Source organism: Rhizobium giardinii bv. giardinii H152, assembly GCF_000379605.1.
Classification (GTDB): domain Bacteria; phylum Pseudomonadota; class Alphaproteobacteria; order Rhizobiales; family Rhizobiaceae; genus Pararhizobium; species Pararhizobium giardinii.
Genome location: NZ_KB902635.1, coordinates 76,320 through 132,679, shown reverse-complemented (window position 1 = coordinate 132,679; position 56,360 = coordinate 76,320). Strand labels below are relative to the sequence as shown.

Annotated in this window: 55 protein-coding genes, 3 tRNA genes and 1 pseudogene (2 of these 59 cut by a window edge); 42 read left to right on the top strand and 17 right to left on the bottom strand. The window is 60.8% G+C overall.

The features are described from left to right. Positions 1-815, bottom strand: the 5' portion of a protein-coding gene (gene speB, locus A3AY_RS0112510; protein ID WP_018326008.1) for an agmatinase. The gene continues 142 nt to the left of window position 1, outside the view; 815 of the gene's 957 nt are visible here — the first part of the coding sequence; it begins with the start codon at positions 813-815; its stop codon lies off the left edge, out of view. Between the two features lie 316 nt (positions 816-1,131). On the opposite strand from speB, the gene A3AY_RS0112505 reads away from it, so the two are divergent. After that, positions 1,132-2,157 (top strand): acyltransferase family protein, encoded by a 1,026-nt coding sequence (locus tag A3AY_RS0112505; protein WP_162709240.1) that lies wholly within the window; start codon positions 1,132-1,134, stop codon positions 2,155-2,157. Positions 2,158-2,166: 9 nt separating this feature from the next. Here the strand turns inward: A3AY_RS0112505 and A3AY_RS0112500 are convergent, their stop codons facing one another. Continuing rightward, positions 2,167-2,958 (bottom strand): phenylalanine 4-monooxygenase, encoded by a 792-nt coding sequence (locus A3AY_RS0112500; protein WP_018326006.1) that lies wholly within the window; start codon positions 2,956-2,958, stop codon positions 2,167-2,169. A 141-nt stretch (positions 2,959-3,099) separates the two neighbouring features. Between A3AY_RS0112500 and A3AY_RS0112495 the strand changes: the two genes are divergently transcribed. After that, a complete protein-coding gene (locus tag A3AY_RS0112495) occupies positions 3,100-3,561 on the top strand; it encodes an Lrp/AsnC family transcriptional regulator (RefSeq protein ID WP_018326005.1) in 462 nt (153 codons plus the stop codon). A 57-nt stretch (positions 3,562-3,618) separates the two neighbouring features. Here A3AY_RS0112495 and rpsI read toward each other — a convergent pair whose 3' ends face one another. The 3 genes from rpsI to A3AY_RS0112480 all read right to left on the bottom strand — a co-directional run bounded on the left by rpsI (position 3,619) and on the right by A3AY_RS0112480 (position 5,212). Further along, complete coding sequence (rpsI, locus tag A3AY_RS0112490) at positions 3,619-4,086, bottom strand: 30S ribosomal protein S9 (RefSeq protein WP_018326004.1); 468 nt, start codon at positions 4,084-4,086, stop codon at positions 3,619-3,621. A gap of 2 nt (positions 4,087-4,088) precedes the next feature. Further along, positions 4,089-4,553 (bottom strand): 50S ribosomal protein L13, encoded by a 465-nt coding sequence (rplM, locus tag A3AY_RS0112485; RefSeq protein WP_018326003.1) that lies wholly within the window; start codon positions 4,551-4,553, stop codon positions 4,089-4,091. 227 nt (positions 4,554-4,780) lie between these two features. Then, entirely contained in the window at positions 4,781-5,212 is a 432-nt protein-coding gene (locus A3AY_RS0112480; protein WP_018326002.1) for a PaaI family thioesterase, read from the bottom strand. 141 nt (positions 5,213-5,353) lie between these two features. On the opposite strand from A3AY_RS0112480, the gene A3AY_RS0112475 reads away from it, so the two are divergent. Continuing rightward, positions 5,354-6,175: an enoyl-CoA hydratase gene (locus A3AY_RS0112475; RefSeq protein WP_018326001.1), complete on the top strand. Its 822-nt coding sequence runs from the start codon at positions 5,354-5,356 to the stop codon at positions 6,173-6,175. Here A3AY_RS0112475 and A3AY_RS0112470 read toward each other — a convergent pair whose 3' ends face one another. Genes A3AY_RS0112470 through A3AY_RS0112460 form a run of 3 tightly spaced genes read right to left on the bottom strand, consistent with a single transcriptional unit; the run spans position 6,176 to position 7,596 of the window. Beyond that, positions 6,176-6,445, bottom strand: a complete 270-nt coding sequence (locus tag A3AY_RS0112470) for a Txe/YoeB family addiction module toxin (protein ID WP_018326000.1) — start codon at positions 6,443-6,445, stop codon at positions 6,176-6,178. Next, a complete protein-coding gene (locus tag A3AY_RS0112465; protein WP_018325999.1) occupies positions 6,442-6,708 on the bottom strand; it encodes a type II toxin-antitoxin system Phd/YefM family antitoxin in 267 nt (88 codons plus the stop codon). Before A3AY_RS0112465 ends, A3AY_RS0112470 begins: the two co-directional genes overlap by 4 nt. A 51-nt stretch (positions 6,709-6,759) precedes the next feature. Further along, positions 6,760-7,596: an EamA family transporter gene (locus tag A3AY_RS0112460; protein ID WP_018325998.1), complete on the bottom strand. Its 837-nt coding sequence runs from the start codon at positions 7,594-7,596 to the stop codon at positions 6,760-6,762. A gap of 213 nt (positions 7,597-7,809) precedes the next feature. Here A3AY_RS0112460 and A3AY_RS0112455 point away from each other — a divergent pair, with 213 nt between their 5' ends. The 3 genes from A3AY_RS0112455 to A3AY_RS0112445 all read left to right on the top strand — a co-directional run bounded on the left by A3AY_RS0112455 (position 7,810) and on the right by A3AY_RS0112445 (position 10,046). Then, positions 7,810-8,238, top strand: a complete 429-nt coding sequence (locus A3AY_RS0112455) for a CoA-binding protein (RefSeq protein WP_018325997.1) — start codon at positions 7,810-7,812, stop codon at positions 8,236-8,238. Between the two features lie 133 nt (positions 8,239-8,371). After that, positions 8,372-9,652, top strand: coding sequence for an O-acetylhomoserine aminocarboxypropyltransferase (locus tag A3AY_RS0112450; RefSeq protein WP_018325996.1), 1,281 nt, complete (start codon positions 8,372-8,374; stop codon positions 9,650-9,652). 49 nt (positions 9,653-9,701) lie between these two features. Continuing rightward, the gene (locus A3AY_RS0112445; RefSeq protein WP_018325995.1) at positions 9,702-10,046 is read left to right on the top strand and encodes a cupin domain-containing protein; all 345 of its coding nucleotides are present in this window, start codon (positions 9,702-9,704) and stop codon (positions 10,044-10,046) included. A 14-nt stretch (positions 10,047-10,060) separates the two neighbouring features. Here A3AY_RS0112445 and A3AY_RS0112440 read toward each other — a convergent pair whose 3' ends face one another. Both A3AY_RS0112440 and A3AY_RS0112435 read right to left on the bottom strand, forming a co-directional pair. After that, complete coding sequence (locus A3AY_RS0112440) at positions 10,061-10,633, bottom strand: 3'-5' exonuclease family protein (protein WP_018325994.1); 573 nt, start codon at positions 10,631-10,633, stop codon at positions 10,061-10,063. Positions 10,634-10,797: 164 nt separating this feature from the next. Beyond that, on the bottom strand, positions 10,798-12,045 hold the full coding sequence (locus A3AY_RS0112435) for a cytochrome P450 (protein ID WP_018325993.1): 1,248 nt from the start codon (positions 12,043-12,045) through the stop codon (positions 10,798-10,800). Between the two features lie 232 nt (positions 12,046-12,277). On the opposite strand from A3AY_RS0112435, the gene A3AY_RS0112430 reads away from it, so the two are divergent. The 6 genes from A3AY_RS0112430 to hupB all read left to right on the top strand — a co-directional run bounded on the left by A3AY_RS0112430 (position 12,278) and on the right by hupB (position 20,588). Continuing rightward, complete coding sequence (locus A3AY_RS0112430) at positions 12,278-13,132, top strand: endonuclease/exonuclease/phosphatase family protein (protein ID WP_026203376.1); 855 nt, start codon at positions 12,278-12,280, stop codon at positions 13,130-13,132. Positions 13,133-13,150: 18 nt separating this feature from the next. Then, on the top strand, positions 13,151-14,710 hold the full coding sequence (locus A3AY_RS0112425) for a phospholipase D family protein (RefSeq protein WP_018325991.1): 1,560 nt from the start codon (positions 13,151-13,153) through the stop codon (positions 14,708-14,710). 273 nt (positions 14,711-14,983) lie between these two features. Continuing rightward, positions 14,984-15,616, top strand: a complete 633-nt coding sequence (gene clpP, locus A3AY_RS0112420; protein ID WP_018325990.1) for an ATP-dependent Clp endopeptidase proteolytic subunit ClpP — start codon at positions 14,984-14,986, stop codon at positions 15,614-15,616. 300 nt (positions 15,617-15,916) lie between these two features. Then, positions 15,917-17,194 carry an ATP-dependent Clp protease ATP-binding subunit ClpX gene (gene clpX, locus A3AY_RS0112415; protein WP_018325989.1) on the top strand — a complete coding sequence of 426 codons (1,278 nt, stop codon included), beginning with the start codon at positions 15,917-15,919 and terminating at the stop codon, positions 17,192-17,194. A gap of 470 nt (positions 17,195-17,664) precedes the next feature. Next, positions 17,665-20,085 (top strand): endopeptidase La, encoded by a 2,421-nt coding sequence (gene lon, locus A3AY_RS0112410; protein ID WP_018325988.1) that lies wholly within the window; start codon positions 17,665-17,667, stop codon positions 20,083-20,085. A gap of 230 nt (positions 20,086-20,315) precedes the next feature. Then, entirely contained in the window at positions 20,316-20,588 is a 273-nt protein-coding gene (hupB, locus tag A3AY_RS0112405) for a DNA-binding protein HupB (protein ID WP_018325987.1), read from the top strand. Here hupB and A3AY_RS39140 read toward each other — a convergent pair. The 3 genes from A3AY_RS39140 to A3AY_RS0112380 form a co-directional block, all read right to left on the bottom strand. Next, a complete protein-coding gene (locus A3AY_RS39140) occupies positions 20,585-20,950 on the bottom strand; it encodes a hypothetical protein (RefSeq protein ID WP_154663286.1) in 366 nt (121 codons plus the stop codon). The genes hupB and A3AY_RS39140 overlap by 4 nt on opposite strands. 77 nt (positions 20,951-21,027) lie before the next feature. Beyond that, the gene (locus A3AY_RS37775; protein ID WP_210163013.1) at positions 21,028-21,675 is read right to left on the bottom strand and encodes a metallophosphoesterase family protein; all 648 of its coding nucleotides are present in this window, start codon (positions 21,673-21,675) and stop codon (positions 21,028-21,030) included. Between the two features lie 347 nt (positions 21,676-22,022). Further along, on the bottom strand, positions 22,023-22,490 hold the full coding sequence (locus A3AY_RS0112380) for a MarR family winged helix-turn-helix transcriptional regulator (protein WP_026203375.1): 468 nt from the start codon (positions 22,488-22,490) through the stop codon (positions 22,023-22,025). A gap of 167 nt (positions 22,491-22,657) precedes the next feature. On the opposite strand from A3AY_RS0112380, the gene A3AY_RS0112375 reads away from it, so the two are divergent. From A3AY_RS0112375 to A3AY_RS0112360, 4 genes and pseudogenes are all read left to right on the top strand, one after another. After that, a complete protein-coding gene (locus tag A3AY_RS0112375; RefSeq protein ID WP_018325981.1) occupies positions 22,658-23,935 on the top strand; it encodes a metallophosphoesterase family protein in 1,278 nt (425 codons plus the stop codon). Next, a pseudogene (locus A3AY_RS41445) lies at positions 23,935-24,543 on the top strand (ATP-binding protein); the annotation flags it as partial. The gene A3AY_RS0112375 and the pseudogene A3AY_RS41445, both read left to right, overlap by 1 nt. 2,991 nt (positions 24,544-27,534) lie before the next feature. Continuing rightward, positions 27,535-27,933 carry a (R)-mandelonitrile lyase gene (locus A3AY_RS0112365; protein ID WP_018325979.1) on the top strand — a complete coding sequence of 133 codons (399 nt, stop codon included), beginning with the start codon at positions 27,535-27,537 and terminating at the stop codon, positions 27,931-27,933. 176 nt (positions 27,934-28,109) lie between these two features. Next, complete coding sequence (locus A3AY_RS0112360; protein ID WP_018325978.1) at positions 28,110-28,484, top strand: hypothetical protein; 375 nt, start codon at positions 28,110-28,112, stop codon at positions 28,482-28,484. 77 nt (positions 28,485-28,561) lie between these two features. Here A3AY_RS0112360 and A3AY_RS35160 read toward each other — a convergent pair whose 3' ends face one another. The 3 genes from A3AY_RS35160 to A3AY_RS0112345 all read right to left on the bottom strand — a co-directional run bounded on the left by A3AY_RS35160 (position 28,562) and on the right by A3AY_RS0112345 (position 30,325). Continuing rightward, positions 28,562-28,834: a hypothetical protein gene (locus tag A3AY_RS35160; protein WP_018325977.1), complete on the bottom strand. Its 273-nt coding sequence runs from the start codon at positions 28,832-28,834 to the stop codon at positions 28,562-28,564. Between the two features lie 165 nt (positions 28,835-28,999). Next, positions 29,000-30,076, bottom strand: coding sequence for a capsular polysaccharide export protein, LipB/KpsS family (locus A3AY_RS0112350; protein ID WP_018325976.1), 1,077 nt, complete (start codon positions 30,074-30,076; stop codon positions 29,000-29,002). 173 nt (positions 30,077-30,249) lie between these two features. Then, positions 30,250-30,325 (bottom strand) — tRNA-Val (locus A3AY_RS0112345). A 399-nt stretch (positions 30,326-30,724) separates the two neighbouring features. On the opposite strand from A3AY_RS0112345, the gene A3AY_RS0112340 reads away from it, so the two are divergent. The 25 genes from A3AY_RS0112340 (at position 30,725) to A3AY_RS0112220 (ending at position 54,964) form a co-directional block, all read left to right on the top strand. Then, positions 30,725-30,801: transfer RNA gene (locus A3AY_RS0112340), tRNA-Asp, on the top strand. A 48-nt stretch (positions 30,802-30,849) separates the two neighbouring features. After that, positions 30,850-30,926, top strand: a tRNA-Asp gene (locus A3AY_RS0112335). Positions 30,927-31,423: 497 nt separating this feature from the next. Then, positions 31,424-31,789, top strand: coding sequence for an NADH-quinone oxidoreductase subunit A (locus A3AY_RS0112330; RefSeq protein ID WP_026203374.1), 366 nt, complete (start codon positions 31,424-31,426; stop codon positions 31,787-31,789). Continuing rightward, positions 31,780-32,358, top strand: a complete 579-nt coding sequence (locus A3AY_RS0112325; protein ID WP_018325974.1) for a NuoB/complex I 20 kDa subunit family protein — start codon at positions 31,780-31,782, stop codon at positions 32,356-32,358. The genes A3AY_RS0112330 and A3AY_RS0112325 overlap by 10 nt, the downstream gene beginning before the upstream one ends. A 17-nt stretch (positions 32,359-32,375) precedes the next feature. Beyond that, a complete protein-coding gene (locus A3AY_RS0112320; protein WP_018325973.1) occupies positions 32,376-32,978 on the top strand; it encodes an NADH-quinone oxidoreductase subunit C in 603 nt (200 codons plus the stop codon). A gap of 112 nt (positions 32,979-33,090) precedes the next feature. Then, the gene (locus A3AY_RS0112315; RefSeq protein WP_018325972.1) at positions 33,091-34,281 is read left to right on the top strand and encodes an NADH-quinone oxidoreductase subunit D; all 1,191 of its coding nucleotides are present in this window, start codon (positions 33,091-33,093) and stop codon (positions 34,279-34,281) included. Further along, on the top strand, positions 34,281-34,544 hold the full coding sequence (locus A3AY_RS0112310) for a hypothetical protein (protein WP_018325971.1): 264 nt from the start codon (positions 34,281-34,283) through the stop codon (positions 34,542-34,544). The genes A3AY_RS0112315 and A3AY_RS0112310 overlap by 1 nt, the downstream gene beginning before the upstream one ends. A gap of 15 nt (positions 34,545-34,559) precedes the next feature. Beyond that, positions 34,560-35,684, top strand: coding sequence for an NADH-quinone oxidoreductase subunit E (locus A3AY_RS0112305; protein ID WP_018325970.1), 1,125 nt, complete (start codon positions 34,560-34,562; stop codon positions 35,682-35,684). Between the two features lie 12 nt (positions 35,685-35,696). After that, complete coding sequence (nuoF, locus tag A3AY_RS0112300; RefSeq protein ID WP_018325969.1) at positions 35,697-37,001, top strand: NADH-quinone oxidoreductase subunit NuoF; 1,305 nt, start codon at positions 35,697-35,699, stop codon at positions 36,999-37,001. 5 nt (positions 37,002-37,006) lie between these two features. Then, entirely contained in the window at positions 37,007-37,672 is a 666-nt protein-coding gene (locus A3AY_RS0112295) for a hypothetical protein (RefSeq protein ID WP_018325968.1), read from the top strand. Between the two features lie 216 nt (positions 37,673-37,888). Next, a complete protein-coding gene (gene nuoG, locus A3AY_RS0112290; RefSeq protein WP_018325967.1) occupies positions 37,889-39,970 on the top strand; it encodes an NADH-quinone oxidoreductase subunit NuoG in 2,082 nt (693 codons plus the stop codon). Positions 39,971-39,991: 21 nt separating this feature from the next. Beyond that, positions 39,992-41,035: an NADH-quinone oxidoreductase subunit NuoH gene (gene nuoH, locus A3AY_RS0112285; RefSeq protein ID WP_018325966.1), complete on the top strand. Its 1,044-nt coding sequence runs from the start codon at positions 39,992-39,994 to the stop codon at positions 41,033-41,035. 64 nt (positions 41,036-41,099) lie between these two features. Next, positions 41,100-41,591 (top strand): NADH-quinone oxidoreductase subunit NuoI, encoded by a 492-nt coding sequence (nuoI, locus tag A3AY_RS0112280; RefSeq protein ID WP_018325965.1) that lies wholly within the window; start codon positions 41,100-41,102, stop codon positions 41,589-41,591. A 139-nt stretch (positions 41,592-41,730) separates the two neighbouring features. Then, the gene (locus A3AY_RS0112275) at positions 41,731-42,345 is read left to right on the top strand and encodes an NADH-quinone oxidoreductase subunit J (protein WP_018325964.1); all 615 of its coding nucleotides are present in this window, start codon (positions 41,731-41,733) and stop codon (positions 42,343-42,345) included. Between the two features lie 28 nt (positions 42,346-42,373). Further along, positions 42,374-42,682 carry an NADH-quinone oxidoreductase subunit NuoK gene (nuoK, locus tag A3AY_RS0112270; protein ID WP_018325963.1) on the top strand — a complete coding sequence of 103 codons (309 nt, stop codon included), beginning with the start codon at positions 42,374-42,376 and terminating at the stop codon, positions 42,680-42,682. 7 nt (positions 42,683-42,689) lie between these two features. Continuing rightward, positions 42,690-44,687, top strand: coding sequence for an NADH-quinone oxidoreductase subunit L (gene nuoL / locus A3AY_RS0112265; RefSeq protein WP_018325962.1), 1,998 nt, complete (start codon positions 42,690-42,692; stop codon positions 44,685-44,687). Continuing rightward, complete coding sequence (locus A3AY_RS0112260) at positions 44,687-46,216, top strand: NADH-quinone oxidoreductase subunit M (RefSeq protein WP_018325961.1); 1,530 nt, start codon at positions 44,687-44,689, stop codon at positions 46,214-46,216. The genes nuoL and A3AY_RS0112260 overlap by 1 nt, the downstream gene beginning before the upstream one ends. Before the next feature lies 1 nt (position 46,217). Continuing rightward, positions 46,218-47,660 (top strand): NADH-quinone oxidoreductase subunit NuoN, encoded by a 1,443-nt coding sequence (nuoN, locus tag A3AY_RS0112255; RefSeq protein ID WP_018325960.1) that lies wholly within the window; start codon positions 46,218-46,220, stop codon positions 47,658-47,660. Next, entirely contained in the window at positions 47,657-48,424 is a 768-nt protein-coding gene (locus tag A3AY_RS0112250; protein ID WP_018325959.1) for a biotin--[acetyl-CoA-carboxylase] ligase, read from the top strand. Before nuoN ends, A3AY_RS0112250 begins: the two co-directional genes overlap by 4 nt. A gap of 19 nt (positions 48,425-48,443) precedes the next feature. Further along, positions 48,444-50,111: a ribonuclease J gene (locus A3AY_RS0112245; protein WP_018325958.1), complete on the top strand. Its 1,668-nt coding sequence runs from the start codon at positions 48,444-48,446 to the stop codon at positions 50,109-50,111. A 19-nt stretch (positions 50,112-50,130) separates the two neighbouring features. Beyond that, positions 50,131-50,535 (top strand): methylmalonyl-CoA epimerase, encoded by a 405-nt coding sequence (mce, locus tag A3AY_RS0112240; protein ID WP_018325957.1) that lies wholly within the window; start codon positions 50,131-50,133, stop codon positions 50,533-50,535. Between the two features lie 111 nt (positions 50,536-50,646). Continuing rightward, positions 50,647-50,916 (top strand): DUF1467 family protein, encoded by a 270-nt coding sequence (locus A3AY_RS0112235; RefSeq protein WP_018325956.1) that lies wholly within the window; start codon positions 50,647-50,649, stop codon positions 50,914-50,916. Between the two features lie 699 nt (positions 50,917-51,615). Further along, a complete protein-coding gene (gene proS, locus A3AY_RS0112230; RefSeq protein WP_018325955.1) occupies positions 51,616-52,944 on the top strand; it encodes a proline--tRNA ligase in 1,329 nt (442 codons plus the stop codon). Positions 52,945-52,954: 10 nt separating this feature from the next. Continuing rightward, entirely contained in the window at positions 52,955-54,262 is a 1,308-nt protein-coding gene (locus A3AY_RS0112225; RefSeq protein WP_018325954.1) for a lipoprotein-releasing ABC transporter permease subunit, read from the top strand. 18 nt (positions 54,263-54,280) lie between these two features. Then, the gene (locus A3AY_RS0112220; protein ID WP_018325953.1) at positions 54,281-54,964 is read left to right on the top strand and encodes an ABC transporter ATP-binding protein; all 684 of its coding nucleotides are present in this window, start codon (positions 54,281-54,283) and stop codon (positions 54,962-54,964) included. A 15-nt stretch (positions 54,965-54,979) separates the two neighbouring features. Here the strand turns inward: A3AY_RS0112220 and A3AY_RS0112215 are convergent, their stop codons facing one another. Further along, complete coding sequence (locus tag A3AY_RS0112215) at positions 54,980-55,561, bottom strand: hypothetical protein (protein ID WP_018325952.1); 582 nt, start codon at positions 55,559-55,561, stop codon at positions 54,980-54,982. A 454-nt stretch (positions 55,562-56,015) separates the two neighbouring features. Between A3AY_RS0112215 and dnaE the strand changes: the two genes are divergently transcribed. Next, a protein-coding gene (gene dnaE, locus A3AY_RS0112205; RefSeq protein WP_018325950.1) for a DNA polymerase III subunit alpha crosses the window boundary here: on the top strand, positions 56,016-56,360 show its 5' end (the start). 3,147 nt of this gene lie beyond the right edge of the window; only the first 345 of its 3,492 coding nucleotides appear in the window; it begins with the start codon at positions 56,016-56,018; its stop codon lies off the right edge, out of view.

The window sequence follows — 56,360 nt, the reverse complement described above, 5'->3', positions numbered from 1 at the left end:
CCGAGCTTGCGGATCACCGACAGGATCTTGGCGCTTGACGGTCCGCCCGAAACGGGGGTGCCGGTGCCGGGCGCATAGGCCGGGTCGAGGCAGTCGATATCGAAGGTGAGATAGGCGGGCCGATCGCCGACGTGACGGAGAATGATATCGGCGATCTCGCCCGCGCTCATCTCCTCGATGTCGTAGCCGTAGAGAATGCGGATGCCGCAATCGTCGGGCGCGTGGGTGCGGATTCCGAGCTGGATGGAACTTGCCGGGTCGATCAGCCCCTCGCGCGCGGCGCGGCCGACGAAGGAGCCGTGGTCGATGCGGCCTTTCTCGTCGGCCCAGGTGTCCTGATGCGCATCGAACTGGACAAGGGCGAGGGGACCGTGGACAGCCGCATGGGCTCTGAGAAGCGGCAGCGTCACGAAGTGGTCGCCGCCAAGTGTCAGCAGGAAGACGCCGCTCTTCAGGATCTTCGCCGCCTCGCGTTCGATGGTGGCGGGCGTCTTGGCGTGGTTGCCATAGTCGAGCAGGCAATCGCCGTAATCGATGGTCGCCATGTCCGCGAACAGGTCGCGCTCGAAGGGATACTGCGGATCGTTGTCGAAGATGGCCGAGGCGCGGCGGATGGCCTGCGGCCCGAAGCGCGCGCCGGGCCGGTTGGACGTTGCCGCATCGAAGGGAATGCCCCAGACGACCGCATCGACGCCCATCAGGCTCTTGGTGTATTTCCGCCGCATGAAGGAGAGGATGCCCGCATGGGTGGGGTCGGTCGCCGCGCTCTGCAGCGACGTGGCGGTGATCGCGTGGTCTATCGTCTTGTTGGCCATGATCGTCTCGTGTTTTGTCGTTCTGCTGAAATGCCAGGGCGCGCACGATAACCGCTGATCTCCCATCGGGAAATGGGAATTGCCACGGTGAAGATCGTTAACGTTTTCTGGCACGGTACTTGCTGGACTGGTGCCGGGGCACGCAGTTTTCACCTTGTCTGTCTCGATTTGAAACAGAAATGCGAAACGCATGCTTTGTCGGGACGAAAAGGTATCCTTGATGATTTCGGAAAAACTTGATTTGACGGCCGGTCTTGTACCGTTCCATCGCGCAGCCGGCGCTCCTCGCGCGGCCGCCGCCCCAGGGCAGGCGGGGATGGTCGATTCGATTCAATATCTTCGGGCGATCGCGGCGTGGCTGGTGGTCTTCTACCATCTGTCCGCATCGTTCAGTTCACAGTTCGGCTGGGGCCACGGCTTCGCGATCGGGGCAATCGGGGTCGATATATTCTTCGTCATCAGCGGTTACATCATGGCGATGATCGCAGCCCGAACAGCCCGGTTCTCCCCGCTCGAATTCGTGCTGCGCCGGGCGGCCCGCATCGCGCCGCTCTACTGGCTGATGACCCTTGCCTTCTGCGTGCTCTGTCTGGTCTATCCCTCGGTCGTCAACAATCCCGACATATCCTGGAGCAGGACGTTTTTCTCGCTGTTTTTTCTGCCGGATTTCATTGAAGGCACGACGCTGCCCGCACTGATGATCGGCTGGACGCTGAACTACGAAATCTTCTTCTATGGCGTTGTCGCGTCTTCGATCTGGCTGTCTGGCGATCGCACGCTGCTTGTCGCGGCGCTCATGCTTTGCGCTTGCGTCGCCGGAGGTGCTTTGGTCGACGGCGGCAGGATTTTCGAGTTCTATACGCAGCCGATCATCCTGGAATTCGTGCTGGGTATTCTCATCTGGAACTATGGCGCAGCGATCCACAGCCAAAGATGGTTCAGCCCTGTTTGGCTGCTATGCCTTCCGCCGGTCTTTGTGGCGCTGGCCGTGAGCGGCATCTATAACGATGAAATCCGCCATATGATCTGGGGCATACCTTCAGCGATTTTCGTTCTTGGGGCGATCCCGCTGTTCACGATGCGCCTGCCTTGGCTTGCGCGCCTCGGAGACTGGTCGTTCTCCACCTATCTGCTGCACGTCTATGTCATCCAGTTGTTCGTTAAGGTCGTCGCGAAGGGGGCGATCGGCAATTATGGTCTGCTGGCTTTCGAAGCCATTGTTGCGCTCGGCGTCATCGTGCTGATATCCGCCTTGCAGTTTTCACGGTTCGAAAGGCCCGCGACCTGGGCCCTGAACCGATGGCTTGCCGCCGTCTGGCCGAAGGACAGCCGCGCCTATTGACGATGTGCTTCAGGATGCTTTCGCCTCGAACGTCGGGGCGAAATCACCCAGCGATTTCGCCTTCTCGATCATGCCGCCGATATCTTGATCAATGATCGCCTCGAGATCGGCGAAGCTGTCGATGACATAATAGATCGGCTGGACGATATCGATCCGGTATGGGGTTCTGAGCACGCTCATGAGGTCGAATGGCCGGAATTCGCACTCAGTGCCCTTCATCGCAGCTTTCGCCTCGCTTGGTGAAGAGACGATGCCCGCGCCGTAGCAGCGCCGGCCTTCCGGCGTGTTGATCAGGCCGAACTCGACCGTGAACCAGAAGATGCGGAACAGGTGCCACGAATAGCCCTTGCCGAGGCGCACGGCAGTTTCGCCAAAACGGCGGACGAAATTGGCGTAGCTCTGGTTGGTCAAAAGCGGGCAATGGCCGAACACCTCATGAAACAGGTCCGGCTCCTCGATGTAGTCGATGTGCTCGCGGCGGCGCAGGAAGGTGGCGAGCGGGAATTTGCCCTGTGACAGGAGTTCATAGAACTGCGAGGGCGGGATGAGGGCGGGGACACCTTCGACGCCGAAGCCGGTGGTCTCGTTCAGTTGCCGGTTGACGTCGAGCAGTTGCGGAACCTTGTCAGGCCTGAGGCCAAGCGTCTTGACGCCGTCCAGATATTCGCGGCAGGCCATGTTTGCCAGCAGCTTCATCTGGCGCTCGTAGAGTTCGCCCCAGATCGCATCTTCTTCGGACGTGTAGTCGTACAAACCATCCGGGCCGGGCAGCTTGGCAGTGTAGGTGCTTTCCTTCGTCATGCTCTGATCCTCCGTCATTCCAGCCCGCGCTAGGGCGTGGTGCCTCAAGAGTAATTATGCTCCCGAAACGCCGGATTTTCCTTTCTTTCCTGCTGGCTTTTGCCATAATATTGGCAGAAATTTTCGGAGAACTTGCAGAAAATGAAAGAAACTGGGAATTTTCAACGCAAGCTTTTGCAGCTCGTGCAGGCCGACGGCAGCCTGTCGCTGGCCGAACTAGCGGAGAAGGCGGGCATGTCGCAGAGTTCGGCCTGGCGGAAGATCCAGGAACTGGAGGCCGATGGCGTCATCCGCAAGCGCGTGACGCTGCTCGATCCCGGCAAGCTCGATCTCAAGCTGTGCGTGATTGCGCATGTGACGCTGGAAGACCACCACGAGGAGGCGGTCGCCTCCTTTGCTTCGGTGGTGCTGGAGCGGCCCGAGATCATGGAGTGTTATGCGCTGTCCGGCGCCTTCGACTACATGCTGAAGATCCGGGCGAGCGACGTCGAAAGCTACGAGGCTTTCATGACGCGGTACCTGATGCGCAACCCGCATGTGCGCACTGTCGTCTCGAGTTTCGTGCTGCGCGAACTCAAATTCTCGACGGAGCTGCCGCTTTGACGGCATAGAAAAAGGCGGGACAAAGCCCGCCTTTTCCAAAAGTCGATACGACAGCGATTAACGCTTCGAGAACTGGAACGAACGGCGGGCCTTGGCCTTGCCGTACTTCTTACGCTCGACGACGCGGCTGTCGCGGGTCAGGAAGCCACCCTTCTTCAGGACCGAGCGCAGGCCCGGCTCGAAGTAGGTCAGCGCCTTGGAGATGCCGTGACGAACGGCACCGGCCTGGCCGGAAAGACCGCCGCCGGCAACCGTGGCGTCGATGTCGAACTGGCCGTCACGGGCAGCAGCGACGATCGGCTGGCGCAGGATCATCTGCAGAACCGGACGGGCGAAGTAGTTTGCGAATTCCTTGCCGTTGACGGTGATCTTGCCGGAACCCGGCTTGACCCAGACGCGGGCAACGGCGTTCTTGCGCTTGCCGGTCGCATAGGAGCGGCCCTGGGCGTCAACCTTCTTGACATGAACCGGAGCCGAAGCTTCCGAAGTCGTGCCGAGGTCTTTCAGAGAAGAGAGATCAGCCACGATTAGGCGCTCCTTGTGTTCTTGGCATTCAGCTTGGCGACGTCGAGGACGGTCGGCTGCTGTGCTTCATGCGGATGGTTGGTGCCGGCGTAAACGCGCAGGTTCTTCATCTGGCGACGGCCAAGCGGACCACGCGGAACCATGCGCTCGACAGCCTTCTCGAGGATGCGCTCCGGGAAGCGGCCTTCGATGATCTGGCGCGCGGTGCGCTCCTTGATGCCGCCCGGGTAACCGGTGTGCCAGTAGTACTTCTTGTCGGTGTACTTCTTGCCGGTGAGGACGGCCTTCTCGGCGTTGATCACGATGACATTGTCGCCATCGTCAACGTGAGGGGTGTAGGTTGCTTTGTGCTTGCCGCGCAGGTGATTTGCGATGATGGAAGCGAGACGTCCGACAACGAGGCCTTCGGCATCGATGAGGATCCACTTCTTCTCCACCTCTGCAGGCTTCTGAACGAAGGTTGCCATGTTAAAACTCTTTCGTTTGAACCCGATGCGTTGCCGCCGGGCGTTTCTTGTTGCTTGAATTGGCAGGCCCGAAAGTCGCCAAAAAGGAAAGCGGCCCGAGAGGACCGCGATCTGGTGCGGCTTATACGCAAAGGATGAAATGCCGTCAAGTTAACGATTTCGGGCGGTTTGAAAAATTGCCTATTTAAAACATGCTGTTAGCTATGGGGTATTATGATACCACAATTTTATCTCGGTGGAATCGAATAGGTCGCGGTTGCGTGCGCCACCAATTCTTCGCCATCGACTTCCGATATCGCCGCATCGAGCACCGCCAGCCGCTTGCCGAGCTTGAGGATTCGGCACGTGCAGTACAGCGGCCCGAGCTGCGGTTTTCTCAAGAAATTGATGTTGAGATTGGTGGTGACGGCGAGCGCCACCGGGCCGATATGGGCAAGCAATGCGATATAGGCGGTGACGTCGGCGAGTGCGAACAGCGTCGGTCCCGAAATCGTGCCGCCGGGACGCAGGTGCTTTTCCTTCGGATCGAGCCGCATCGTGGCAGAGCCGGGGCCCGTCGCCACGACCTCGAAGATCTTGCCATCGGTATGAACCTCGGAAAAATCCGTTTCGAGAAAGCGGTTGAGGTCGTCGACGGTGAGGATCGGTTCCAGTGGCATGGCTCACTCCCAGAAAGCCTGGCCGGTTTTACAGATCGCTGATCGAGAAGGGCAAGCGGGAAGAAAGTCTTAGAGGCTGCTTGAAACGGTAGTAGGCGCGGCGTACCTAGCGCTGATGACTTGGGACTGAGGAGAAATGACATGGCAGACGTGGTTTCCCTGCGCAGGCAAGAGCCGAGCGGCCTTGTGCTGCGCGAGGTTTCGGGCAAGGTGCTGCGGCTGACACTGAACAATCCTCCGGCAAACGCCCTGTCGATTGCGCTCCTGGACGCGCTGGCGGCTGAACTGGATGCCGCCGCCAAGTCGACCGATATTCGTGTCGTCATCCTGGCGGCTTCGGGCGAGGTGTTCTCGGCGGGCCATGACCTCAAGGAATTGACCACGCATCGCGCCGATGACGACAGGGGCAGGGCGTTCTTCGAAAAATCCGTCCGGCTTTGCGCCGATCTCATGCTGACGATCAACCGCTTGCCGCAGCCGGTGATCGCCGAGATCGACGGGCTGGCGACGGCGGCGGGCTGCCAGCTGGTGGCGAGCTGCGACCTGGCGATCTGTACCGATAGCTCGACGTTCTGCACGCCCGGCGTCAATATCGGCCTGTTCTGCTCGACGCCGATGGTCGCCGTCTCGCGTGCCGCCCATCGCAAGCAGGCCATGGAGATGCTGCTCACCGGCGAGACGATCGATGCCTCGACGGCAAAGGATTTCGGCCTCGTCAACCGCATCGTGCCGAAGCAGTATCTGCGCCAGGTCGTCGACAAATACGCCGCCGTCATCGCCTCGAAGTCGCCGCAGGCGCTGAAGATCGGCAAGGAGGCGTTCTACAGGCAGGCGGAGATGGGCATCACTGACGCCTATGATTTCGCCACGGGCGTCATGGTGGAAAACATGCTGGCGCGTGACGCGGAAGAGGGCATGGGCGCGTTTCTGGGCAAGCGGATGCCAGAGTGGAAGGAGGACTGACTAGGTATAGTGGTTTCGGCAAGCCGCAACCTCGAGCGTCTGCATTTCCGCGCTGCCCGTGACACGGTAGACCAGCCGATGCTCCTGTGTGATCCGGCGAGACCACCAGCCCTTGAGTTCGTTCCTCAGCGGCTCGGGTTTGCCCGTACCTGAAAAGGGTGCGCGCTGGCACTCCTTGAGCAAAGCCAAAATCTTCCGCAGCAGTTTGTCATCAGTTTCGTTCCAGTGCTGCAGGTCTTCCCATGCGTCCTGCGAGAACTGTATTTTCATTTGTCGGACAAAAGGGCGTCAAAATCGACTTCGATGCCCTTGCCTTCGTCCAGTTCGGCGATCGACCGCAACAGACGCTCCCTGTTGGCAGGGTTGGCCATGAGATACATGGTTTCCTTCCAGCTCTCGAAATCGCTGAGCGACATGACGACCATCGGCTCGCGGTTCTGCCTTGTCACGATAAGCTCGTCATGGTCCTGTTCGACCCGGTCGAAGTGCTTGGCCATATTGGCGCGAAGTTCGGATAGGCTGATGACGTTCATGACGCAGTCCTCTGTACGTGATCCTGTACATACCTCATTTCGCCGGGTTACTCAAGCGAGCTTCAGCATCAGCGCGCCGAGCGCGATCAGGCAGGCGGCGGCGATGCGGAAGATGCTGACGCGCTCCTTGAGGAAGACGATGGAAATGACAATGGCGAAGAGGATCGAGGTTTCCCGCAGCGCAGCGACGGTGGCGACCGGCGCTTTCGTCATCGCCCAGAGCGCCAGGCCATAGGCGCCGATCGAGCCGCCGCCGCCGATAAGGCCGCGCCACCATTGATTTCGGACATGGCGCAGGACGGGCTTGACGCCGCGTGTGATAAAGGCCCAGGCAAACAGCAGCACCGGCGGCAGCAACGCCATCCACAGCGTGTAGGAGATCGGATTGAGCGCGATGCGGGCGCCGATGCCGTCGACATAGGTATAGCTGGCGATGACCACTGCGTTGGCGAGCGCCAGCAGGATGGCGTGCTTGCCGCCCTTGCGCGCTTCGAAGGCAAGCGTCAGCACGCCGGTCGAGATCGTCAGCACGCCGGCAAGAGCGCCGCTCGACAGGTTCTCGCCGATCAGCGCGCCGCTTGTCGCAGCCACCAGCAAGGGTGCCACGCCACGCATCAGCGGATAGACGAGACCGATATCGCCGGCGCGGTAGGATGCGGCCACAAGCTGGAAATAGACGAACTGGAAGAGCGCGGACACGAGGATGAACGGCCAGGCATCCGGATGCGGCAGCGGCATGAAGGGCAGGAAGGGCAAAGCAACGGTCGCGGCGCCAAGGGCGACCATCGCCGCATCGAGCGACTTTTCCGATCCCGCCTTGACCAGCGCATTCCAGGTCGCATGCAGTAACGCCCCGAACAGGACGAGAGCGATGACGTCGAGGGGCAAGATGAACCTTCAGGGACGCAGGGACGATCGGATACCTGCATTTTCTGAGGGCGCGCATCGCTAAAAGCAACCCGAATCTGACGGACAGCCAGATTTGGCGACGCCGCGGACGCCGTCACCCCTGGATTTGCATGCAAAGCGCCGTCGATTGGTTGACAGTGGAGGAGGCTATCCCAATTATCGCGCGACGATTGCTTTGGGCGGACTTCGACGATGAATCATGATGCGTATCCCGATTTTTATATCTCCGACATTCTCAAATCGACGAAGACGATTGCGCTGGTCGGCGCGTCGCCGAACCCCGAGCGGCCGAGCCATCGCGTGATGGCGTTCCTGTTGCGCAAGGGCTATACGGTTTTTCCGGTCAATCCGGGGCAGGCCGGCAAGGAAATACAGGGGCGGAAGGTCTATGCCCGCCTTGCCGATATTCCCGAGGCCATCGACATGGTCGATGTTTTCCGCGCGGCCCATGCCCTCCCGGCGCTGGTCGATGAAATCCTGGCTCTGCAAGTGCGCCCGAAGGTGATCTGGGGACAATTGTCCGTGCGCGACGACCAAGCGGCGGCAAAGGCGGAAGAGCAAGGCATAAAGGTCGTCATGGACCGCTGTCCGGCGATCGAATATCCGCGTCTGGTCGGCTGACGGCGTCACGGGCATTCGATCAGAGATTGGAAATCCATGCTCGCCCAGCGTGCAGATCCGGCAAAACAGTCTTTGACCGGGAGGTGCAGCGTCTGAAATAGTGCGCCGAACTTGATCAGGGGAGGACACGTCCGTGAAGAACAATCCAGGTTTCAATACGCTTGCCATTCACGCCGGCGCCCAGCCCGATCCGACCACCGGGGCCCGTGCAACGCCGATCTACCAGACGACGAGTTTCGTCTTCAACGACGCCGATCATGCCGCCTCGTTGTTCGGCCTGCAGGCCTTCGGCAATATCTACACCCGCATCATGAACCCGACGCAGGCGGTGCTGGAAGAGCGGGTGGCCGCACTCGAAGGCGGCACGGCAGCGCTCGCGGTCGCCTCCGGTCATGCGGCCCAGTTGCTGATCTTCCACGCGATTATGAGCCCGGGCGACAATTTCCTCGCCGCGCGCCAGCTCTACGGCGGCTCCGTCAATCAGTTCGGCAATGCCTTCAAGTCCTTCGACTGGCGGGTGCGGTGGGTCGATACCGCCGATATCGCCTCCTTCGAAAGCCAGATCGACGGGCGCACCAAGGCGATCTTCATCGAGAGCCTTGCCAATCCCGGCGGCACCTTCGTCGATATTGCGGCGATCTCGGAGGTTGCGAAGAAGCATGGCCTGCCGCTGATCGTCGACAACACGATGGCGACCCCCTACCTCATCCGGCCGATCGACCATGGCGCCGATATCGTCGTGCATTCGCTGACCAAGTTCATGGGCGGGCATGGCAACTCGATGGGCGGCGTGATCGTCGATGGCGGCACGTTCGACTGGTCGAAATCCGGCAAATACCCGATCCTCTCCGAACCGCGCCCGGAATATGCCGGCATGGTGCTGCATGCCACCTTCGGCAACTTCGCCTTCGCCATTGCCTGCCGCGTCCTGGGTCTGCGCGACTTCGGGCCGGCCATTTCGCCGTTCAACGCTTTTTTGCTTTTGACGGGCATCGAAACGCTGCCGCTGCGGATGCAGCGCCATTGCGACAATGCGCTTGCAGTCGCCACCTGGCTCAGCACCCATGACAAGGTCGCCTGGGTCAACTATGCCGGTCTGGAGGGCGACGCCAACCACGCGCTTCAGCGGGCATATTCGCCGAAAGGGGCCGGTGCCGTGTTCACCTTCGGCCTGAAGGATGGCTATGAGGCGGGCAAACGCTTCGTCGAAGGGCTGGAGATGTTCTCCCACCTCGCCAATATCGGCGACACCCGCTCCCTCGTCATCCATCCGGCGTCCACCACCCACCGGCAATTGACGCCGGAACAGCAGACGGCGGCTGGCGCCGGTCCGGAAGTCGTGCGCCTGTCGGTCGGCATCGAGGACGTCGCCGATATCATCGCCGATCTCGAGCAATCGCTCGCCAAGGTTTGACTGAGTTTAGGATGGCCGGAAAACCGGCCGTTTCTCCGATGGAGCCATCATGACCCACGCCCTGCTATTCGATCCGTCGTCGCTTGAACCGGAGATCGGCGGACCTGCGCCGGATCGCCTGATCTCCGGCGATCCGCAGTTCCGGACCTGGAATTTCGAGGAGGCCGAAGGCGGGCTCTACGCGGGCATCTGGGAGGCAACGCCCGGCAAGTGGCGGATCGTCTATGACGAGTGGGAGTATTTCCACATCCTTTCCGGCCACTCCATTGTCACCGAGGAGGGCGGCGCCGAGACGCACCTAAAAGCCGGCGACAGCATGATCCTCAGACCTGGCTTCAAGGGGACCTGGGAAGTGATTGAAACGACTCGCAAGGATTATGTGATCAGGGTTTAAGTTCGCAGTAGTGATCAGCGCTCGATGAAGAAGCGCAACAGGTTTGCATAGCCGCGGGCGTCGTCAATCGCACGATGCGTATGATCGACAGAGCCCAGCCATTCAGGCGGATAGCGGTTCACATCGCATTCCCATTGTCCACGTCCTGTCTGGCCGGCAACGAAGGACATAAGGCAGAGCGGAGGATGCCGGAACAGACGATTGGCAACCCACGGCCCTTCGAGCAAGGGCCGCCCGGTAAAGCGTCTCAGGTAGAAGTCAAACCAGGGGCCATCGAGTGCAAGTGGGTGCGATGCAAAGATCGGCTCGCCGCGGAACGAACCGATCCAATCGACGAACCCTGTAATGACGTCGGAAGGAGGTCGAGGATTTTCTGTCGCGGCCGTCCACGCTTCCGGGTGCCGATGCCAAAACGCCATGGCGGCTTCATCGCGCTGAGCTCGCTCGAGCGGTTCCAAAACCGCTTCGAATTCGCCAAGAATGGAACCCGTCGCCGAGACCGCGACGGAGCCAAACGACAACATCGAGTTCGCGCCGGGTGTCGGTCCGTCAAATTCGCAATCGGTAACGACGTAGAACGGTGACATGGCGCTTCTCTCAGGCATCCGGGTGGCTCGTCGACCTCTGAGACCCGCACACCAGATTCCTGTCACAATCATGAATTGTGTACAACCACAAAATGTTGGTGCCCGGTATTCCCGCTATCGACCAACATGATCAAAGACCGGTCGAGCCGATCGATCTGGCTGTGTCACCACGCGAGCTCCAGCCGCTCCAGCCCGTGGAAATGGTAGCTGTCCTTCACCTGCGGTTCGCTTTTCAGGCGCAGGTCCGGCAAACGCGAAAAGAGGATCGGCAGAGACAGCTTCAGCTCCAGCCTTGCGAGCGGCGCACCGATGCAGAAATGCAGGCCGGCGCCGAAGGAGAGGTGCGGACCTTCATTACGGTCGGGGCGGAAGGTGAGGGGATCGGAGAATTTTGTCGGATCGACGTTGGCGGCGGCCAGCAGCAGGCCGATCTTGTCGCCCTTCTTGAGACTGATACCGTCCTCCAGCTCGATGTCGGTAAGAGCATAGCGCTGGAAGATATGCAGCGGCGCGGCATAGCGCATGCATTCCTCGATCGTCCGCTCGGTGGCGGTATCGTTTGCAAAAGCCTGTTGCGTTGGCGTGCCTGTCTCGAGCAGAACGCGCACGGCGTTGCCAAGCTGGTGCACCGTCGCCTCGTGGCCGGCATTGAGCAGAAGGACTGCCGTCGAGATCAGTTCGTCATCGGACAGCCGCTCGCCGTCCTTCTCGGTGGTGATCATATGCGTGAGGAGATCATCGGCCGGATTGTCTCGTTTCCAGTCGATGAGGCTCTTCAAATAGGCGCTGAACTCGGCGGACGCCTGGTTGGCGTCGAGTTCGGTCTCGAGCGTCGGATTGAACATGTACATGCGGACCATGCGGTGCGACCAGTCGAGCAGTTTCGGCGCCATGTCCACCGGCACGCCGAGCATGCGGGCAATCACCGTCACCGGAATGATTTCGGCATAGGTCTTCAGCAGTTCGACTTCGCCGTCCTTTTCGAAGCCGTCGATGATCGAATGTGCGAGTGCGGCGATTTCCGGCCGCAGCTGTTCGATCTGGCGCGAAACGAAGGCGCGGTTGACCAGCGTGCGAAGCCGCGTGTGGGCCGGCGGTTCAAGTTCGAGAAGCGAGTAGCTCTCCAGCCGGTCGAAATCCGCAAGATGCGGCTTCGGCTCCGCCAGTCCGAGTTCCTCGCGCGTTGCCACATGCAGGATCTGCCGGCCGAAGCGGCGGTCGCGCAGGAGGCCGTTCACCTGGTCGTAGCCGGCAAAATACCATTGCTGCTGTTCTTCCCAGAAGAAGGCAGGACACTGCGCATGCAAATCTGCGTAAGCCGCCAGCGGATCCCGATAGAAGGCGGGATTGCGCACGTCGATGCTGACATGCCGGTTCGCGGGCGTGATGGAAATGGCAGACGGGGCGGACATTTTGGCGGCATTCTCGCTGGATGAAACAGGCTGCACGTTGATCTATGGCGCAAGCCGCCTGCTCGACAAGAAAATTGTCGGAACAATGCCCAGATATTGCAGCTTGACCAGCTATCGCAACTTTCAAGGGCTACGCTCGTTTCAAATGCAGGCATTTGCGGAATGCCGCCTTGCCTTGCGGCGCGACATGTCTATTTCTTGGACGATGAAGGGCAAGCACCAGAGAGAGACCATGGCTTCGTCGCATAGCAGCCTGTCAGCGGGCATTTTTGCCGCGATCCGTGGAAAGCGCGTCTCGCTTGCCGGCCGGGATCCGGCAGGAGCGCGGGGCGACACCGTCATCGCCTCCTATAACATCCATAAATGCGTCGGCACCGATAGCCGCTTCGATCCCGGCCGGACCACCGAAGTGATCGGCGAGATCGGCGCCGATATCATTGCGCTGCAGGAGGTCGATCAGCGGTTCGGCGAACGGGCAGGGCTTCTGGACCTGGAACGGCTGCACCGGGAGTGTCACCTTATTTCGGTGCCGATCGCCGCCTTTTCCTCCAAGGGACATGGCTGGCATGGCAATGTGCTCCTGTTGCGCGAGGGCGCCGTCGCCAAGGTTCATCAACTGAAATTGCCCGGCGTCGAGCCGCGCGGCGCGCTCGTCGTCGATCTCGATCTCAAGGCAGGGCCGCTGCGGATCATCGCCGCCCATTTGGGCCTGCTCAGGCACTCCCGTGCGCGGCAGGCGGAGGCGATCCTGACTGCCATCCGCGAGTCGGAGGAACGGCCGACGCTGCTGATCGGCGATCTCAACGAATGGCGGCTCGGACGCCGCTCGGCGCTGCGTTTTCTAAGCCCCGTCTTCGATCATGCGGCAACTGCCGTGCCGAGCTTTCCCTCGCGTTTTCCGCTCTTGGCGCTCGACCGGGTGATGGGCAGTCCGCCCAATCTGGTTACCGCGGTCGAAGTGCACAATACGCAGCTCGCCCGCGTGGCGTCCGATCATCTGCCGGTCAAGGCCTATATCGATCTCAAGGCCGCGCTCTCGGGTGAAGGCAGGGCTGCGAACAAAGCGGTTTCCGCCGCTCAACCCTGACGGACAGGTCGTCCTTCCATGCGCGCCGCCATCGTCGCCTTCTCCGTCTTCGCATCCGGCCTCTTGGCGCTGATGCTGGTCTATGCCTATGGCCGCTTCGGGCGGCGGCTGCATGGCCCGGCTTCGAGCGCCTTGATGCCGGAAAGGGATCAAACCGAACTCGACCGGCTGGCAGCGCCGCTGCTTGACGAAAACAAGGGACTAAACGGCGTCTCGCTGATCTCCGACAATATGTCGGCCTTTGCCCTTCGCGCCCTGTCAGCCCGCAAAGCGGGACGCAGTCTCGATCTGCAGTATTATTACTGGAAGAACGACCTGACCGGGCGGATGCTGATCCGCGAGGTGCTTGCGGCCGCCGATCGCGGTGTCCGCGTGCGCCTGCTGCTCGATGACATCAATGCCGGCCTGCACGATCGCATGTGCCTGTCTCTGGACGCTCATCCGAACATCGAGGTTCGTCTGTTCAACCCAAGCCGGGCGCGGACCGATCGGTTCAAGCGCGGTTTGGAGATGATGCTGCGGCCTTTGCGCACCTCTCGGCGGATGCACAACAAGCAATGGATCGCCGACGGCCAGCTGGTGATCGCCGGCGGCCGCAACATTGGCGATGCCTATTTCGATGCAGCCGAGCAGGCGAATTTCCGCGATCTCGACGTCTGGATGCTCGGACCTGTGGCGATGGAGGCGGCGACCGTCTTCGATCGCTATTGGAATAGCCCTGTCGTGGTGCCAATCGGATCGTTGCGAACGATGCGCAAGCACTATCTGCCGGCGTTCAGGGAGAAGCTCGAAAGGATCGCGGCGACAGCTGGCGGCCAGCACTATCTGACGCATGTCGAAGAGGCGATGAAGCATGGCGGCTTCCTTCCGTCGACGGAGGCGCTTCATTGGACGGGTGACGCCAAGCTCGTCTCCGATCCGCCCGAAAAGGCGTTTCTGCAAAAACGCAACAACTGGATCATGCGCGAACTGATGCCGGTTCTGACGTCCGCACAACAGGACGTGAAGATCATTTCTCCCTATTTCATCCCCGGCGCCCAGGGCATCGCCGAAATTGCGAGGCTCGTCGAGCGTCGGGTCAGCGTCGCGGTTCTGACGAATTCGCTGGCGGCCACCGACGTTGCGGCAGTGCACGGCGCCTATGCCAACTACCGCAAGGCGCTCCTGAAGCATGGCATAACGCTGTTCGAACTGAAGGCGATGCACGAATTCGGCGATCCCAGGCGCATATCGCTGTTCGGATCGCGCGGCGCGAGCCTGCATACCAAGGCTTTCACGGTCGATGGCAAGACGGCCTTCGTCGGCTCGCTGAATTTCGATCCTCGGTCAGCGTCGCTCAACACGGAAATGGGCGTTCTGTTCACGCATCCCGCGCTCGTCGATGAAGTCGAGGCTGTTTTCGAGGAGGAGACGCGACCGGCGAACAGCTTCCGGCTGGCCTTGGAGAACGGCCGCCTGCGCTGGCAGGACAGCGAGAATAGCAAACCGCGCGTGCTTCGCCGCGAGCCGGAGGCCGGTTTCATGCGCCGCCTGACCGCGGGGATCATCAGCATCCTGCCGATCGAATCCCAGCTTTGACGGCGATTTACCGATTTTTCACCCTGAAAGCCCGAATGCCTGTGTGAAAAGGTCCAAAAAGCGACGCAGGCGGTATCGCTCTCCTTAGGAATCACTAAAAGATCACGCATCAATGTGCCGTGGCGGGAATGCTGGGGTGCGGCCAGGTATTAACGTTATGCAGAGTTCGCGACTTGAAGTGGGGTACTTGGACACTCTATGTATGAAGCGAGATATTCCCGATGATTCCCGGCGCGCAGGAGAGTTCGCGCGCCAGCTAGACAAAGGTTTGACATGAGAAATCCCGTTGATACCGCCATGGCTCTGGTGCCGATGGTCGTTGAACAGACCAATCGCGGCGAACGTTCCTACGACATTTTCTCGCGCCTTCTGAAAGAGCGCATCATTTTCCTGACGGGACCCGTGGAAGACCAGATGGCAACGCTGATCTGCGCCCAGCTGCTGTTCCTCGAAGCGGAGAACCCGAAGAAGGAAATCGCGCTTTACATCAATTCGCCGGGCGGCGTCGTCACGGCCGGCATGGCGATCTACGATACGATGCAGTTCATCAAGCCTGCCGTTTCGACGCTGTGCATCGGCCAGGCCGCCTCGATGGGCTCGCTGCTTCTGGCTGCCGGTCACAAGGACATGCGCTTTGCGACGCCGAACGCCCGCATCATGGTTCACCAGCCTTCCGGCGGTTTCCAGGGCCAGGCATCGGACATCGAGCGGCATGCGCGCGACATTCTGAAAATGAAGCGCCGGCTGAACGAAGTCTACGTCAAGCACACTGGTCGGACCTATGAAGAGGTTGAACAGACGCTTGACCGCGACCACTTTATGACAGCGGATGAGGCACTTAGCTGGGGCGTCGTCGACAAGGTCATCACCTCGCGTGAGGCCATGGAAACGGCCGAGCAGGCTTGATTTCAAGCTTTTGTGTGCGGATAGATGCATTTGTGACACATTTGTATCCCTGATAGGGGTTTATCCGCGGGCCAAAGCCGTTAATATTGACCGTTAATGCTATGTAGAAGTTTGAGGTCCTAGCATTCGGTATTCGGTGGGAGATTCGTTGCTGCCGGACATCAAACGTGGTTGTTTGAGGCCGGTTCGTACTCCCAAAAGCGCCGTCTCTTTGCGCAGGACGCGGAAGGAATCGCGGAGCGGGTTGAGTAGTCCGTTGCACCTTTCAGGAGGTGTCCGGCGTGCTGGAAGGAAAGTGATATGAGCAAGGTCAGCGGTAGCAACGGCGGTGACTCCAAGAATACCCTTTATTGTTCCTTCTGCGGCAAGAGCCAGCATGAGGTCCGCAAGCTGATTGCCGGACCGACTGTGTTCATCTGCGATGAATGCGTCGAGCTCTGCATGGACATCATCCGCGAAGAGAACAAGACCTCGATGGTCAAATCCCGTGACGGCGTTCCGACGCCGCAGGAGATCATCAAGGTTCTCGACGAATACGTGATCGGCCAGCAGCAGGCCAAACGTATCCTATCGGTTGCCGTCCACAACCACTACAAGCGCCTGGCCCATGCCGCCAAGGGCACGGATGTCGAACTGGCCAAGTCCAACATCATGCTCGTCGGCCCGACCGGTTGCGGCAAGACTTATCTGGCGCAGACGCTGGCGCGCATCATCGACGTGCCGTTCACGATGGCGGATGCGACGACGCTGACGGAAGCCGGCTATGTCGGCGAGGATGTCGAGAACATCATCCTGAAGCTCCTGCAGGCTGCCGACTACAATGTCGAGCGGGCCCAGCGCGGCATCGTCTATATCGACGAAGTCGACAAGATCTCGCGCAAGTCCGACAATCCCTCGATCACCCGTGACGTTTCCGGCGAGGGCGTGCAGCAGGCGCTCCTGAAAATCATGGAAGGCACGGTCGCTTCGGTGCCGCCGCAGGGCGGCCGCAAGCATCCGCAGCAGGAATTCCTGCAGGTGGACACGACCAACATCCTGTTCATCTGCGGTGGCGCTTTTGCCGGCCTCGACAAGATCATCTCGGCCCGTGGCGAAAAGACCTCGATCGGCTTCGGTGCGGCGGTGCGCGCTCCGGAAGATCGCCGCGTCGGCGAAGTCCTGCGCGAATTGGAGCCGGAAGATCTGGTGAAATTCGGCCTGATCCCGGAATTCATCGGCCGTCTGCCGGTGCTGGCGACACTCGAAGACCTCGACGAGCCGGCCCTGATCCAGATTCTGTCCGAGCCGAAGAATGCACTGATCAAGCAGTACCAGCGCCTGTTCGAAATGGAAGACGTCGAACTGACCTTCCACGAGGATGCGCTGCGCGAAATCGCCCGCAAGGCGATCGTCCGCAAGACCGGCGCCCGCGGCCTGCGCTCGATCATGGAGAAGATCCTGCTCGACACCATGTTCGAGCTGCCGACGCTGGAAGGCGTGCGAGAAGTGGTCATCTCCGACGAGGTGGTCAAGGGCTCCGCCCGTCCGCTCTACATCTATTCGGAACGCTCCGAGGAGAAGGCCAACGTTTCGGCCTGATCGGCGCGCGGCGTGCGACTTAAGTTGAAGAGGCCCGCCATGTGCGGGCCTTTTTTATGCGCCATGTTGTAGGAAGGGGCGGAAAGACCTTTCGTGGTGCATAGCCCAAGCGGCGTTGCGAGCCTTGCATGGATTGCAAAGCTTGGATGCACAGAAAACGTGGCGCGGATATCGCCAATAGACCAGCAATGGGTAGAATCGACGATTGCTAAACGTGGCCAACAACGCAATTATGCTATGATTCCGTATCGGCTTATCCTGATGCGAATCGTGTGCGATCGGGACCTCGGCAAGGTACGCGACAGGAAGATGCCATTTAATATCGGGCTGCGGCGCCCCCAGGCCGATCGTCGGCAAAGGGTTGAAAACAGGCGTCACATACTCCACCTGACAGTGGAAAGAATGAGGACCCGAAGCGCTCTTGAACGCTTCGGGTAACGGGCCCGGAAACGGGACGGAAAGGAAATGACATGACGAACAAAACGTCTCCGGCAATTGAGAGCGCGACCTATCCGGTGCTGCCGCTGCGCGACATCGTGGTGTTCCCGCACATGATCGTGCCTCTGTTTGTCGGCCGTGAAAAATCGATCCGGGCGCTGGAGGAGGTCATGGGCACCGACAAGCAGATCATGCTTGCGACCCAGATCAATGCGAGCGACGATGATCCGGAAGCCTCGGCGATCTACCAGATCGGCACGATCGCCAACGTGCTTCAGCTTCTGAAGCTGCCCGACGGCACCGTCAAGGTTCTGGTCGAGGGCCGTGCCCGCGCCGAGATCGATGGTTATACCCGTCGCGAAGAATTCTACGAAGCAATGGCGCATGTGCTGCCGGAGGCTGTCGAAGATCCGGTCGAGATCGAGGCGCTCAGCCGCTCGGTGGTCTCCGAATTCGAGAGCTATGTGAAGCTCAACAAGAAGATTTCTCCGGAAGTCGTCGGTGCTGCCAGCCAGATCGAAGACTATTCGAAGCTCGCCGATACGGTTGCTTCGCATCTCTCCATCAAGATTGTCGAAAAGCAGGAAATGCTCGAGACGACGAGCGTCAAGCTGCGCCTTGAAAAGGCGCTTGGCTTCATGGAAGGCGAAATCTCCGTCCTCCAGGTCGAGAAGCGCATCCGCTCGCGCGTCAAGCGGCAGATGGAGAAGACCCAGCGCGAATATTACCTGAACGAACAGATGAAGGCGATCCAGAAGGAACTCGGCGACGGCGAGGAAGGCCGCGACGAGATGGCCGAGCTGGAAGACCGCATCAGCAAGACCAAGCTTTCCAAGGAAGCCCGTGAAAAGGCGGACGCGGAAGTCAAGAAGCTGCGCCAGATGAGCCCGATGTCGGCAGAAGCCACCGTCGTGCGCAACTATCTGGATTGGCTGCTCGGCATTCCGTGGGGCAAGAAGTCGAAGGTCAAGACCGACCTCAACCACGCCGAAAAAGTGCTCGAGCATGATCATTTCGGTCTCGACAAGGTCAAGGAACGGATCATCGAGTATCTTGCCGTGCAGGCACGGTCGCAGAAGATCAAGGGACCGATCCTGTGCCTCGTCGGCCCTCCGGGCGTCGGCAAGACGTCGCTTGCCAAGTCGATCGCCAAGGCGACCGGCCGCGAATATATCCGCATGGCCCTCGGCGGCGTTCGTGACGAAGCCGAAATCCGTGGTCACCGCCGCACCTATATCGGCTCGATGCCCGGCAAGGTCATCCAGTCGATGAAGAAGGCGAAGAAGTCCAATCCGCTCTTCCTGCTCGATGAGATCGACAAGATGGGCCAGGACTTCCGCGGCGACCCGTCCTCGGCTCTGCTCGAGGTGCTGGATCCGGAACAGAACTCGACCTTCATGGATCACTATCTCGAGGTGGAATATGACCTGTCGAACGTGATGTTCATCACAACGGCCAACACGCTGAACATTCCGGCGCCGCTGATGGACCGGATGGAAGTGATCCGCATCGCCGGTTACACGGAAGAGGAAAAGCTGGAAATTGCCAAGCGGCACCTCTTGCCGAAGGCGATTGCCGACCACGCGTTGCAGGCCAAGGAGTTCTCGGTCACGGACGGCGCGCTCAGGGGCGTCATCCAGACCTACACGCGGGAAGCCGGCGTGCGCAGCCTCGAGCGGGAGCTGATGAAGCTCGCCCGCAAGGCCGTGACGGAAATCCTCAAGGGCAAGACCAGCAAGGTCGAGGTGACGGCGGACAACATCCAGGACTATCTGGGCGTTCCGCGTTATCGCCATGGCGAAGCCGAGCGCACCGACCAGGTCGGTGTCGTCACCGGTCTCGCCTGGACCGAGGTCGGCGGCGAACTGCTGACGATCGAAGGCGTGATGATGCCCGGCAAGGGCCGCATGACGGTGACCGGTAACCTCAGGGACGTGATGAAGGAATCGATCTCTGCGGCGGCCTCCTATGTCCGCTCGCGTGCCATCGATTTCGGCATCGAGCCGCCGCGCTTCGACACGAGCGATATCCACGTTCACGTGCCGGAAGGCGCAACGCCGAAGGACGGTCCGTCCGCGGGCGTGGCGATGGCAACGGCGATCGTCTCGATCATGACCGGCATCCCGGTCAACAAGAATGTGGCGATGACCGGCGAAATCACGCTGCGCGGTCGCGTCCTGCCGATCGGCGGTTTGAAGGAAAAGCTGCTTGCTGCTCTTCGCGGCGGCATCAAGAAGGTGCTGATCCCGGAAGAAAACGCCAAGGATCTGGCGGACATTCCGGACAACGTGAAGAACAACATGGAGATCATCCCGGTCTCGCATATCGGCGAGGTCCTGAGCCACGCACTGGTGCGGGTGCCGGTCGCGATCGAGTGGGATCCGTCCAAGCAGCCGGTTCCGATCGCGGCTGCTGATCCGGCCGATGAGACCGCAGTGTCGATTGCCCACTAGGCACTTGACGTGAAGGTCAAATAGTGCCCGCAACCATGCGGGGATCGATTTGGCACATAAACAGTGGAAGACCGGCATTTTTGCCGGTCTTTTTTATGTAAAACCTCGCGCAAAGCCTTGCATTCCTAGGGATTCGGAGCGATTGGGTTTGTCAAGGCGAGGGTCTTGCGTATGCTACCCCCGGCTTAAAAATTGAGTCGTTTCGAACCAGTATTGAAAGGGGTGGAAACATGAACAAGAATGAGCTCGTGTCAGCAGTTGCCGAGAAGGCCGGACTTTCGAAGACGGACGCATCTTCTGCAGTTGATGCAATCTTCGACGCAATCCAGGCCGAACTGAAGAGCGGCGGCGACGTTCGTCTCGTCGGCTTCGGCAATTTCTCGGTCAGCCGTCGCGAAGCATCCAAGGGTCGCAACCCGTCCACCGGCGCAGAAGTTGATATCCCGGCACGCAACGTGCCGAAGTTCTCTGCCGGCAAGGGTCTGAAGGACGCCGTAAACTAAGTTTCATGTTTCATCTGCAGCACCGTGGCGGCAACGCCGGCGGTTCGATGGCAGGTTGATTTGAGGCCCGGGTCTTCCCGGGCCTCTTTTCGTATGCTGCATCCGCTGCACCTCCTGTTCGCCTTCGCTTGTCGTCGCATTTCCAATGCGCACCGGCTGTCATGCGCGACCGCCGCACTTGCCGCCTCGACAGCGTCCACCGCCAGCGCAGAGCCGGTTTCAATGGCATCGCCGCCTTCACCGGCGAATTGAAGGCCGTCAAGCGCAAGCCGCATGCGGTGAAGTGACCCGACAAAAACCGTCTCGTCGTTGCCTATGAGGCTGACTACGAGGGCCGCGCGCGGTTTCACCATCTTCGACAAGACCACGGCGACCGCAGTACGGGAAAGGCCGGGGCATGATGACCTCAGCCCCTAACTGAGAGTTTGCGGCATCAGGATCATATTGGCGGCATCCGACCTGTACGTAGAGAATAGGCAACAGCGTCTCGACCGGCCTGTTCTGCCTGACGTGCCGCCGCGTCGAAATCATATGGCACAGCACGGAGTTCAGCCGCCCAGCCGGACGACAATTTTTCCACGATCGCATATCGTGCGTGCGGAGCGCCGGCCTCCATGACGTGGGGAACCGGTGTCACATCGCGATATCCTGGCATTCCTATGCTGCCCGGGTTCACGATCAGTATGCCGTCTACAGCTACGATGCGCGGTATATGGGTGTGCCCGCACAGAACAACGCGAGCGGTGCCAATGCCCTCAAGCCTTTTACGAATGGCGTCCTCAGTATCTACGAACGGTCTTCCAGAACTCACATCTTCGAGCAGGTATTCGAGATCCCCGCCAGCGGGGCTTCCGTGACAAGCAAAAACCTCTCCATCCGCGAGCGTTAAATTTTCCGGCAGGCTGGCAATCCAATCAAGGTGAGTTGGGCTAAGGCGCTGCCTCGCAAAAACATCTGCGAAACCGGTACCGCCTTCCAGTATTTGACGCTCGTGGTTTCCCGCGATCGTCGGGCAACCAAGCTTCATCTGGGCATCGGCACTACCGGCAGGATCAAATGGGCCGGAGACAAGATCGCCAAGGTTCACGATGAGATCAGGGGCGGCAGCCCGCAGATGGGTTAATTGCAGCGTCGAGCGCTATCAGATTTCCATGAGTATCAGCGATAGTAGCTATTCGCATCAAAACCCCAACTTCACTGGAAAGGACCGACCGTGCGATACAGCTTATCGTCGCAAAACCGAAGTTCTGCGACAAGCGAGTCCGCAGAATGCATCACGAAGATATTTCCAACAAGATAAACGGCCCGAAAAAACGCCCATGCCACAAGGGCACTCGGTAGCAGTATTTACGTGGATTTCACATTTAAGTTAAGGCCGGGACATGATGACCCGGCCTTTTTCAATTGAACCGTCGCCGTCCCAGTCGATCGGGACTATCGAGAAGCGCCGTTGCCTGCGCCTTCCTGCTTGCGCCGGCGAATTTCGTCAGTCCTGACAACGAGCCGGCTGACGATTTCGTGCATCTGGTCGAGCTGTTCGTCATCGAGGGCTGAAAAGATTTCCTCGATCAGCTGTTTTCGCGGATGTTCGGCAGCTTCCAGGACGACGCGGCCGACTTCTGTGATCGAAACGATCTTCGCGCGGCGGTCTTCCGGATCGGGCTTGCGCACGACCAGCTTGTCGCGTTCCAGCCCGTCGATCGCCTCCGTCACCGTGCGCGGCGCGAAATTGAGTGCGCCGGCAATGTCCGTGGACCGACAGGGGCCGAGCTTGCTCAGAAAAAACAGGAATTTGCTGCGCGCCAGCGACACGCCTTCCTCGGTCATCGATTCGTTGATGAGCCGGTGAACGCGGTGATAGAGCTCAAAGAGCTTGTCGGAGACTTCGAATGTGGATTTCATGCGTTTCATATGGATATTATGAGGTGCCATGTCAAATGGGGGCTCTCGGGACGCCCAATTTTCCGCTCGAGGTGTCAGGTTTCCCTAAAAAGCGAAAGCCCTGAATAGTCGCTGGCGCAGAGTTCACCGGTATTGACGCGACGCCGGACCACGGGCCATGGTCGGCCATGCCGTTCCGTTTTGTCCACACCGCCGATCTTCATCTCGATTCCCCTTTGCGCAGTCTGGCGCTGAAAAATCCGGAGCTTGCCGAACTGGTGCGGGGTGCGACCCGAACGGCGCTTGCAAGGATCGTCGACCTGTGCCTGGCGGAAAACGTCGATGCCCTGTTGATGGCGGGCGATCTCTACGACGGCTCGCAGACATCGATGAACACGGCGCTTTATCTGGCGGGAGAACTGCGCCGGCTGGAGGCTGCCGGCGTCAAAGTCTTTGTCATTCGTGGCAACCACGATTCCCAGTCCGCCATCAAGCGAGAACTCACCCTGCCGGCAAATGTCCATCTGTTCAGCGGGCGGGCGAAACCGGTGCTGGCAAAGACACTTCAGAGCGGCCGCCAAGTCTATATCCACGGCGTCGGCTTCGATAATCCGCACGCCCCCGATAGCCTGTTGTCGTCGTTCGAGGCGCCGGTCGCCGATGCGGTCAACATCGGCATGCTGCACACGAGCCTGGCCGGATCGCGAGGGCATGATCCCTATGCGCCCTGTAGTGTCGCCGAGCTGGCGGGGCATGGTTTCGACTACTGGGCGCTCGGCCACGTGCACTTGAGACAGGTGCATTGGGAAAAGCCGTTGATCGTCATGCCCGGCATGCCGCAGGGCCGCGATATCAACGAGGCCGGGTCGAAAACGGTGACGCTGGTGACGGTCGGCGATGACGGTTCTCTGGAACATCAGGAACGCGCGATCGGGCAGGCGGTGTTCGAGCGCGTCACGATCGATCTGACCGGCGTGAGGGACTGGCGGCAGATGCTGGACAAGGCGGCAGAAACGCTGTCGTCGCTCAGAATCCGGACGGTTGCCGATCATCTCATCCTGCGATTTTCCCTGACCGGTGCGACGCCGCTTGCCTGGAAGCTCCGGCGCGATCCGGATTTCCTGCTCGCCGAATTCTCCAATGTGGCCGCGGGATTGAGCGGCTGCTGGATCGAGAAGATCGACATCGATTGCCGGGGCGAGGAAGATGCCGCTACGTCGTCCGGTCCTGATCCGGTCGAGGAACTTGCCGCCCTGATCCGTTCCGACGTGCTGCCGTCGCACGCATTTCGCCAGGAGGCAGGCGCAATACTGGACGAGCTGCTGCGGCAACTGCCGCGCGAGTTGCACGAGGCCTTCGCCAGCGACGAGGCCGCCGCTGCGCGGCTCCTCGAAACGATCGCGGCTGCCGGCAGTGATGACGTGCTTGCCTATCTGCAAGGCGGTGACGGCGAGGCGGCTCGCTGATGCGCCTTGATCGCCTCGACCTTGTTCGCTACGGCAAATTCACCGGGCGCAGCCTCGATTTCGGGGAGGTTCGTCGGGAGCGCCCGGATTTTCATCTTGTCTACGGTCCGAACGAGGCGGGGAAATCCACGCTGTTTTCCGCTTTCCTCGATCTGCTGTTCGGGATCGACAACCGTAGCACCTACGGCTTTTTGCACCCCTACGAGACGATGCGGATTGGCGGGGTGATCGCGGTCGGCGGCAGGGCTCACGCTGTCGCCCGGATCAAGCGCCGGCAAAATACGCTTCTCGGACCGGACGACCAGCCGCTGCCCGACAATCTGTTTTCCGCAGCGCTCGGCTCGATCGACCGGGTCACCTACCAGATGATGTTTTCGCTCGATGACGACAGCATCGAGAAGGGCGGCGAAAGCATCCTGAAAAGCGAAGGCGAGCTCGGTGCGCTGTTGTTTTCCGCCAGTTCCGGCCTTCCGGACAGTAGCGCCGTCCTGTCCGGCCTGAAAGCGCAAGCCGATGCCTTCTACAAACCGCAGGGTCGAAAACACCGGCTGGCAGAGCTGAAGGCGGAACTCGATGCGTTGAAGGACGAAAAGAGTGCCATCGACGTCAACGCCCGCGAATTTGCCGCGTTGCGCAAGGCGCGTGATGTGGCGGCGGAGCGCCATGAGGCCGCGGTGAAAGCACGGGCAGAGCTGCGCGTTTCTCTTGACCACGCCCGCGACCGAATCGAGGCTCTGCCTCTTCTGGCACGGCTGCGCGGCCTGCGTGCCGAGCTCGGCGCTTTCGGCGACGGGCCAGAACCGCCAGCTGCCTGGCATACCATGCTTCCGCGGCTGCAGCGCGAGGAAGCCGACATCAGCGCCCGGCTGGAGCAGCTGGAAATTGATATCGACCGACGAGCAGCCGAGATTGCGGCCATCGAGCGGGACGGAGCCGTGCTTGCTCTTGCGGCTGACATCCGTGACCTGGAGCGCTCCGGGCTGGAAGCGCGCCACATATCGGCTGCGAGCGACCTGCCCCATCGCCTCGACGAGCGCGGCAAGATCGATGCAGACGTTGCTGCGTGTCTCGCGCGCCTGGGTCGTGCCGACGTGGCGAACGCGGCAACACTCATTCTGCCTGCGGCCGTCATCGGGCGCATCCAGGGCCTGGCGCAGAACCATTCCGCCTTGAACGAGCGGTTGGTGACGGCTGTGAGGGAGCGACAGCTTGCCAGGGAGGCGAACAGCGACGCCGTGAAGGCACATGCCGCCCTGTCAAAATCGGAGTGTAGCGCGGGCTCGGGCGACCCGGTGCCTCTCCTGGACGTCCTGCAAAGCCTGCGGCAAAACGATTGCCTGCTGCGCAAGCAGGCGGCGAACCGGCAGCTTGCCGCGCTCGAAGACCAGCTTGCCGAAAAGCTGGCGGCTCTCGCCCCTTGCCAATTGGACGGGGACGGTCTGGCCGCGCTCGCCATACCCGACGAGAGCGACATCGCCGAGTGGACCGCGCGGCGAACGGCGTTGACGGAACAACTGAAGCGGCTCGACGACCGGATCGCCGAGGAGACGGCACAGGTTGCGGCGGAGGAAGCCCGGCTTGCGGAACTGACGCGAACCGGAGGTTTTGCTGCCGACGACATGGCCTTCACGTTGCGACGGGAACGCGATCACGCCTGGCAAGTCCATGCGGCGCAATTGGATGGCGAAACGGCCCGCGCATTCGAAACCGCTTTGCGCAAGGATGACGAGGCGACGGCGATGCGGCTGGCGCGCGCCGAGGAGCTTGCCCAGGCAAGGGGGCTTTCGCTCTCCGTTGCCGAGCGCAACGCAAGGCTTTCAGTCTTTCGCGAGCAACACCAGTCGGTGCTTGCTGAGGTTGCTGAGTTGCGGCAGGAGATTTCGGCAGCAGCCCGTGGCTGTGGCCTGCCCGAAGAGACAAAGCTCAATCAACTGGTCGCATGGCTTGTCCGCCGAGCGGCGGCGCTGGACGTGCGCAACCAGGTTCGCGCGGCGCGGCAGGATCTGCGAGTCGCAAGGGCGGACGAGGAAAGGGCGCTTGAACGGCTGACGAGGGCACTCGCGGAATTCGGCGGAGCCGAAGGCATGTACGAGCGCCTGGACGATGCGCTGGCTTCGGCTGAGCGGAGGATCACGGCTCTGCAGTCGATCCATCGCGCCCACGCCGCCGCCGCTGAAGCCGTGGAGCGAACGCAGGCGGCCTTGCGAGCGCGCGATGCGGCCTGGTCTTCGGCGGATGCCGAAATGGCAGGCTGGATCGCGCGGTGGAATGAGACGATCGGTGCAACCTGGCTCGCCGAGGACGGAACGACCTCGTCCGTCCAGGAGATCGTGGCCGTCCTCGCCGTCCTTCAAGATCTCGACAAGCTCATCCAGCGCAAAGCGGATCTGGACCATCGCATCGATGGCATGCGCAAGGACCAGGCAGCATTTTCGAAGGCCGTCGCAACGCTCGCCGAAAGGCTCTCATGGCCTGCGCCGGATGATCCGTTGGCTGCCTTCCGGGAGATCGGTCAGCGATTTGCCGATGCCGAACAGCAGGACGCGCTGCTGCGGCGGATTTCGGATGAGAATGAAGTGCGCATGTCCGAACACCGCGATTTGATCGAATTGCGGCGGCGCCACGACGTTCAGAAGCAAAGCATGCTCGATCTTTATCGTTGCGCAACGCTCGTTGACGTCGGTGACCATCTGGAGGCCGCCAAGGCGCGTGATCGTCTGCGGGGGCGGATCGCCGAAGCCGAGTCGGATCTTGCGGCGCGCCTGGGCGTCGGGCGTGTCGAAGAAGCGGAGATGATCCTGAGCGCGGTCGACGAGGCGGGCCTGCGGCTGGAAGTGGCCGAACTGCAATCGCGGTGGGAACAATGCGACCAAGACGCAAGCGAACTGCATGTGGAGCGGCGTGATGCGGAGAAGGCGCTCGCTGCAATCGGCGGCGGCGATGCAGCTGCCCATATCGAGGAACGCCGCCGCACCCTGCTGGCCGAAGTCGAGGAACGGGCGATCGCCTATCTGAAGCTTAAGACCGGCATTCTCGCGGGTGAAACCGCGCTCCGGCTCTACCGCGAACGACATCGCAGTGCGATGATGCAGCGTGCTTCGGCAGCCTTCAGCAGGATCAGCGGCGGCGAATATGTCGGGCTTTCGACCCAGGCGGAAAACGGCAGGGAATTCCTGATCGCGAACGCGGCCGGCGGCGGCTCGAAACTGGCGGACGACCTTTCCAAGGGCACCCGTTTTCAGCTCTATCTGGCGTTGCGCATCGCCGGCTATCACGAAGTCGCGGCAACGCGCGAATCACTGCCTTTCGTCGCCGACGATATCATGGAAACGTTCGATGACGGCCGCGCGCAGCATGCCTTCGCGCTGATGGCGGATATGGCGCGGGTGGGACAGGTGATCTACCTGACCCACCATCAGCACCTGTGTGACATAGCCCGTGCGGCCTGCCCGGATGTAACGATCCATACGCTTTGATTGCGTCTGACATTTTCCGGTTTCATTCGGCGGCGGGGATATGCAAGGTACCCCTTTGTAACGCCGCTCGCTTCGGAACAGCGATCGGCAGGATAGATTCGTCGAAACCAGGAGCTATTTGCTATGGAGATCAAACCCTGCGGATCCCGGCCGTCGGTCAAAGCCTCGCCGGACTATTTTACCGGCAGCGTCCGGCAGGATCCGATCATGGATGCACCGCAACCGGCCCGCATGCGCAGCGTGTCCGTCACCTTCGAACCGGGTGCGCGGACGGCCTGGCACACGCATCCGCTCGGCCAGACCCTGATCATAACCTCCGGCAGTGGGCTCGCGCAGGTGTGGGGCGAGCCGATTTGCGAGATCAGGGCAGGGGATGTCGTCTGGTTTCCGCCCGGTGAAAAACACTGGCACGGCGCCGGAGTTGCCACAGCCATGACCCATATCGCCATCCAGGAGGCGCTTGACGGAAAGGCAGTTGACTGGATGGAGCCGGTGACGGACAGCCAGTATCGCGGCGAATGAGGCTTCGACCACGCTATTGGTTGGCGCCCGCGAGGGCTTGAGGTCTGAATGCGCGCGGCGGCTGCCGCCGTCACGCCACTTGCTCGTTGCAATGGGGAGCCGACCGGCGTTATTGATCGCCGACAACTTGCCGGCCGCAATCGTCGGGTTGGATGCCGGGCAGAAGGATTTTCGCGATGTACAATTTTCATGTCGGACAGAAGGTCGTCTGCATCAACGACACGTTCAAACATGTCTCGATCGACCAGGGCATCCGCAAGGGGAAGATCTACACGATCCGCTGGGTCGGCCCCTACAAGCACTACATCGATGGCGAGTTCATCGGCGTCAAGCTGGCGGAAATCCACCGCGGCCCCGATGATGGTCCCGAAGGTTACGGTGCCGACGACATGCCCTATCGCGCGACGCGTTTCCGTCCGCTGCTGAAGGATCGGCTGTCGGCGCTGAAAAACCTGCTTGCGCCCACTCCGAAAGGAGAAAGGCCTTCGTTGCCCGAGGCACCGGAAGAGCCGAGGCGCAAGACGCCTGTGCGAAAGAAGGAAACCGTCTGACGGGCACCGCGCATCTGTCTTAACCGGGCGGAGCAGCCGCGTGCCGGAAAACGGTCTTTCCCGCGCCACGCGGGGCCTCAGAACGAGGTACTGCCGCTCCCGTCTGTAACTTCCTCTCTGCGCACGAGCCGTAACGTCCGGTCCGGCTGGATGACATAGGTTTCTTCGGTGGGCTGGCCGTATTCGTTTTTCAGCCGGTGCCGCACGACGCTGCCGATCGGCGCCTTCGTCAGTTTGGTCGCGGGCTGGCCGCCATAGGTGATGCTTCCCGGAATCGGCGCAAGTTCCGGCATGGGGGCGCAGGCGGCAAGCCCCACGGCAAGCGCGGCAGTCAAAATCGCATTCCTCATGTCGCGCGCTCCTTTGGCCGCGGTTGGCGACCACGACATTCCAACGACGGGACTTCGGATCGACTCGGGGGTTCAATTTCCAAGACATGGCGACGCCGTGGCCGTATGGCAAGAGGCAATTCGGCAAGCGGTGGGTCATCATGCAATGGCATAGCGGGGATTGGCCTACGGCGCTTTCACTTTGCTTTGTGCTGCGCGCTTCATCCGGTGCAGAAGTTCGAGACCTTCCTCGAAGCTGATGGTTTTTTCAGATTCGGGATCATAATAGGTCGGATAGAGAATATAGGCGGCCGCGAAGATCTCCTCGAAGGTTCGCCGCGCGGTACGGCGGGGGCAGGGTTGCCGGTCGTCAGTTACGCCCCAGCCGGCATAAAAGGGCATGCCGATGCACGTGACCTTGATCCCCCTGATGACGGCTTCAAAGCCGGCGAGGGACGTTATCGTATAGACATGGTCGATGGTCTGGAAGGCATCGGCCAGCGTGATGTCGCGATCGAGAATCTGGGCAATCGTTCTGACCTCCGCCGGCTTCGATCGGGCAGGTCTTGTGCCATGAAGGATTTCCGGGTGCGGCTTGTAGATGATTTGGGCGCCGGGGTTTTCTTTCGCGGCGATTCGCACAAGATCGTTGTTGTCGATCCGCGTTGCGCAGCCCTTGATGATCGACATGTCATCCTCGACCTGCCCCACGACGAGGACGCGCTTACGGTCCTTGGGGCCGTAGATGTCGTTGATGTCGACATCGGCCGACGTGTTGTATTTGCTGAGACGGGTTTGAATGAGGCGTGCAATTCCCATGCGGGCGCGTTCGAGCAAAGCCGGGTCGCCTGCGAAATCGTAGTTTTGAAGCAATCCTTCAAGCCGCGATTGTGCCGAAGGATCGTAATAGAGCACGGGGGAATCGAAACACAAGGAGAGGGGCGCGGCCTTGGTTGCCCCCAGGGCGACGGAACGGATGAAGCCGTCTTCAATCCTCACCAGCGGCACGCCGTGGCGTGTGCAGAAATCTTCCAGGAAGGCGGGATGCTTGTAGCCCCAGACGTATACTGCAGCGGATTGGGCTGCACGGATTCGCGGCGCCCAAACGATCTGAAACTCCAGCCGGGAGAAAAGGACACGGTTTCGCTGGAACACCTGGTGGCCTGGAAGCCAGTTGGCGAGGTGACCCTTCCAGGAGCTCAGCCCGAAGACGAAGGCCGACGGCCTTGATTCTTTCCCTTGCGACTTGGACCAAAATGTCACGACAAACCCATCTGCATCAATTTCGCCTTACTACTCTTCCCCGGGCTTCAAATTGGCTTGCCCAAACCCTTTAGGCAAGCGTTGCCTCGACCGAATGCGTTGATTGCGCAGGCATCTTCCGTCCTGACGAACGCAGGTGCGGCATACAGGGGACAAATATGTGGGGGAGGATATGGTGGGCGATGAGAGACTCGAACTCCCGACATCCTCGGTGTAAACGAGGCGCTCTACCAACTGAGCTAATCGCCCTCGCGAAGCAGGATCAATGTCCGCCGCGTCGGTGGCCGTGATCTATGCGTATCGGCGAAAAACCGCAAGAGCGTTTGCGAAGATTTTTTGATTTTTTTACAGGCGACCGCGAATAAGCAGGGCAACAAGGCGATGAATGCGTTTTGGAAAACCGGTCGGCCTGCGACGCGCGAAAGGCGCGCTCCGCTCGGGCCGGCATGGTGGAGAGGGGGAACTCCCCGTCTGTGATGCCTTTACCATTGCGCTTCCTCGTCCCTGTGGAAACAATTCGCCGACTGTCATCGTTTTGTCTCCAAACGTGCTTGACACTAAAAGGCGAACCCCGTAGTTAGCCGCTCATCGAAGCGGCCAGTCCGGTTCGAGCGGATGCGAAAGCATCCGGATTGCTTGAAATGAAGTGCGGGTGTAGCTCAGTCGGTTAGAGTGCCGGCCTGTCACGCCGGAGGTCGCGGGTTCGAGCCCCGTCACTCGCGCCATTTCAAGGAAGCGCTTCTGCGCCAATCCGGGGTTTGCGTCCATAGTGCGCGGGTGTAGCTCAGTCGGTTAGAGTGCCGGCCTGTCACGCCGGAGGTCGCGGGTTCGAGCCCCGTCACTCGCGCCATTTCTCTTTTTAAATCAAGAAATCACCGATAAGAATTGGCCGCCTTTGCGGCCATTTGTTCGGCCGGGTTTGCGTAAGCCCCACCACGATCACAGCGTCGTCACAAGGTCTCGACCCATGCTAATCCCGGATGGTGGCTATGCGGTGTTGCGATATCTTGCAGGCTGCAGGCGCAGGGCAAATTCGTGATATTCAACGAGAGATTTCAATCGATTTTAGGGCGCGCGACCATATGTCCCTAAGGCTGCACGGCGAGGCTGTTGCCAAGCGTGGCGCCAGACTGCGCACGGGTTTCCCGGGATTCGTGCGCGACTTGCGCGGATGCCGGCTTTTGCCCGGTCTTCATTCCGTCCGCGGAAGGGGATGAAAACCGTTCTGAAGGCTTGCACAGCGACGCTGGCTGCGCTAACGACGGTGGCGTTGCAACATATTTTTCGGCCTGCGAGCTTTGTTTTTTGCGCTTTCTCCAGCGCGCCTCGCAGGCAGGGACGGATACAATGACAGACCTTCTCGGCTCCTATATTCCGATCGCCATCTTCATCGGTATCTCGCTGGTTATCGGGCTGGCGCTGCTGATTGCGCCGTTCGCCGTCGCCTACAAGGCGCCCGACGATGAAAAGCTGTCGGCCTATGAATGCGGCTTCAACGCATTCGATGACGCCCGCATGAAGTTCGACATCCGATTCTATCTCGTGTCGATTCTCTTCATCATCTTCGATCTCGAAGTGGCGTTCCTGTTCCCCTGGGCTGTCTCGTTCAAGGAGATGGGCTGGTTTGGTTTCTGGTCGATGATGGTCTTCCTCGGTGTGCTCACCATCGGCTTTATCTATGAATGGAAGAAGGGAGCGCTGGAATGGAACTGACCTCCAGCACCACGCTCGTTGCGCCAAGAGCGAAGGGGATCGTCGATCCCTCGACCGGCAAGCCGATCGGCAGCAATGACAAATTCTTCGGCGAGATCAACAACGAGCTCGCCGACAAGGGTTTTCTGGTCACCTCGACGGACGAGCTGATCAATTGGGCGCGCACCGGCTCGCTGATGTGGATGACCTTCGGGCTGGCCTGTTGCGCCGTCGAAATGATGCAGATGTCGATGCCGCGTTACGATGCCGAGCGCTTCGGTTTTGCGCCGCGCGCCTCGCCGCGCCAGTCCGACGTGATGATCGTCGCCGGCACGCTCACCAACAAGATGGCGCCGGCTCTGCGCAAGGTCTATGACCAGATGCCCGAGCCGCGCTACGTCATCTCGATGGGATCCTGCGCCAATGGCGGCGGCTACTATCACTATTCCTATTCGGTGGTGCGCGGCTGTGACCGCGTCGTGCCGGTCGATATCTACGTGCCAGGCTGTCCTCCGACGGCAGAGGCGCTCCTCTACGGGGTGCTTCTGCTGCAGAAGAAGATCCGCCGCACAGGCACGATCGAACGGTAAGGGCAGGGGACCTGATCATGAGTGAAGCCCTGAACGCACTGGCGACCTACATCCGCGAAACCCGCGGCGCGCTGATTTCCGACGCCACCGTTTCCTTCGGTGAGTTGACGCTGACGGCGACCGCAGACAATCTGATTGCGCTGTTGACCTTCCTGCGTGACGACGCCCGCTGCGGTTTCGTCAATTTTACCGATATCTGCGGTGTGGACTGGCCGCAGCGCCCCGACCGTTTCGATGTCGTCTATCATCTCCTGTCGCCGAAGCAGAACCTGCGCATCCGCATCAAGGTCGCAACCGGCGAAGACCAGCCGGTGCCGTCGGCCTGCGCCGTCTATCCGGGCGCCGACTGGTTCGAGCGGGAAGCCTACGACATGTACGGCATCCTCTTCACCGGCCATCCGGACCTGCGCCGCATCCTGACCGATTACGGTTTCGAAGGCTATCCGCTGCGCAAGGACTTTCCGACGACCGGTTTCGTTGAAGTGCGCTATGACGACGAAGCCAAGCGGGTCGTCTACGAGCCGGTCGAACTGAAGCAGGAATTCCGCAACTTCGACTTCATGTCGCCCTGGGAGGGAACGGACTACGTTCTGCCCGGTGACGAGAAGGCGAAGCAGTGAATAGTGAATAGTTGGTAGTGACTACAAGGGTCTTCGGTGACGATCGGGAAAATCAATTCCTACCGTGAGACTCACTGGTCACCAATCACCGCCAGCGCGGAGCGCGTAGCAAATGAACGAACATAACGTCCGTAATTTCAATATCAATTTCGGACCGCAGCATCCGGCGGCGCATGGCGTGCTGCGTCTTGTGCTTGAGCTCGACGGCGAAATCGTCGAGCGCGTCGATCCGCATATCGGCCTGCTGCACCGCGGCACCGAAAAGCTGATAGAGACCAAGACCTACCTGCAGGCGGTGCCCTATTTCGACCGGCTCGACTATGTCGCGCCGATGAACCAGGAACATGCCTATGCATTGGCGGTCGAGAAGCTGACGGGAACGGAAGTGCCGATCCGCGGCCAGCTGATCCGCGTTCTCTATTCGGAAATCGGCCGCATCCTGTCGCACCTCTTGAACGTCACCACGCAGGCCATGGACGTCGGGGCACTGACGCCGCCGCTCTGGGGCTTCGAAGAGCGCGAAAAGCTGATGGTTTTCTACGAGCGGGCCTGTGGCGCGCGCATGCACTCGGCCTATTTCCGCCCGGGCGGCGTTCACCAGGACCTGCCGCACGAGTTGGTGGAAGACATCGGCAAGTGGATCGATCCGTTCCTGAAGACCGTGGATGATATCGACGAACTGCTGACGGGCAACCGCATCTTCAAGCAGCGCAACGTCGATATCGGCGTCGTCAGCCTCGACGACGCCTGGGCCTGGGGCTTCTCCGGCGTCATGGTGCGCGGTTCGGGTGCCGCCTGGGACCTGCGCAAGGCGCAGCCCTACGAATGCTATGCCGACATGGATTTCGACATCCCGATCGGCAAGAACGGCGACTGCTACGACCGGTACCTGATCCGCATGATAGAGATGCGCGAAGCGGCCAAGATCATGCGCCAGTGCGTCAATCGCCTGCTCGGCGATGCCAAGATCGGCCCGGTTTCCTCGCTCGACGGCAAGATCGTGCCGCCAAAGCGTGGCGAGATGAAGCGCTCGATGGAAGCGCTGATTCACCATTTCAAGCTCTATACCGAAGGCTACCACGTGCCCGAGGGCGAGGTTTACGCGGCCGTCGAAGCGCCGAAGGGCGAATTCGGCGTCTATCTCGTCTCCGACGGCACAAACAAGCCCTATCGTTGCAAGATCCGTGCCCCGGGTTACGCGCATCTGCAGGCGATGGATTACATCTGTCGTGGCCACCAGTTGGCCGACGTATCGGCCATTCTGGGCTCGCTCGACATCGTATTCGGCGAGGTAGACCGTTGATGCGTCTGAGCACCCTGATGCTTTGCGGATCGATGCTTGCGGCGGCGCCGGCGTTTGCGCAGGAAACTGCCGCAGACGCCGGCGATCCGGCCTTGGGCAATGCGTCGGGCAGCGGCATCGGCAAGCTCCTCAGCCAGGGCTATGAAATCAGGGCCGCCGTGCCGAACGGCACGCGCTACATTGTATTTATGCAGAAAGACCAGTCAGCCTATGCCTGCGAGTTCGTCTCCCTGACGAAATCGCGGTGCGGTTCGATTAACTGATAAGGTGCGGGAAGAATGTCCGTTCGTCGACTAGCCGAGGAAAATGTCCAGCCAGCGAGCTTTGCCTTCAGCAAGGACAATGCGGCATGGGCCAAGGCCACGATCAAGAAATACCCGAAGGGCCGCGAGCAATCCGCGGTCATTCCGCTGTTGATGCGGGCGCAGGAACAGGATGGCTGGGTTACCCGGGCGGCAATCGAAAGCGTCGCCGACATGCTCGGCATGCCGTATATCCGCGTGCTCGAAGTCGCGACCTTCTACACCCAGTTCCAGCTGAAGCCGGTCGGCACGCGCGCCCATGTCCAGGTCTGCGGCACGACGCCCTGCATGCTGCGCGGCTCCGAGGACCTGATCAATCTCTGCAAGAAGCGCATTCATCCCGAGCCGCTGACGCCGAATGAAGCGGGCACGCTGTCGTGGGAAGAGGTGGAGTGTCAGGGCACCTGCGTCAACGCGCCGATGGTGATGATATTCAAGGACACCTATGAAGACCTGACGGTTCCGCAACTGGAATATATCATCGACCGTTTCGACGCAGGCAAGGGCTCCGACGTCAAGCCCGGCCCGCAGATCGACCGCATCTACTCCGCGCCGGTCGGTGGCCCGACGACGCTGCTCGCTCCTGAAAAGAAGCCGGCTGTACCCCGCGCCAAAAAGGCAGGCGGCGAGGCGGCCGTAAGCGTGCCTCCTTCCTATGCGGCGCGTCCGAAGACCGATGCCCCGGAAACCGATCCGACGCTGAAGACGCCGGCAACGGCAAAGGCGGAGTCGGCGGCGAACGACAAGATTGCCGGTGACACGAAGGCGGAAGGCGGCGTCGCCGCCAAGCCGGCGGCAGCCGCGGCAAAGCCGTCGCTTGAGGACAAGAACCGCCCTGCTGGCATCCAGAGGCCGGCGACGCCGGATGACCTGAAGCTGATTTCCGGCGTCGGCCCGAAGATCGAAGGTACCCTGCAGGAACTCGGAATCTTCACCTATGCGCAGGTCGCCGGCTGGAAAAAGGCCGAGCGCGAATGGGTGGACGGCTATCTGAATTTCAAGGGCCGCATCGAACGCGACGACTGGGTCAAGCAGGCCAAGGCGCTGGCCAAGGGCGGCGAAGCCGAATACATCAAAGTTTTCGGCAAGAAGCCGCGGTAAAGAGGTTTAGACATGCTCGCCGATAAAGATCGCATTTTTACCAACCTCTACGGCCTTCACGACAGGTCGCTGAAGGGCGCCATGAGCCGTGGCCATTGGGATGGCACCAAGCAGATTCTCGAGAAGGGCCGTGACTGGATCATCAACGAGATGAAGGCCTCGGGTCTTCGCGGCCGCGGCGGCGCAGGCTTCCCGACCGGTCTCAAATGGTCCTTCATGCCGAAGGAAAGCGACGGCCGTCCGCACTACCTGGTCGTCAATGCCGACGAGTCCGAGCCCGGCACGTGCAAGGACCGTGACATCATGCGCCACGATCCGCATACGCTGATCGAGGGCTGCCTGATCGCGAGCTTCGCCATGGGCGCGCACACCGCCTACATCTATGTTCGCGGCGAATATATCCGCGAACGCGAGGCGCTGCAGGCGGCGATCGACGAATGCTATGATGCAGGCCTTCTCGGCATCAACAACAAGCACGGCTGGGACATGGACATCTACGTCCATCACGGCGCCGGCGCGTACATCTGTGGCGAGGAAACGGCGCTGCTCGAAAGCCTCGAAGGCAAGAAGGGCCAGCCGCGCCTGAAGCCGCCATTCCCGGCCAATATGGGCCTCTATGGCTGCCCGACGACGGTCAACAACGTCGAATCCATCGCCGTTGCGCCGACGATCCTGCGCCGCGGCGCCGGCTGGTTTTCGTCGATCGGCCGTCCGAACAATGTCGGCACGAAGCTGTTCATGGTTTCTGGCCACGTCAATAGGCCGTGCACCTTCGAGGATGCGATGGGTGTGCCGTTCCGCGAGATGATCGAGCGCCATTGCGGCGGCATCCGCGGGGGCTGGGACAATCTTCTGGCAGTCATTCCGGGTGGCTCGTCCTGTCCGGTGGTCAAGGCCGAAGACATCATCGACGCGCCGATGGATTTCGACGGCATGCGCGATGTGAAGTCTTCCTTCGGCACTGCCGCCGTCATCGTCATGGATCGCTCAACCGACATCATCAAGGCAATCTGGCGGCTGGCCGCCTTCTACAAGCACGAAAGCTGCGGCCAGTGCACGCCGTGCCGCGAAGGCACCGGCTGGATGATGCGCGTCATGGAGCGCATGGTTCGGGGCCGCGCCCAGAAACGCGAAATCGACATGCTGTTCGACGTGACGAAGCAGGTCGAAGGTCACACGATCTGCGCGCTCGGCGACGCGGCTGCATGGCCGATTCAGGGTCTGATCCGCAATTTCCGTCCGGAGATGGAAAAGCGGATCGACGAATACACCCGTAATTCGACATCGCATGGGGCGGTGCTGCAAGCAGCGGAGTAAGCGATATGACCAGGCCGGAACAGGAAGCAAGCAAGGGAAGTTGGGCAGGAACTGCCGGTCCTACGGCGGATTCCCCGGCCGGTAGCGATCCGTACGGCATGGCTGCGTGGCTGAAGGATATGTCGAAGGCGCCGTTGCACCCGCTGATGCAGAATCCGGCGGCGGCGATGGCGGCGGCAACGGCGATCGGTCTCGGCATGACCAGTCACTTTGCCGGCTTGATGTTCGGCGCGATGGAGAGCATGACCAGGACGGCGCAGAAAACCGCCAGCGCGACGGACGAGACGGTTGCGGCGGAAGCCGCCGAACCCGTTGCCGACGTGGCGGATGCCGCACCGCCGACGAAAACCGAGACGCCAGCCAAGGCTCCGGTCAAGTCGAAACCGGTGAAGGCAGAATCGGCCAAGGCTGCACCGGTCAAGGCAGACAAGCCCCACGAGCAGAAGGCTGCGGCTCGCATCGTCGAAACGCAGGCCGACGACCTGAAGCGGATTTCGGGCATCGGTCCGAAGTTGGAGCAGGTGCTGAACGGCATGGGCGTGCGGCGTTATGCGGATATCGCGGCGTGGAGCGATAAGGACGTGAAGCGTTTCGACGCGCAGCTCGGCTTCGGCGGCCGCATCGTGCGGGATGCCTGGGTCGAGCAGGCAAAGACCCTGATGAAGGGTTGAGATTGAGTTTGGGGCGGCGGCCGGTAGTGGTTTCCGTTCAAGAGGCTGCTGCATAATTCCTTAAATCGGCATCGATTTAGGGAGAAATTATGCAGCAAATTTAAAGTGCTACAGCGACCTTTGCGCGTCATAAATGACGCGCGGCGCTGTAGAGTGCCTTTATAATATCTGTTCGCCGCTTTGGCTGGCGAATGAACGACAGGATTGAGTGCGAAGATGGCAAAGCTGAAAGTCGACGGAAAAGAGATCGAGGTCCCGGATCATTTCACGCTGCTGCAGGCGTGCGAGGAAGCCGGCGCCGAGGTTCCGCGCTTCTGTTTCCATGAGCGGCTGTCGGTCGCCGGAAACTGCCGCATGTGTCTGATCGAAGTGAAGGGCGGGCCGCCGAAACCGGCAGCGTCGTGCGCCATGGGTGTGCGCGACCTGCGTCCCGGCCCCAACGGCGAGGCGCCAGAAGTCTTCACGACCACGCCAATGGTCAAGAAGGCGCGCGAAGGCGTGATGGAATTCCTGCTGATCAACCATCCGCTCGACTGCCCGATCTGCGACCAGGGCGGCGAATGCGACCTGCAGGACCAGGCCATGGCCTTCGGCGTCGATTCGACCCGCTACAACGAGAACAAGCGCGCCGTCGAAGACAAATATATCGGCCCGCTGGTCAAGACCGTGATGAATCGCTGCATCCACTGCACGCGTTGCGTCCGCTTCACCACCGAAGTTGCCGGCATCGCCGAACTGGGCCTGATCGGCCGCGGCGAGGATGCCGAGATCACCACCTATCTCGAACAGGCGATGACCTCCGAGCTGCAGGGCAACGTCGTTGACCTCTGCCCGGTCGGCGCGCTGACCTCGAAGCCCTATGCCTTCAATGCCCGTCCGTGGGAACTCGGCAAGACCGAATCGATCGACGTCATGGATGCGGTCGGCTCGGCGATCCGCGTCGATACCCGCGGCCGCGAAGTGATGCGCGTCATGCCGCGCGTCAACGAGGAGATCAACGAAGAGTGGATTTCCGACAAGACCCGCTTCATCTGGGATGGCCTGAAGACCCAGCGGCTCGACCGCCCCTATGTGAAGAAGGACGGCCGTCTGCAGCCGGCCAGCTGGAACGAGGCCTTTGCCGCGATCAAGTCGGCAGTAGCCAGGGCGAGCGGCGACAAGATCGGCGCGATCGCCGGCGATCTGGCCTCGGTCGAGGAAATGTATGCGCTCAAGGAACTGATCTCTTCGCTCGGCTCGAAGAACATCGATTGCCGCCAGGATGGCGCAGCGCTCGATCCGTCGTTCGGCCGTTCGAGCTACCTCTTCAACCCGACGATCCAGGGCATCGAAAGTGCCGACGCGCTGCTGATCATCGGCTCGAATCCGCGTTTCGAAGCTTCCGTGCTCAACGCTCGCATCCGCAAGCGCTTCCGCATGGCCAATTTCCCGATCGGCGTCATCGGCGAGCAGGGCGAACTGCGCTATTCCTATGAATATCTGGGCGCCGGCACCGACACGCTGGCCGAACTGGTCGCCGGCAAGGGCAAGTTCCTGAGCGTCTTGAAGAAGGCGCAGCGCCCGATGATCATCATCGGTCAGGGTGCGATTTCGGGTGGCAACGGCGCATCGGTTCTTGCAGCCGCGGCCAAGCTCGCTGGCGCCGTTGGCGCCGTCACCGCCGACTGGAACGGTTTTGCCGTCCTGCATACGGCCGCCGCCCGCGTCGGTGGCCTCGATCTCGGTTTCGTGCCGGGTGAGGGGGGCAAGACTGCCGTCGAAATGCTGACGGGCACGGACGTGCTCTTCCTGCTCGGCGCCGACGAGATGGATTTCTCGACGAAGACCGCCGGCTTCACAGTCTATATCGGTTCGCATGGTGACGAAGGGGCACATGGTGCCGACGTCATCCTGCCGGCTGCGACCTATACGGAAAAGTCCGGCACCTGGGTCAACACCGAAGGCCGGGTCCAGATGGGCAACCGCGCCGGTTTCGCGCCGGGCGATGCGCGCGAGGACTGGGCGATCATCCGCGCCCTGTCGGACGTGCTCGGCAAGCGCCTGCCGTTCGATTCGCTGAGCGAGTTGCGTGCAAAGCTCTATGCGGCCCATCCGCATTTCGCCGAGATCGATACGATTGCACCTGCCGCCAGCGGTGAAATTGCCGCACTGGCACAAAAAGCCGGTGAGATGGCCAAATCGGTATTTGCGTCTCCGGTCAAAGACTTCTATTTGACGAACCCGATAGCACGCGCATCCGCCGTCATGGCGGAATGTTCGGCTTTGGCACGCAACAACTTCAAAGCTGCGGCGGAATGAGCGCGAGGGAATAAGACGAAAATGGACGCTTTCATTTCGACCTATGTGTGGCCAACGGCCCTCATGATCGCCCAGTCGCTGCTGCTTCTGGTCGCTCTCCTGATCTTCATCGCCTATATTCTGCTCGCTGACCGCAAGATCTGGGCCGCGGTGCAGATGCGCCGTGGACCGAATGTGGTGGGCCCCTGGGGACTTTTCCAGTCCTTCGCCGATCTCTTGAAGTTCGTCTTCAAGGAACCGGTGATCCCCGCCGGCTCGAACAAGGTGCTGTTCCTGCTGGCGCCGCTGGTTTCCGTCACCTTGGCGCTGGCCGCCTGGGCCGTCATTCCGCTCAATGCAAACTGGGTGATGGCAAACATCAATGTCGGCATCCTTTATGTATTCGCCATTTCTTCGCTTGAAGTCTATGGCGTCATCATCGGCGGCTGGGCATCGAACTCGAAATATCCGTTCCTCAGCGCGTTGCGCTCGGCAGCGCAGATGGTTTCCTACGAAGTCTCGATCGGCTTCGTCATCGTCACCGTCCTGCTGTGCGCCGGCTCGCTGAACCTGACGGATATCGTCGATTCACAGCGTGACGGCCTCGGCACGATGATCGGGCTGCCCGGTTCGTTCCTCGATTGGTACTGGCTGCCGCTGTTCCCGATGTTCATCGTCTTCTTCATCTCGGCGCTGGCTGAAACCAACCGTCCGCCCTTCGATCTCGTCGAGGCGGAATCGGAACTGGTCGCCGGCTTCATGGTCGAATACGGCTCGACCCCGTACATGATGTTCATGCTCGGCGAATACGCCGCCATCTGCCTGATGTGCGCGCTGACGACGATCCTGTTCCTCGGCGGTTGGCTGCCTCCGGTCGACGTCTGGTTCCTCAATTGGGTTCCCGGCATCATCTGGTTCGTCCTGAAGGCCTCGATGGTGTTCTTCATGTTCGCCATGGTGAAGGCCTTCGTGCCGCGCTACCGCTACGACCAGTTGATGCGGCTCGGCTGGAAGGTCTTCCTTCCGCTGTCGCTCGCCATGGTCTTCATTGTTGCAGTCGTGCTGAAACTGGTGGTGTGGGCCTGATGTCCGTTTCCCGTTTCGCAATATTCGCCGGCGCCTCCCAGGCCGGCTTGTTTGGAGGTTGATGATGGCAAGTCTGTCGCAAGCCGTCAGTTCGCTGTTCCTCAAGGAATTCGTCGGCGCGTTCTTCCTGTCGATGCGCTATTTCTTCGCACCGAAGTCGACGCTGAACTACCCGTTCGAAAAAGGCCCCGTCAGCCCGCGCTTCCGCGGCGAGCATGCGTTGCGCCGCTATCCTAACGGCGAAGAGCGGTGCATCGCCTGCAAGCTGTGCGAGGCGATCTGTCCTGCCCAGGCGATCACCATCGAAGCCGGCCCGCGCCGCAACGACGGGACGCGCCGCACCGTCCGCTACGACATCGATATGGTGAAGTGCATCTATTGCGGTTTCTGCCAGGAAGCCTGTCCGGTGGACGCGATCGTGGAAGGCCCGAACTTCGAGTTCGCCACCGAGACGCGCGAAGAGCTCTACTACGACAAGGAGCGCCTGCTCGCCAACGGCGACCGTTGGGAGCGGGAAATTGCCCGCAACATCGCAATGGACTCGCCTTACCGCTGAGACCTTTCGATGGGACTGCGCCTGCCTTGCCGGGCAGGCGTCAACGAGATTTTGGGCGTGGCCGGGAAACCCGGTCCGCCAGTGGGAAGGGTGGCCTGTCGGTCATGCCTGCCCGGGGAAGACGAAAAAGGCACCGATCATGGGTCTGCAGGCTCTTTTTTTCTATCTTTTTTCATTCGTCGCCGTTGCGTCGGCATTCATGGTCATTTCCGCACGAAACCCGGTTTATTCCGTGCTGTTCCTGATCCTGACGTTCTTCAACGCAGCCGGCCTGTTCCTGCTGACCGGAGCCGAGTTCCTCGCGATGATCCTGCTGGTCGTCTATATCGGCGCGGTTGCGGTTCTTTTCCTCTTCGTGGTGATGATGCTCGACATCGATTTCACCGAACTGAGGGCAGGGGTGCTCGACTATGCGCCGGTCGGCGCGCTGATCGGCCTCGTGCTCGCGGCTGAACTGATCATCGTGGTCGGCGGCAGCACGCTCTCGCCGGAAATCGCCAAGTCGATTTCGATGCCGATCCCGGCGATCACGGAGCGGACCAACACGGCAGCGCTCGGGGACGTGCTCTATACGCACTATGTCTACTTCTTCCAGATCGCCGGCCTCGTTCTGCTGGTGGCAATGATCGGCGCGATCGTGCTGACGCTGCGCCATCGCGAGAACATCAAGCGCCAGGACATTCCCACACAGGTTGCCCGCTCGCCGAAGACTGCTGTCGAAGTGGTCAAGGTCAAGTCGGGTCAGGGCCTTTAAGACGGACGCGGGTCAAGGAACAATCATCATGGAAATCGGTATTTCCCACTATCTGACCGTCAGCGCCATCCTGTTTACGCTCGGCGTCTTCGGCATCTTCCTCAACCGGAAGAACGTCATCATCATCCTGATGTCGGTGGAACTCATCCTGCTGGCGGTGAACATCAACATGGTCGCCTTCTCGTCGTTCCTGGGCGATATCACCGGCCAGGTGTTCGCCTTGTTCATTCTGACCGTCGCGGCCGCGGAAGCCGCCATCGGTCTTGCAATTCTCGTCGTCTTCTACCGCAACCGCGGCTCGATCGCCGTCGAAGACGTCAACATGATGAAGGGTTGAGCGGGCCATGAATGCGATTATTCAAGCCATCGTCTTCCTGCCGCTGATCGGCTTCCTGATCGCGGGCCTCTTCGGCACCTCGATCGGTGCCAAGGCGTCGGAACATGTCACCAGCGGCTTCATGGTCATTGTCGCCGTGCTGTCGTGGTTCGTCTTCTTCAACGTCGCGCTCGGCGAGACGGAGATGATCAGGGTCACGGTGATGCGCTGGATCCAGTCCGGCAGCTTCGATGCCGAGTGGGCCTTCCGCGTCGATACGCTGACGGCGGTGATGTTCGTCGTCGTCAACACAGTATCGTGCCTGGTTCATATCTACTCGATCGGCTACATGCACCACGATCCGAACCGGCCGCGTTTCTTTGCCTATCTGTCGCTGTTCACCTTCGCGATGCTGATGCTGATCACGTCCGACAACTTGCTGCAGATGTTCTTCGGCTGGGAGGGTGTTGGTCTCGCTTCCTATCTGCTGATCGGCTTCTGGTACAAGAAGCCGTCGGCCAACGCTGCGGCGATCAAGGCCTTCATCGTCAACCGCGTCGGTGACTTCGGCTTTGCACTCGGCATCTTCGGCGTCTTCGTGCTGTTCGGCTCGATCAGCTTCGAAACGATCTTCGCGACGGCCGCAAGCTATCTGCCGGCCGAGGGTGCAGCCGAGGGCGGCGAAGCCGTCATCAACCTGTTCGGCATGCATCTCGACAAGGCCCATGCCGTTACCGCCATCTGCCTGCTGCTGTTCATGGGCGCGATGGGCAAGTCGGCGCAGTTCCTGCTGCACACCTGGCTGCCGGACGCCATGGAAGGCCCGACACCCGTTTCGGCGCTCATCCATGCCGCGACCATGGTCACCGCCGGCGTCTTCCTCCTCGCTCGCATGTCGCCGTTGTTCGAGCTGACCGAGGATGCCCGCACCGTCGTCGTGCTGATCGGTGCGATCACCGCCTTCTTCGCGGCGACCGTCGGTCTCGTCCAGAACGACATCAAACGCGTCATCGCCTATTCCACCTGCTCGCAGCTCGGCTACATGTTCGTGGCGCTCGGCGTCGGTGCCTATGGCGCGGCGATCTTCCACCTGTTCACGCACGCCTTCTTCAAGGCGCTGCTGTTCCTTGGCGCCGGCTCGGTCATTCATGCCGTCGATGGCGAACAGGACATGCGGTTCATGGGCGGGCTCAGGAAGCACATTCCCTGGACCTACTGGCTGATGTTCGTCGGCACGATCGCGTTGACAGGCGTCGGCATTCCCGGAACGGTTATCGGTACGGCGGGCTTCTTCTCGAAGGATGCGATCATCGAATCGACCTTCGCCTCGCACAACGTGCTCTCCGGTCTGGCTTTCACGCTGCTCGTCGTCGCTGCGCTGTTCACCAGCTTCTATTCCTGGCGTCTGACATTCATGACCTTCCATGGCGAGCCGCGTGCCTCCCACGAAGTCATGCACCATGTCCATGAATCACCGCGGGTCATGCTCGTGCCGCTTATTATTCTTGCGATCGGCGCGCTCCTCGCCGGCGTTCTGGCCCACGAATACTTCTTCGGTCACGACTACACCCACTTCTGGCAGGGGGCGTTGTTCACGCTGCCGGAGAACGAACTGCTCGAGGAATACCATCATGTTCCGCTCTGGGTGAAGTGGAGCCCCTTCTGCGCCATGGCGCTCGGGCTTGTCACCGCTTGGTACATGTACATCCGCTCGCCTGAAACGCCGAAGTATCTGGCCAATCAGCACCGCGTTCTCTACCAGTTCCTGCTCAACAAGTGGTACTTCGACGAGATTTACGACTTCCTGTTCGTCCGTCCGGCCAAGCGCCTCGGCACCTTCCTGTGGAAGGAAGGTGACGGCAGGGTCATCGACGGCTTTGGCCCGAACGGCATTGCCGCGCGCGTCATGGACGTCACCGACCGCGTCGTTCGCCTGCAGACCGGTTACCTCTATCACTATGCCTTCGTGATGCTGATCGGCATTGCGGCGCTCGTTACCTGGATGATGCTCGGGAGCTCCTTCTGATGACCGATTGGCCCATTCTTTCCGCGGTCACCTTCCTGCCACTGGCCGGCGTTGTTGTTCTGCTTCTGATGCGTGAAGACAGCGCGGCCGGGCGCCGCAACATCCTGAATGTCTCGCTTTTCACGACGATCGTCACATTCCTTGTGTCGCTGTGGGTCTGGTGGGACTTCGACTATTCCAATCCCGGCTTCCAGATGATCGAAAAGCATGCCTGGCTCGGCACCGGCATCTCCTATCATCTCGGCGTGGACGGCATTTCCGTACTGTTCGTCGTCCTGTCGGCGTTCCTGATGCCCTTCTGTGTGCTGGCGAGCTGGGTGACCATCGAGAAGCGCCTGAAGCAGTACATGATCGCCTTCCTCCTTCTGGAAGTGTTCATGGTCGGCGTCTTCGTCTCGCTCGATATCGTGCTCTTCTACGTCTTCTTCGAAGCCGGCCTCATCCCGATGTTCATCATCATCGGCGTCTGGGGCGGCAAGGATCGCGTCTACGCGTCCTACAAGTTCTTCCTCTATACGCTGCTCGGCTCGGTGCTGATGCTGCTCGCCATCATGGCGATGTACTGGCAGGCCGGCACGACGGACATTGCCGAACTGCTTGCCTATAACTTCCCGCGCCAGATGCAGACCTGGCTATGGCTCGCCTTCTTCGCCTCCTTCGCGGTGAAGATGCCGATGTGGCCGGTCCATACCTGGCTTCCCGATGCGCACGTCCAGGCGCCGACCGCCGGTTCGGTGATCCTGGCGGGTATCCTCCTGAAGCTCGGCGGCTACGGCTTCCTGCGCTTCTCGCTGCCGATGTTCCCGCTGGCGTCGGAATATTTTGCGCCGATGGTCTTCTCGCTGTCGATCGTCGCCATCATCTACACCTCGCTGGTGGCGATGATGCAGTCCGACATCAAGAAGCTGATCGCCTATTCGTCGGTCGCCCACATGGGTTATGTGACGATGGGAATTTTCGCGGCCAATACACAGGGCGTACAGGGTGCGATCTTCCAGATGCTGTCCCACGGCATCGTCTCCGGCGCGCTCTTCCTTTGCGTCGGCGTCGTCTATGACCGTACCCACACCCGCGAGATCAGCGCCTATGGCGGCCTCGTCAACAACATGCCGAAATATGCGGTCGCCTTCATGGTCTTTACCATGGCCAATGTCGGTCTTCCCGGCACCTCCGGCTTCGTCGGCGAAATCACCACGCTGCTCGGTGCCTTCCGGGCAAACACCTGGGTTGCCTTCTTTGCAACGACCGGCGTCATTCTGTCGGCCTGCTACGCGCTCTGGCTCTATCGCCGGGTGATCTTCGGTGCACTCGAGAAGGACAGCCTGAAGTCGCTGCTCGACCTGTCGGGCCGCGAGAAAGCTATTCTCTATCCGCTGGTGGTGCTGACCATCTTCTTCGGCGTCTACCCGGCGCCGGTGTTCGATGCGACGGCTGCCTCGGTGGATCTCCTCGTGAACAACTACACTGCCGCCGTGCAGGCCGCGCAAGACGTTGCGCTTTCGGCGAAAATGACGACAGGACGGGATTGAAATGACTGCTGAAACATTCCTTGTTAGCCTGCACCTGTCGACGCCGGAGCTGATCCTTGCGGTCGGCGCCATGGTCCTGTTGATGATCGGTGTGTTCACGGGCGAAAAATCGTCCGGACTGATCACCGGCCTTGCCGTTGGCCTGCTTGCCGTTTCGGTGGCCTGGCTGATCTGGCAGACCGGCGACGGTGAGGCCTATGGCGGCGTGTTCCTCTCCGATCCGTTCGCCCGGTTCATGAAGGTGCTGACGTTGGCCGGCTCCATGGTCACGCTGATCATGTCGGCGGGCGAGGCGCGCTCGGCGGGCATCGACCGCTTCGAGTTTCCGGTGCTGGTCGTGCTGGCAACGCTCGGCATGCTGCTGATGATTTCGGCCAACGACCTCATCTCCGTCTATCTCGCGCTCGAACTGCAGTCGCTGGCGCTTTACGTCGTCGCTGCGATGCACCGCGACAACCTCCGTTCGACGGAAGCCGGCCTCAAATATTTCGTTCTTGGCGCCCTGTCGTCGGGCATGCTGCTCTACGGCATGTCGCTGGTTTACGGCTTCACCGGCCATACCGGCTTCGAAGCCATCGCGTCGGCTCTGTCGGCCGAAGGTCGTTCGCTCGGCCTGGTGTTCGGGCTTGTCTTCATTCTTGCTGGCGTCGCCTTCAAGATTTCGGCCGTTCCGTTCCACATGTGGACGCCGGACGTCTATGAGGGTGCGCCGACGCCGGTCACGGCATTCTTCGCCGCCGCGCCGAAGATCGCGGCGATGGCGATGCTTATCCGTCTGGTCATCACGCCATTCGAGCCGATCGTTGCCGACTGGCGCCAGATCGTCGTCTTCATCTCGATCGCGTCTATGCTGCTCGGAGCATTTGCGGCGATCGGCCAGAGGAACATCAAGCGACTGATGGCCTACTCGTCGATCGGTCACATGGGCTATGCCCTCGTCGGCCTTGCCAGCGGTTCGATGGCCGGTGTGCGCGGCGTGCTGATCTACATGCTGGTCTATATGGTCATGACGCTTGGCACCTTCGCCTGCATTCTGGCGATGAAGCGCAAGGACGGCAATCACGTCGAAAACGTCGACGACCTTGCCGGCCTGTCGCAGACCAATCCGCTGATGGCGACGGTCTTGACGGTTATGATGTTCTCGCTGGCCGGCATTCCGCCGCTGGCAGGCTTCTTCGCCAAGTATTTCGTGTTCATGGCGGCAATCGAGGCGCAGCTTTACGCACTGGCGATCATCGGCGTTCTGGCCTCGGTCGTGGGTGCCTATTACTACCTGCGGGTCATCAAGCTGATGTGGTTCGATGAAGCCAAGGGCGAATTCGCGCGTCCATCGGGCGTTCTGCGTCTCGTCTACGGTCTCTCCGGTCTGTTCGTGGCTGCCTATGTACTGATCGGCGGACCGATCGGTACGGCGGCCGAAGTTGCAGCGCGGACCTTCTTTTGACCGACGAGGACCGGATCGGCAGGTTAGCGCTCGATGATTTCCGGCATACCGCGCTTGGCGATGTCGGGTCGACGAACACCGAATGCCTGATCCGTGCCCGCGCCGGTGATCCGGGACTTCACTGGATCACCGCGACACGGCAGCTGGAGGGACGGGGGCGGCGCGGCCGGGCCTGGGCTTCGGAGCCTGGCAATCTCTACGCCTCGCTGCTTTTGATCGACCCGGCGCCGATGGACAGGCTTCATTCGCTGCCGCTGGCGGTGGCGGTCGCCGTGCATCGGGCGATCCAGGCGGTCATGCCGCCGGGATCCAACCCGGTATCGATCAAATGGCCGAACGACATCCTGATTGCCGGCAAGAAGTGCTGCGGTATCCTGCTCGAAGGCGAGGGATTGCCAGACGGCAGGCACGCACTGGTCATTGGCTGCGGCATCAATGTCGCGCGGGCACCCGACCACGGGCTCTATCCCGTCACATGCCTGCAGGCGGAAGGGGCGGCGGTGTCGCCGGAAGAATTGTTTGCCCACCTGTTTCGCAGCATGGGCGAGGTATTGAGCATTTGGAACCGCGGGCAGGGTATCGCCGAAATTATTGCCCAATGGCGGGCGGCGGCGGGTGGCATAGGCCAGAAAATCACGGTCAACCTGCCGGACCGCTCGCTTTCCGGACGGTTCGAAGGCATAGACGAAGACGGCCGGCTGATGCTCGACATGGGTGCAGGCGTGGTCCACCGCATCGCCGCCGGCGATGTATTTTTCGGATAAAACAAGGCGCAATCATTCAATGAGCAAACAAGACGAACTCGTCTTCCTCCCGCTGGGCGGGGTTGGGGAAATCGGCATGAACCTGGCTCTTTATGGCTATGGTGCGCCGTCCAACCGCCAGTGGATCATGGTCGATTGCGGCGTCACCTTTCCGGGGCCGGAGCTGCCCGGCGTCGATCTGGTGCTGCCGGATATCCGCTTTCTCGCGGAAGAGCGGAAAAACCTCAAGGGCATCATCATCACCCATGCCCATGAAGATCACTACGGCGCGCTCGCCGATCTCTGGCCTGGCCTCAACGTGCCCGTCTACGCATCACCGTTTACCGATGGCATGCTTGATGCCAAACGCAACTACGAGCGCACGCGCGCCGACGTGCCCATCACCATCTTCAAGCAGGGCGACCGGATCAATGTCGGTCCGTTCGAGATTGAGGCGGTCGGCGTCAACCATTCGATCCCCGAGCCGATGTCGCTGGTGATCCGCACGCCGCTCGGCAATATCGTCCATACCGGCGACTGGAAGATCGATCATGCGCCTTCCCTTGGTCCGCTGACGGATGAGGCACGGTTCCGCGCGATCGGCGATGAGGGCGTGCTGGCGCTGATGTGCGACAGCACCAATGCGATGCGCGATGGCGTATCGCCCCAGGAAGAAGAGGTTTCGGCGAGCCTCACCAAGATCATCGAGAACGCCACCGGCCGCGTCGCGATCACCACTTTCTCGTCCAATGTCGGCCGCATCCGCTCGATCGCCAAGGCATCCGCCGCCGCCGGTCGCGAAGTCCTTCTGCTTGGCAGTTCGATGAAGCGTGTCTGCGACGTGGCGCGCGATGTCGGCCTTATGGAAGGTCTGAACCCGTTCATCGCCGAAGACGAATTCGGCTATATCCCGCGCGACAAGGTCGTGGTGATCCTGACCGGCAGCCAGGGTGAGTCCCGGGCGGCGCTGGCAAAGATTTCTCGGGACGAGATGCGCAACGTCGCGTTCACGGCCGGCGATACCGTGGTGTTTTCTTCCCGCGCCATTCCCGGCAACGAGAAGGCGATAAACGATATCAAGAACGGCCTCGTCGAGCAGGGCATCCATATCGTCACCGACTCCGAGGCCCTCGTGCATGTTTCCGGCCACCCCCGGCGGCACGAGTTGCAGCAAATGTATGAATGGACGCGGCCGCAGATCCTCGTGCCGGTCCACGGCGAGGCGGCGCATCTGACCGCACAGGCGGAACTCGGCCTGCAATCCGGCATCAAGACGGTTCCGCGGGTGCGCAATGGCGACATACTGCGGCTGGCACCGGGGCCGGCAACGGTGATCGGAACGGCGCCGCACGGGCGTATCTACAAGGATGGCGGCCTGATCGGCGATTTCGAGGAGATGGGTATCGGCGAACGCCGCAAGCTGTCCTTTGCCGGTCATGTGTCGGTCAATGTCGTGCTCGACGAGCGGTATGATTTCAACGCCGATCCGGAGGTCGTTGCCATCGGCCTTCCCGAATTCGACGATGAGGGCGAGGATATGAGCGACACGCTCTATGATGCGGTGCTTGGCGCCGTCGAAAGCATACCGCGCGGCAAGCGCAAGGATCTTGCCATGGTACAGGAAGCGGTTCGACGGGCGGTTCGCGGCACCGCCAATGAGGTTTGGGGCAAGAAGCCGGTCGTCACCGTGTTCATCAACAAGCTCTGACGGCCACGAGAGGCAAACCATGCTCGGACGTGTCAACCACATTGCTCTGGTCGTTCCAAACCTCGCCGAGGCGGCCGCAAAATACCGGTCGGTGCTCGGCGCCGCGGTGACCGCGCCGGATGCGCTGCCCGAGCATGGCGTCAGCGTCGTTTTCGTCACGCTCGAAAACACCAAGGTGGAGTTGCTGGAGCCGCTGGGATCAGACTCGCCGATTGCGGCGTTTCTGGCCAAGAACCCGGCGGGGGGCATGCACCATATCTGCTATGAGGTCGAGGACATCATCGCAGCCCGAGATAGCCTTGTTGCCGCGGGCGGCCGGGTTCTCGGCGACGGCCAGCCGAAGATCGGGGCGCATGGAAAGCCGGTGCTCTTCCTCCATCCCAAGGACTTCTTCGGCACGCTGATCGAACTGGAGCAGGTGTGACAGAAGGGCGCGAGCCGGGCGTTTGTCCCACAGGCCGCAAAGCGGTATAAACTGCTCGACAGACAATGCCAAAGGGAGCTCGTTCAGCGTCCTTCGCAGTGAGAGACCACGATGCCGATCTTTTCCATCTTTGCGATCTACTTCATCATTTGGTGGCTGACGCTGTTCATCGTCCTGCCGATCGGCCTGCGCACCCAGGCCGAGGAGAACGAGGTGGTGCCCGGCAGCGTCGAGAGCGCGCCGGCGCGCTTCCGGGCGTTGCGTGTTTTCCTGCTGACGTCGGTGCTTGCCGCCATTATCCACCTTGCGTGGTATATCCTGTCGGTGCGGCTGGGCTACGGTTTGGACGCAATTCCCCAGTTCGCCCCAAAGTTTTATTGACAACAGATCGGTCGTGGTGTCGTTGCGACTTCCGCTATTGCGATAGCGACAGCTTACGGACGGTCGCGCGGATGCCGCTGAGGCACGTGCCACAGAGTTGACACGATTAAGGCGTCAACACCTTTTTCTCGCGATTCGAATTTATGAAAAGCAAAAAAAAACAAGGCTGAAAGCCTTGTTCTTAAAGTATCGCGTGATCCTTATCCGTTACCGGTGGCTGCGTATGACCGCGCCTAAGATCTTATCCTCCCAAGACTTGACCGCGAAATCGACAAGAATTTAATCTCCCTGCCTCTTTTGTGAGCCGAAACTAGCTCAAACATTATGCGTTGTCATCTGATTTTTTTGCATTTTTGCTACAGTCGAGCAAAATTTTTCCGTTGACAACTTCCGTCTGATTACTGTTATTACCGTGCCTTTTTGCCGCACCTTCCGGCTACGGTTCCTGCATCCGAAGTATGGTCATTCCAAGCTGTGGCGCTCGCGAAGATGACGGGTTTTCTTCCTGTCGCGAAGCGTCTATGAACGCTTGAACGCGGTGAATCCTTCTTCCTGAATCGGCTGGTCGGAGCGCCGCGACAAACAGTCAAACAGCAGTGCCTGATGGTGCGCTCGTTGAGCGCGCAGGGGCTGCACGCTCAACGTTATTTCGCCCGAATCCGACGATAGTGCGAAGTGCATCAAGTTCCGGAACCCGTCATGCGCCTGTCCCGCTTTTTCATGCCCATTCTGAAGGAAAACCCGAAGGAAGCGGAGATCGTGTCGCATCGCCTGATGCTGCGCGCCGGGATGGTTCGGCAGCAGTCGGCGGGGATCTACACCTGGCTGCCGCTCGGCAAGCGCGTGCTCGACAAGGTCAATGCCATCATCCGCGAGGAACAGAACCGGGCAGGCGCCGTCGAGCTTTTGATGCCGACGCTGCAATCGGCGGAACTCTGGCAGGAAAGCGGCCGCTACGACGCCTATGGCAAGGAAATGCTGCGCATCAAGGACCGCCAGGACCGGCCGATGCTCTATGGCCCGACCAATGAAGAGATGATCACCGACGTGTTCCGCTCTTACGTCAAGTCCTACAAGGATCTGCCGCTCAACCTCTATCATATCCAGCTGAAATTCCGCGACGAGATCCGTCCGCGCTTCGGCACGATGCGCTCGCGCGAGTTCCTGATGAAGGACGCCTATTCTTTCGACCTGAACCGGGAAGGCGCCGTCGATTCCTATAACCGGATGTTCGCGGCCTATCTGCGCACGTTTTCGCGCCTGGGTCTTCGCGCCATTCCCATGCGAGCCGATACCGGCCCCATTGGCGGCGATCTCAGCCACGAATTCATCATCCTTGCCGATACCGGTGAATCGGAAGTGTTCTGCCACAAGGAATTCCTGAACTTCGACATTCCGGCCGAAGATACCGATTTCTGGGATGCGGCCGCCATGAAGGCGATCTTCGACCAGTGGACCTCGCGCTATGCCGCGACTTCCGAAATGCATGACGAGGCTGCTTTCAACGCCATTGACGACGCCGCGAAGGTGTCCGCGCGTGGCATCGAGGTCGGCCATATCTTCTATTTCGGCACGAAATACTCCGAAGCCATGGGCGCCAAGGTGCAAGGACCCGACGGCAAGGAACACACGGTGCACATGGGCTCCTACGGTATCGGCCCAACGCGCCTCGTTCCGGCGATCATCGAGGCCTCGCATGACGAGAACGGCATCATCTGGCCGGCTTCGATCGCGCCCTTCGATGCAGTCGTGATCAACATGAAATCCGGCGATGCAGCCTGCGATACGGCCTGCGAGACCATCTATGGCGCGCTCGGCAAGGCCGGCCTTGATCCGCTCTATGACGACAAGGACGACCGCGCCGGCACGAAATTTGCGACCGCCGACCTGATCGGCGTGCCGGTCCAGATCATCGCCGGTCCGCGTTCCGTCGCAAGCGGCGAGGTGGAACTCAAGGACCGCAAGACCGGCGCCCGCGAGACGCTGACCGTCGAGGCTGCCATCAACAAGCTGACTGCTTCGAAATAAGGGAGCCGGGATGAGCGCCACCACGCTAGAGCAGGAGAAGGCCGTGGCGGTCCAGCCGCCATCGAGCCGTCCGTTTTCCACGTTCGAGCGCATGGTGGCCTGGCGCTATCTGCGGTCGCGGCGCAAGGAAGCGTTCATTTCGGTGATCGCCGGCTTTTCCTTCATCGGCATCATGCTCGGCGTGGCGACGCTGATCATCGTCATGGCGGTGATGAACGGCTTTCGCACCGAACTCATCTCGCGCATTCTCGGCATCAACGGCCACATGATCGTGCAGCCGCTCGACGGGCCGCTCGACAACTATGCGGACCTGGCGACGAAATTTGCCGGGGTCAAGGGCGTCACCATGGCGATCCCGATGATCGAGGGCCAGACGCTCGCCTCCGGTCCGGGCGGGGCCGGCACGGGCGCTCTGGTTCGCGGCTTGCGGGCCGACGATCTCGGCAAGATGAAATCCATCTCCGACCACATCAAGTCCGGCGATCTTGTCGGCTACGCGGCCGGAACCGGCGTTGCCATCGGCTCACGCATGGCCGAACAGCTCGGCATCACCGCCGGCGGCACCATCACGCTGGTTGCGCCCGAGGGCGACGTCACGCCGATGGGCGTCAACCCGCGCGTCAAATCCTATACCGTCTCGGCGATCTTCGAGATCGGCATGTCGGAATATGACGCGTCGATCATCTTCATGCCGCTTGAGGAAGCACAGCTTTACTTCAACGCCGAAGGCATCGCCCAGTCGATAGAACTCTTCGTTACCAATCCGGATCTGGTCGACGAGCTGCGCCAGCCGATCGAGGATGCCGCCGGCCGGCAGGTGCTGATCAGCGACTGGCGCGACCGCAACAAGACGTTCTTTTCGGCCCTTCAGGTCGAGCGCAACGTCATGTTCATGATCCTGACGCTGATCGTTCTGGTGGCGGCACTCAACATCGTCTCCGGCCTGATCATGCTGGTGAAGGACAAGGGCAGCGACATCGCCATCCTGCGCACCATGGGCGCCTCCTCCGGTTCGATCATGCGCATCTTCTTCATGACGGGCGCGGCGATCGGCATCGTCGGCACACTCGCGGGTGTTCTTCTCGGCGTCATCGTCTGCCTCAACGTCGAATCAATCCGGCAGTTCTTTTCGTGGATTTCCGGCACGACGCTGTTCAACCCCGAACTCTACTTCCTCAGCCAGCTTCCGGCCGACATGAACCCCGGCGAGACCATCTCGGTCGTCGCCATGGCGATCAGCCTGTCCTTCCTCGCCACGATCTTTCCGGCCTGGCGCGCCTCGCGCCTCGACCCGGTTCAGGCTCTGCGCTACGAATAAACAAGGAATACAGACACGATGAATGCGCGCGTGGCATTGCAGCTTTCCGGCGTCGAGCGTCATTACACCCAGGGCGAGGGCGTTCTGTCGATCCTCAAGGGCGCGGACTTTTCCCTGCACGGGGGGCAGACGGTCGCGCTCGTTGCGCCGTCCGGCACCGGCAAGTCGACGCTCCTGCATCTGGCAGGGCTGCTCGAGCGGCCGGATGCCGGCGAGGTGTTCATCAATGGCCAGTCCTGCGGCGCCCTCGGCGACGAACAGCGCACGGCGATCCGTCGCAACGATATCGGCTTCGTCTATCAGTTCCACCACCTGCTGCCGGAATTTACCGCCATCGAAAACATCATGATGCCGCAGCTGATCGCCGGCCTCAACAAGGCCGAGGCGCGCGAGCGGGCCGCGGCCTTGCTCGACTACATGCGCATCGGCCATCGCGCCGAGCACCGTCCCTCGGAACTCTCCGGTGGTGAACAGCAGCGCGTGGCGATCGCCCGAGCCGTGGCCAATGCGCCGCTCGTGCTGCTCGCCGACGAACCGACGGGCAATCTTGATCCCGAAACCGCCGGCTATGTCTTCGATGCCCTGGAAGCGTTGGTGCGTCAGTCCGGCCTCGCCGCCATGATCGCGACGCACAACTACGACCTCGCCGCGCGCATGGACCGCCGGGTCACCATCGAAGACGGCAAGGTCGTGGAGCTTTAGGGCGCGACAAGGCAGCTATTCGTTGCCACAGACCGACTGGCCGCGATCGTCCGACCAATCTTTCAGCAGCACGATTTCGCCCTTGGTGGCGACCGGCTTGCCGTTGCTCTTGCCCTTGCCGGTGAGCACGTTGAAATCGCAGTCAGTGGTGTTGTCGAGATCGAGCGTGTCGTAGGACGAATAGGTGTATCCGGCGACGACGAAATCGAAATTGCGGTAGGCGACGGTCAGCTTCTGTTCCCAGCGGTCGCGGCCGATGGAATCGTTGTGCGACGTGATCAGGATCGAGCCGTTCGGCAAGGCGGCGATCGAGGGGGCTCGGCCGGCCATGATCACGTCTCCCCAGACCTTGTTCGGCGCCACGGTTTTCAGCTTCAGCCGCGCGGTGTCACCGTCATCGAGATAGATATAGACTGCGTGATCCTGGTCGCTGCCCTCAGGCGCTGAAACCAGCATCGCCAGGTCCGAGCTGCCGTCCTTGTCCCAGTCGCCGGTGGCGGCCGACACGATGCGGTCCGGATCGATTGCTTCGGCAGCCTGCGCCGCAGTCGCGCAAAGGCCGATAAACGCCGTCATGACGGCCAGTGGCAGCCTCATTTCTTCACCCCTCGATTGTTATCGGCGCGAGACTAATCGGCTTGCCTGAAGGCGTCCAGAGGTCACTCGCTCTGGGAGGAGGGCCAGATTGAAACTGTTTACCATCTCATCAGCGCCGAAAGGGAGATCCGCTGTTGTCGGTTGACGAGTGAACATAAATAGAACATAGTGAGAACATAACGGAAAAAGGAGCCGTGCAATGACTGACTTTCTTCGGGACCTCGCTGCTTTCACCTCAGTCGCCATGTTCGTTGCCAGCTTTTCGATCATCGTCATGGGCATGTGACACGCCAGGCTTCGTTGCAGCTTTGCCGATGCGGCAGCGTGGCGCGCCGCGCCGGGCTGTGGACAAGCCGCAGGCCGCATGAAAAAGCCGGCGTGCGGCGGATGAAATGTGGACATCGGCGGAAGGAAACGGGATATCCTGCGGCCCTTACGGGAATCGGGGTGTGCGATGGCGGATGTGAAAAACGACAAGCAGCAGGATGGTGAATCTCCGCAGTTTGTTCATCTTCGCGTTCATTCGGCCTTTTCGCTGCTCGAAGGCGCGCTGCCGATCAAGAAGATCATCGGCAAGGCCGTGGCGGACGGGCAGCCGGCGATCGGCATTGCCGATACCAACAATCTGTTTGCAGCGCTTGAGTTTTCGCTGAAATGCATGGACGACGGCCTGCAGCCGCTGATCGGCTGCCAACTGTCGATCGACATGGAGGACGAGGCGGAGGGCGACAAGCGCGGGCATGCGCAGCATCTGGCAAAACTACCGGCGATCGTGCTGATTGCGGCGACGGATGCCGGT

Coding starts and splice junctions, on each gene's coding strand:
- A3AY_RS0112505 (WP_162709240.1), top strand. CDS start 1,132: ATGGTCGATTCGATTCAATATCTTCGGGCGATCGCGGCGTGGCTGGTG.
- A3AY_RS0112500 (WP_018326006.1), bottom strand. CDS start 2,958: ATGACGAAGGAAAGCACCTACACTGCCAAGCTGCCCGGCCCGGATGGT.
- A3AY_RS0112495 (WP_018326005.1), top strand. CDS start 3,100: ATGAAAGAAACTGGGAATTTTCAACGCAAGCTTTTGCAGCTCGTGCAG.
- rplM (WP_018326003.1), bottom strand. CDS start 4,553: ATGGCAACCTTCGTTCAGAAGCCTGCAGAGGTGGAGAAGAAGTGGATC.
- A3AY_RS0112480 (WP_018326002.1), bottom strand. CDS start 5,212: ATGCCACTGGAACCGATCCTCACCGTCGACGACCTCAACCGCTTTCTC.
- A3AY_RS0112475 (WP_018326001.1), top strand. CDS start 5,354: ATGGCAGACGTGGTTTCCCTGCGCAGGCAAGAGCCGAGCGGCCTTGTG.
- A3AY_RS0112470 (WP_018326000.1), bottom strand. CDS start 6,445: ATGAAAATACAGTTCTCGCAGGACGCATGGGAAGACCTGCAGCACTGG.
- A3AY_RS0112465 (WP_018325999.1), bottom strand. CDS start 6,708: ATGAACGTCATCAGCCTATCCGAACTTCGCGCCAATATGGCCAAGCAC.
- A3AY_RS0112455 (WP_018325997.1), top strand. CDS start 7,810: ATGAATCATGATGCGTATCCCGATTTTTATATCTCCGACATTCTCAAA.
- A3AY_RS0112445 (WP_018325995.1), top strand. CDS start 9,702: ATGACCCACGCCCTGCTATTCGATCCGTCGTCGCTTGAACCGGAGATC.
- A3AY_RS0112440 (WP_018325994.1), bottom strand. CDS start 10,633: ATGTCACCGTTCTACGTCGTTACCGATTGCGAATTTGACGGACCGACA.
- A3AY_RS0112435 (WP_018325993.1), bottom strand. CDS start 12,045: ATGTCCGCCCCGTCTGCCATTTCCATCACGCCCGCGAACCGGCATGTC.
- A3AY_RS0112430 (WP_026203376.1), top strand. CDS start 12,278: ATGGCTTCGTCGCATAGCAGCCTGTCAGCGGGCATTTTTGCCGCGATC.
- A3AY_RS0112425 (WP_018325991.1), top strand. CDS start 13,151: ATGCGCGCCGCCATCGTCGCCTTCTCCGTCTTCGCATCCGGCCTCTTG.
- clpP (WP_018325990.1), top strand. CDS start 14,984: ATGAGAAATCCCGTTGATACCGCCATGGCTCTGGTGCCGATGGTCGTT.
- clpX (WP_018325989.1), top strand. CDS start 15,917: ATGAGCAAGGTCAGCGGTAGCAACGGCGGTGACTCCAAGAATACCCTT.
- lon (WP_018325988.1), top strand. CDS start 17,665: ATGACGAACAAAACGTCTCCGGCAATTGAGAGCGCGACCTATCCGGTG.
- hupB (WP_018325987.1), top strand. CDS start 20,316: ATGAACAAGAATGAGCTCGTGTCAGCAGTTGCCGAGAAGGCCGGACTT.
- A3AY_RS0112380 (WP_026203375.1), bottom strand. CDS start 22,490: ATGAAATCCACATTCGAAGTCTCCGACAAGCTCTTTGAGCTCTATCAC.
- A3AY_RS0112375 (WP_018325981.1), top strand. CDS start 22,658: ATGCCGTTCCGTTTTGTCCACACCGCCGATCTTCATCTCGATTCCCCT.
- A3AY_RS0112365 (WP_018325979.1), top strand. CDS start 27,535: ATGGAGATCAAACCCTGCGGATCCCGGCCGTCGGTCAAAGCCTCGCCG.
- A3AY_RS0112360 (WP_018325978.1), top strand. CDS start 28,110: ATGTACAATTTTCATGTCGGACAGAAGGTCGTCTGCATCAACGACACG.
- A3AY_RS35160 (WP_018325977.1), bottom strand. CDS start 28,834: ATGAGGAATGCGATTTTGACTGCCGCGCTTGCCGTGGGGCTTGCCGCC.
- A3AY_RS0112330 (WP_026203374.1), top strand. CDS start 31,424: ATGACAGACCTTCTCGGCTCCTATATTCCGATCGCCATCTTCATCGGT.
- A3AY_RS0112325 (WP_018325974.1), top strand. CDS start 31,780: ATGGAACTGACCTCCAGCACCACGCTCGTTGCGCCAAGAGCGAAGGGG.
- A3AY_RS0112320 (WP_018325973.1), top strand. CDS start 32,376: ATGAGTGAAGCCCTGAACGCACTGGCGACCTACATCCGCGAAACCCGC.
- A3AY_RS0112315 (WP_018325972.1), top strand. CDS start 33,091: ATGAACGAACATAACGTCCGTAATTTCAATATCAATTTCGGACCGCAG.
- A3AY_RS0112310 (WP_018325971.1), top strand. CDS start 34,281: ATGCGTCTGAGCACCCTGATGCTTTGCGGATCGATGCTTGCGGCGGCG.
- A3AY_RS0112305 (WP_018325970.1), top strand. CDS start 34,560: ATGTCCGTTCGTCGACTAGCCGAGGAAAATGTCCAGCCAGCGAGCTTT.
- nuoF (WP_018325969.1), top strand. CDS start 35,697: ATGCTCGCCGATAAAGATCGCATTTTTACCAACCTCTACGGCCTTCAC.
- A3AY_RS0112295 (WP_018325968.1), top strand. CDS start 37,007: ATGACCAGGCCGGAACAGGAAGCAAGCAAGGGAAGTTGGGCAGGAACT.
- nuoG (WP_018325967.1), top strand. CDS start 37,889: ATGGCAAAGCTGAAAGTCGACGGAAAAGAGATCGAGGTCCCGGATCAT.
- nuoH (WP_018325966.1), top strand. CDS start 39,992: ATGGACGCTTTCATTTCGACCTATGTGTGGCCAACGGCCCTCATGATC.
- nuoI (WP_018325965.1), top strand. CDS start 41,100: ATGGCAAGTCTGTCGCAAGCCGTCAGTTCGCTGTTCCTCAAGGAATTC.
- A3AY_RS0112275 (WP_018325964.1), top strand. CDS start 41,731: ATGGGTCTGCAGGCTCTTTTTTTCTATCTTTTTTCATTCGTCGCCGTT.
- nuoK (WP_018325963.1), top strand. CDS start 42,374: ATGGAAATCGGTATTTCCCACTATCTGACCGTCAGCGCCATCCTGTTT.
- nuoL (WP_018325962.1), top strand. CDS start 42,690: ATGAATGCGATTATTCAAGCCATCGTCTTCCTGCCGCTGATCGGCTTC.
- A3AY_RS0112260 (WP_018325961.1), top strand. CDS start 44,687: ATGACCGATTGGCCCATTCTTTCCGCGGTCACCTTCCTGCCACTGGCC.
- nuoN (WP_018325960.1), top strand. CDS start 46,218: ATGACTGCTGAAACATTCCTTGTTAGCCTGCACCTGTCGACGCCGGAG.
- A3AY_RS0112245 (WP_018325958.1), top strand. CDS start 48,444: ATGAGCAAACAAGACGAACTCGTCTTCCTCCCGCTGGGCGGGGTTGGG.
- mce (WP_018325957.1), top strand. CDS start 50,131: ATGCTCGGACGTGTCAACCACATTGCTCTGGTCGTTCCAAACCTCGCC.
- A3AY_RS0112235 (WP_018325956.1), top strand. CDS start 50,647: ATGCCGATCTTTTCCATCTTTGCGATCTACTTCATCATTTGGTGGCTG.
- proS (WP_018325955.1), top strand. CDS start 51,616: ATGCGCCTGTCCCGCTTTTTCATGCCCATTCTGAAGGAAAACCCGAAG.
- A3AY_RS0112225 (WP_018325954.1), top strand. CDS start 52,955: ATGAGCGCCACCACGCTAGAGCAGGAGAAGGCCGTGGCGGTCCAGCCG.
- A3AY_RS0112220 (WP_018325953.1), top strand. CDS start 54,281: ATGAATGCGCGCGTGGCATTGCAGCTTTCCGGCGTCGAGCGTCATTAC.
- A3AY_RS0112215 (WP_018325952.1), bottom strand. CDS start 55,561: ATGAGGCTGCCACTGGCCGTCATGACGGCGTTTATCGGCCTTTGCGCG.